The sequence below is a fragment of the Streptomyces sp. PH10-H1 genome, from assembly GCF_030063355.1.
Classification (GTDB): Bacteria; Actinomycetota; Actinomycetes; order Streptomycetales; family Streptomycetaceae; genus Actinacidiphila.
Window position 1 is genome coordinate 1 of record NZ_JASISZ010000013.1, and the last position, 57,671, is coordinate 57,671.

Genomic DNA, 57,671 nt, shown 5'->3' on the forward strand with positions numbered 1-57,671 from the left:
CATCAACATCCCAGTGACACCATGAAGATCAAAGAGCCCGCTGGAACCCCACCAGCGGGCTCTTTGCATCCCCGAACATCATCATCGCGAGTGGCAAACCCATCACGATTTTGAACGGCACCCAACAAGCTGACAGTTGCGATGGACTGGTACACCCGCTGCATCACCGGGATCCGGCTGACGCCGGTGTCGACGAAGGCGGTAGACGTCAGCGCGGTGCTGTTCCAGTCGTTCAGGCCGCGGCCGGCGGGGCGGGACTGGCCGCGCGGTGCGGTCTGGGCCGAGCACGGCATCCCGCGCACGGTCCTCGTCGACGTCGAGGGCGCCGTCGGTCCCGGGCTGGCCTCGCCACCGCTGGTGCCCGAGACACTGGTGGTCGATCACGGCAAGGTCTACGTATCGGAGCATCTGACGAGCGTCTGCCGCCGGATGGGGATATCGATCCAGCCTGCGAGGCTGCGGACGGGCCGGGACAAGGGACCGGTGGAGCGGTATTTCCGGACCTTGAGGGAAGGGCTGCTTGAGGCGCTTCCCGGTTACAAGGGGCCGGATATCCACTCTCGGGGCGAGGCTCCGGAAGACGATGCGTTCTTCTTCCTGGACGAGTTGGAGGCGATGATCCAAGAGTGGACGGCGGTGGTCTATCACTGCAGGCCGCACGCGAGTCTGGTCGATCCGGGGGTGCCGGGGCTGCGGATGTCCCCAGCGCAGATGTTCGAGCACGGGATGGCCCGGGCCGGCTGGATTGAAGTCCCGCGGGACAGGGACCTGGCCTTTGAGTTCCTCGCCACGAAGTGGCGCACGGTCCAGCACTACGGGGTCGAGATCGGACGCCGCCGCTACAACGGCCCCGGCCTGCCCGAGCCGGGCATCCGCAGCCCCTACGACAGTCCGGTCAAGAACGGCTGGCCGTTCCAAGTGGACCCCGACGACATCACCAAGATCTATTTCCGCAACCCCACAACCCGTGTCTGGCACACCCTGACCTGGGAGCACGCGCCGTCGGCCGAGATGCCGCTGAGCGAGGACGCGTTGACATTCGCCCGGCAGTTAGCCGCCTCGAAGTATCGCTTCCCCGACGACCGGCTCGCCGTCGCCGACTTGCTTCAGCGGTGGAACCTCGGGCTGGGCACCACGATCGCCGAGCGGCGCATGGCCCTGCGGCTCTCGCGCGAGCAGGCAGCCATCGAACTTCCGGAGAACGAGGCGGAGACGGTCGTCTCGCTTCTGTCCGTACGCAAGGCCCTTGGCCAGGACGAGGAGACCACAGAACCGCGGGAGCCCGACGTGGTGACGGAGGTGGGGGATGGCGACGAGGCCGATCTGGAGGACCTCGCCGAGGAGAACGACTTCTACGCCGATGCTCTGGAGGACGTGTGAACGACAACGGTGTTCCGGAGCCGGACAATCTCGCCCTGTCGCGGAAGGAGGACTTCAAGGCGTTCGCTGAGAGCCCCCGCCGCAGCCGGCCCGACCTGCTGACCCGCAAGCAGCTGAAGTCCTTGGCCGCGCAGGCGCGGGCGGACTACGACCGGCAGCGCCGGAAGTGGCACGCGAACATCGGCCCCATCAAGACACCACAACTGGCCGAGCTCCACGAGGACTTGTGGGACATCGTCGACAGCAACGAGCACGACGGCGACAAGGCCAAGGGGGCGGTGGCCGTCGACGCGTTCCCGGGACTGGGCAAGACAACCTCGGTACTTGCCTTCGCCCGCGACTTCCACCAGCGGGAGATCGAGGAGTCGGGCCCGTTCACGAGCCAGGGACACGAGCGGATCCCCGTCTGCCGGGTCGGACTGACCGGGAACACCGGGATGAAGGACCTCAACCGGGCCATGCTGGAGTTCTTCGGCCACCCCGGACAGGCACGTGGCACCACCGCCCAGTTCGGACGACGCGTGCTGGACTGCGTGTTGTCCTGTGATGTCCGACTGGTGGTTCTGGACGATCTGCACTTCCTGAGATGGGGACAGAACAGCGGCATCGAGGTGAGCAACCACCTGAAGTGGATCGCCAACGAGTTCCCGGTGACACTGCTGATGGTGGGGGTCGAACTCGCCGAGAAGGGCCTGTTCGGCGAGGGAACCAACGGGCGCGACACCGCTCTGGCCCAGACGGGCCGTCGCACCACCCGCCTGGGACTGCGTCCGTTCACCATCGAAGCGGAGGCCGGGCGCCGGAAATGGCGGCAGATGCTGCTGGCCCTCGAACAGCGCCTCGTGCTCACCGACAAGCACCCCGGCATGCTCGCGGACGACCTGTCGGACTACCTCTTCGCCCGCAGCACCGGACACATCGGCTCGCTGATGACACTGATCAACCGCGGCTGCCAGCGGGCGGTCCGCACCGGCGCCGAACGTCTCGACCAGGAGTTGATGGACCGAGTGAAGAACGACGAGGCATCCGAGGAAGCCCGCCTCGAGCTTCAGGCCGCGCTGGAGAAGAAGCGGCTGACCAGCCGTCCGCGATCCCGGAGCCGACAGACTGCATGAGACCGCCGGTCCGCACCCTGCCGATCCGGCTGCCCCCACTGCCCGGCGAAGCCCTGGATTCCTGGTTGGAGGCGCTGGCACGACGGCTGGACACCTCGCTCGGTGAAGTGCTGCGGCATTTGGGCTTCCCTGTCAGGGAGCGGTCCGGGAACCACCTTCGGGACATTCCCCCGGACTGGACGGTCCTGCTCAACGGGCAGCAGACCGCGGCCGTCGCGCACGCAAGTGGGCTGGACGAGCAGACCGTCACGGCCCTTACTCTCGCCCACTACGACTCCAGGGCCGCGCGCATCGACTTCCAGCGTCGGTACGTGAACCGGCACGTTCTCTGGGGCCGCAGTCGAGGTTCCCGGTTCTGTCCGGACTGTCTGAGGGAAACCGACGGCCGATGGCAGCTGTTCTGGCGACTGGGTTGGGCGTTCGCCTGTCCCCATCACGGCCGCCTGCTGGCGGACTGTTGTCCGCAGTGCGGACGTATCCCCCGTCAGCGCCCCCGCTCGGGCAGGGTCGTCCCTCACCCGGGAGTCTGCGGCAATCCGTCCGCCCACCAGGATGGTCGAGGTCCTGGGGGCTGTGGTTTCGATTTCTCACGGACTCGTACGCTCTGGCTGCCTACAGCACATCCCGCGCTCGCGGCACAGGAGAGGCTGAGGGATGTCATTGAGTCCGGAACCGCAGCCTTCGGCACCTACGCAATCAGCCCCCAGCAGTCCCAGACGGCACTGGCAGATGTCCGGGCTATCGGTGGGCGGGTCCTTGCCGACCTTCCAGAGCACGTCGCCAGAAGCCTGGTTCCGGCGGACATCGCCGAGGAGCATTTCAGCCCCGACCCGGGCTCCCAGCTCGCCCTGCGGGCGACTGAGCGGCCCGGTTTTATGGCGCCACCACGAGCGGCGAGTACTGCCGTCGGGGCGATCATCGCCCTGCACGTTCTTGATCAGCCCGACATCCACCAGGCAGGGGCCGCGATGCGAGGCTTGCTGGAGGCGATGCGGGACGAACTCTGGCAGATCACCTCCACCAGCATCGATAGCTGGGGACGGGGCCTGAGCCCCGTGCTGAAGGGGGTTCAACTGGCGGCGCTGGCACCGTCCTTGCGTCCCAGCGAACACATCCGATATTGCATACCCACCGACCTACCCAGACGCCCGGGAAAGACCAGCCAGGACATCGCGCAACGGGCCCGGAAGATCCCGAGCACATTCTGGAAGTCATGGACAACACGGCTCGTCCCATCCGATGGCGTCTATCCCCGCACACTCGCCCCGGTCCTGGCGGCCATGCTCCTGACCGTCGACAGCCGGACCACCCTCGAGGAAGCCGCCGCCTGCCTCGGAGGAGTCACCGACAGAATCGACATCTCCCGCATCCTGCAAATGCTCGACGACCAGCCGCATTGGCCGGACACCGTCAGAGCGCTCGTCCGGCTGGCCGACCATCTCGATGCTGTTCACGTTCCCGTCGACTACCAGCGACGCCGTGGTCTGGACTACACGAATCTGCTACCGACCGAACGCTGGCAGGAGATCTGCCGCCGCACAGACACAAGCCCTGGAACCGGCCGCCGTGAACGTATCGCCCGCAGCCACCTGTTCCAGCGAATCAGCGGTCTTCCCATCGAAACTGCCCCCGACCACCAAAGACTCAACGAAGCAGAGTTCCGAGCCCAAGCCGCCCGCTTCGCCGCCCTTCAAACTCCCAAGCTGGCCGAAGCGCTGGCCTACGAAGCCAGAATCTTTCTCGCCCAGCACGGGATCCGCGACGAGCCCGTGACCTGGCAGCCTCCCGCAACTTTGCTGAGCGGACTCAAACTTCCCGGTCCCGACCCCGCACACATCGACATCTCCCGTCTGCACCGACTCGTTCGCCAGCACAAGAACCCGGTGCAGTACGCAGCCGATGTCCTCGGCACGAGCATCGAGGCGGTCCGGCACATTCTGGACGAACGCCCAGCACCCGAACCTCCGCCGAAGAGCACAGTGAGAACCACGCCCCGAATCCGCATGCGCGCACGCAAGGAAGTGCCGCCCGACACCTTCTCCCGCCTCTACTTCGACGAGCACCACTCTCTTGACAAGATCGCCGAACTCACCGGCTTCTCCCGAAACGTGCTGACCGCGCTCGCGCGGGAATACGGCGTCTCTCTGCGCAGCGGGAACCGGGACTACAGACGTCGCGGAGTGGTCGAGAAGGACTGGCTGATGGAGCAGTACGTCGTCCATCGCCGGACGCTGGCCGACCTCGCCCGAGAGAAGGACATGAGCCCCACGAACATGGCCCGATGGGCCCACACCCACAACATCCCCCTCCGCTCTCGTGGAGGAAGAAGCCCCCACACAGCCCTCCGCGCAACCGATCACGCCGAGGAGCAGGGAGGGAGTCAGCCCCGACGCTGACTGCTGGAGCCAGCCATTGCTGGCCCGCAGTTCGCCGGAAGTCCCTCCACCACCATGGAGATGGCCTCCTCTGCCGTGTCAGCTTCACCGACGACTGTCCCGCGGGAAGGCCCGCAGACTCGGTATCGTCCGTCGCTCAGCGGGTCGATGAACGGCACGTCCCATGAGTACGGGAACCCGGTGCAGGTCGTGAAGTGAAGCGACCAATGGCTGGTGAACGGATACAACTGCCGCAGCTTCGGTTCGGCTGACGCCATCTCGGCGAGCGCCAGTGTCTGGCGGGCGAGGGCGAGCTGATACGCCTCCTGGCGCAAATCCTTCAAGAGGAGCCGCCACTGCACGGCGACCGCTTCGGCTGGACCGCGTTCATGCGCTTCGGCCAACTCGCTCACCACGATGAAGGGGGCAGCCTTCTGGATCTCGCGGAGCCCGGCCCCGTTTCGCCAACCGGCTGCGGCCCGGGACAGCTCTTCCAGATCGGAGGTCGAGCCCGAGAGCAGTTGAACACCTTGACGCAGGCCATTGATGTTGAACCAACGGCTCTCCGACCCGATGAAGATCCAGCAGGGCTCCCGGCCAGGAGCTGTGCTGGTGACGCCGGCTGTCCGCAGCGGGTCCGAATCGTTGCTCAGCACCGTTTCCAGATCGAGCCCCTGCTCGGCAGCAGCCAGTGCCAGGGCCGCGGCCAGGCTGCCGACAGCTGCAAGGTCCGGATAGAGATCAGGGTCGGCGGGAGTTGGTTCGTGTCGAGCAGGGCGCGGGGAGTTCGAGGTCACCGCCGGAGTCTGCCGTCTGCTCTGAGGAAATGGCCACCCTCGTGAGACGGACCGTCCCTGCCACACGGTGAGACAGGTCGCAGAGCACCAGGTCAGCGAGCTCCGTCATGACACGAATCGAGAGAACCTACAGATGGGCTCCTGGAGCTCGGTGACCCACTTGTCGCGGTCCTCGGGGCATTCGAGGTAGAGCTCGCGGGCGTAGCCGGTGGCGCGGAATCCCGCGGTGTCGGTCCAGCGGGCCAGGGTCTGGACGGTGGACAGGATGTTGTCCATCGAACCGTGATGCACGATCGTGGCCGCACTCTCGATCGCGGGCAGGTCCACCATCGCGAAGTCGTGGCCGTCCCGGGGTTCCGCCGTGACGGTCATTCCCGCGTGAACGGTGATCGCGCCGTCGCCTTCCGGGGTGTCCTCGTAGTAGGCGACCCCCGGTCCCGTCACGGCCACGCCCGCGGCCTCCAGCCGGCGGCACAGCTCGTCGTAGAGCGGGCCGATGACCGGCCCGATGTGCTCGGGGTCGAAACCGGCCGCGGCGCCGGTCAGTTCGGCCACCCGGACCGCTGGAATGCGCTTGACCACAACGTCGTCGGTTGTCATGCGTCCCTCACTTTCGATTGTCCGGAGCCTCGCCTCGACCCGGGTCAGCCGCGTGGCGGCGGCCGCCATCGTCTCCGCCAGCTCTGCGCGCCGCAGCCGCAGCATGCCGCGCAGCTGCTCGGCGCTCACCTGCTCGTCCAGGATCGACCGCACCTGCTGAAGGCTGAAGCCGAGGTCCTTCAGAGCGATGATGCGGTTGAGCCGGGACAGCTGGCCGGCTTCGTAGAAGCGGTAGTTGCTGGCGGGGTCGGTGCGGGCGGGCCGCAGCAGCCCGATCGCGTCGTAGTGGTGCAGCATGCGGACCGATACCCGGCCGTGTTTGGCGAAGTCTCCGATGGTGAACATGATGTCTCCCAGTGCAGGCCCTCACACAGTGTCAGAGTCAAGGCCGACCGCCACCGGGAAACCCTTGGAGGGACCCGCACCTCATCTGCGAGGCTGACCGGCATGTACCGGACACCTGAAGAGCTGCCCCCCGCCGCGGCGCCCGAAGAGCTGCTGCCCGCCACCCGACGTGCCCTGCTGCACCGGATCGCCAGGGGGCAGGCCGAGGGCCGTACGCCGGCGATGGTGGGGGCGGTGGTGCGGGACGGGGCCACGGTGTGGACGGGCGGCCGGAGCATGATGGAGGGGCACGCACCGGACGGGGACACCCAGTTCCGGATCGGATCGCTGACCAAGACCTTCGTAGCGGTGCTGGTCATGCGACTGCGGGACGAGGGGCGGCTGGACCTGGCGGATTCCCTCGGCCAGCACCTGCCGGGCACCGACCTCGGCCATCCGACGATCGCCCAACTCCTCGCGCACACCTCGGGACTGGCCGCCGAGACCCCCGGGCCGTGGTGGGAGCGCACCCCCGGCGACCTGCGGCCGCAACTGGCCGACCTGCTGGGCGCGGAGCCGGTGAAGCACCCGGCAGGCCGTGTCCACCACTACTCCAACCCCGGTTTCGCCCTGCTGGGCGCGCTCGTGGAGCGGCTGCGGGGGCGGCCGTGGGGCGAGGCGCTGCGGGCGGAGGTGCTGGAGCCGCTGGGAATGGCACGGACGACGCTGCTGCCGCAGTCGCCGCACGCGGGCGGCTGGGCGGTGCATCCATGGGCCGATGTGATGCAGCCGGAGCCGCTGCACGACACCGGACGGATGGCGCCGGCCGGACAGCTGTGGTCCACGGCGGACGATCTGTGCCGGTGGGCGGTGTTCCTGGCCGAGGGCGGTAAACGGGTGCTGGACGCGGCCTCCCTTGCCGAGATGCGCACCCCGGCCTCGGCGCCGGCCGGGACGGACTGGGATTCCGGCTACGGGCTGGGCATGCAGCTGCTGCGCCGCGACGGCCGGGTCCTCGCCGGGCATACCGGGTCCATGCCGGGCTTCCTGGCGGCGCTGTGGGTGGGTGTCGAGGACGGCGTGGGAGCGCTCGTACTGACCAACGCCACATCGGGGCCGCAGCCGGGTGCCATCGCGGCCGATCTGCTGGCGATCGTGGCCGACAACGAGCCGCGGATCCCCGCGCCGTGGCGCCCCCGATCGGCCGCCGATCCGGCACTGCTGGCGCTCACCGGCCCCTGGTACTGGGGCACGACCCCCTTCGTGCTGCGGTTGCGGGCGGAGCGCGACCTGGAGCTGGCGCCGCTGAACGGGCAGGGCCGCGCGGCACGGTTCAGGGCGGAGCCGGACGGTACCTGGACCGGTCTTGACGGCTACTACGCGGGCGAGACGCTCCGCGTGGTGCGGGACGGCGACGGGACGGTGCTCCATCTCGACCTCGGATCCTTCGTATTCGCACGGGAGCCGTACGAGGAGTCCGCAGAGGTACCCGGCGGCGTGGATCCGGAGGGATGGCGGTAGTGCTAGCACCCGTATCAAGAGGCCTGATGACCGCATGGGAAGGGATGGCCGGCCGACCGTAGCTTGGCTGTGGAGCGTCGGACGAGGGTTCCGGCGACCGGGGAGACTGTGATGACAGCCAAGCGTTCCGCCGTACTGGCCAGGCGTTCCGCCGTACTGACCGTGTCCGCGCTCGTCCTGGGAGCCGCGCTCACGGGCTGCTCCGGGCTGAGCTTCGGCCGCCCGGAGCACAAGGCCGTCGACGACGCGAAGGCCACCGGTCCCGTGGGCGCCGTCGAAGTGGGTACCAGCAGCGGCGACGTCCACATCCGGCCGGGCCCGGGCGACGGGGTCACCATCCACAGGACGGTGCACTACCACGGTGACCGAAAGCCGACCCCCGGCCAGAAGGTCGAGAACGGCCGGCTGACGTTCTCCGACGGGTGCGACAGCTGCACGATCGACTACGAGCTGACCGTGCCGGCCGGGGTGACCGTGAAGGTGAGTACGAGCAGCGGCGACGTGAATGTGCAGGGGGTCGCCTCGGCGGACCTGAAGACCCACTCGGGAGACATGGCTGTGTCCGGGATCGCGGGGGCGCTGACGACCGAGGCGAGTTCGGGTGACCTGACCGCCATCGGGCTCAGCGGCTCCGACGTCAGCGCGAAGGCCTCCTCCGGCAATATCCGGCTCACGTTCGTCAAACCGCCGCAGAAGGTCACGACGCGAGCGTCATCGGGCGACGTCACGGTCCAGGTACCGGGCGGCCCGTACGCGACCGACGTGCACACGAGCTCCGGTGATCGTCGTGTGACGGTACCGACCGACCCGTCGGCCACCGCGCGGATCCAGGCCGACACGAGTTCCGGTGACGTGACGGTCAGCCACGCGGGAGCCTGACGCCTCGCCGGGTCCGTTCCGACCGCCCCCATCGGTGATGTTCCACGTGGAACATCACCGATGTTCCACGTGGAACATTCCCGGGCCTCGCCCCGTCATAAGTGAGTGGCGCGAAGGGCAGATAACGTCGCACGCTGGGAGTATCTCCGCGTCGGCGGGATCGAGTACGAGGCAAGAGGGAGGCGCTCGCGTGGCGCGGCTGCATCTTTTCGATATGGACGGCACCTTGATGCACGGCTCTTCGGCGAGCATGGAGCTCGCCCGGGAGCTGGATCTGGTCGAGGAGATCCAGGAGCTGGAGAGCGCGCTGCTCCGGGGCACGCTGGACCCGCCGGGGTTCGCGGAGCGGGTGTACGAGCTGTGGGCGGGGCTGACGGAGGACCGGCTGAAGGCCGCCTTCGAGGGTGCGCCGTGGCTGGACGGCATACGCGAGGTCTGGACGGAGATCACCGAGCGCGGGGAGCACTGCGCGGTGATCTCTCTGTCGCCGGACTTCTTCGTGGGGCGGCTGCGCGAGTGGGGTGTGCACGAGGCGCGTTCCTCGGTCTTCCCTGCGGTGCCGTTCGCGCCGGAGGCGGTGCTCGACCTGGCCGGGATCCTGGTGCCGGATTCGAAGGTGGGCATCGCCGATGAACTGTGCGCCCTGTACGGGGTGGAGCGGGCGGACTGTGTGGCCTACGGGGACTCGATGTCGGACGCGGCGCTGTTCGAGATGGTGCCGACCGCGGTGGCGGTGAACGGCGACCACCATGTGAGCGGTCTGGCCACCCATGCGTACACGGGTCGCGACTTGCGTGAGGCCTTTGCCTTGGTGAAACAACGCGACCGTTAATGACCGAATGCGAGCCACAACTGTTACCCGGTTGTCGTTGTCCAAACCGAATTCCGTGACTTTGTGGGATGGGTCACGGGATTCGGCCATGGTGGTTCGGCGAATCGGTCAACGGGGGTTGTCATAGAGCGCGTTCCGGGTATGGTCGACTGCGTTCGAGCGCCTCGGGCCGCCGTAAGCCGACGGATCCTAACCTGAATGAATCCCCGTTTCCTGTGCTTCCGGCTATTTGTCCGATGCGCTGCTCCGGCGTGGCACGCTCTCACCCCAGCACGCGTGACATACGCCGGGAAATCGACCGGGGAAGTTCGAGGCGAAGCTCACCATGGACGCTCTGACCACCAACTCGGCCGAGACGGAAGCAGACCGGGGCTGGTTCACTCCGCCCCAACGGGAACCCGACTCGCATCAGCGCGCAGCGGACGGTGGTGAATCCGACATACCCAGCAGGGCTCCGGCCACCATAAGGCCGGTCGGCGGGGCCGCCGCGCGCAATCAGCGGGCACAGCAAGGGGCGGACCATTCGGTGGAACAGCCCGAATCCGCACCCGCCGCAGCCACAGCTGCACCCGCACCCGCCGCAGCCACCGCCGCACCTGAGCCCGTACCTGAGCCCGCACCCGAGCCCGTCGTCACAGCAGCAGCCGCTCCCGCTCCCACTCCCGCCGCCTCGCCGGACGCCCTCCTGATCCGGCGGACCATGGCGGAGATCGAGCCGGTCGCCGACCGGACCACCGGCTACTTCTACGCCCTGCTGTTCGTCCGGCATCCGGAACTGCGTGAACTCTTCCCGGCGGCGATGGACGCCCAGCGCGACCGGCTGTTCAAGGCCCTGCTCACCGCCGCGGAGCACATCGACGATCCCGGGATCCTCAGCGAGTACCTGGCCAATCTGGGCCGAGGACACCGTAAGTACGGGACCCGGGCGGAGCACTACCCCGCCGTCGGCGAGGCGCTGATCGGGGCGCTCACGCGGTACGCGGCAGCGAGCTGGGACGCGCCGACCGAGGCCGCGTGGATACGCGCCTACACGGCGATCTCGCAGCTGATGATCGACGCGGCCGCCGCCGACGAGCGGCACACGCCGCCATGGTGGCAGGCCGAGATCGTCTCGCACGAGGCCCGCACGCCGGACATAGCCGTGGTGACCGTACGGCCCGACCAGCCGTATCCGTTCCTGGCCGGTCAGTACACGTCGCTCGAGACCCCCTGGTGGCCGCGGGTCTGGCGGCACTACTCCTTCGCCTCGGCGCCCCGCTCCGACGGCCTGCTCTGCTTCCACGTCAAGGCGATACCGGCGGGCTGGGTCAGCACCGCGCTGGTGCACCGGGCCCGGCCGGGCGACGTCATCCGGCTCGGTCCCCCCGCCGGTTCCATGATTGTCGACCACACCACTGACAACGGTCTGCTGTGCGTCGGCGGCGGTACCGGCATCGCGCCGATCAAGGCGCTCGTCGAGGACGTGGCCGAGCACGGCCGCAAGCGCGCGGTCGAGGTCTTCTACGGAGCGCGCCGCGACCACGACCTGTACGACCTCGACACGATGCTCCGCATGCAGCAGGAGCACTCCTGGCTCTCCGTCCGCCCGGTGGTCGCCGACACTCCGAGCGGCAGCCTGTCAGGACCGCTGCCGGACATCGTGCGGCAGTTCGGCCCGTGGGAGGCGTACGACGCCTATCTCTCGGGGCCCCCCGGGATGATCCGCAGCAGCATGGACGCGCTCGTCGGCGGCGGTATGCCCTCGCACCGGATACGGCACGACGCACTGGAGGAACTCGTGGCGGCAGGTGACTAGCCGGGCGAAGCGACCCGGCAGCGACGGCGAGCACCGGATCCAGGAGGACCTGGGCACGGTCGCGCGCGCGGACCGCTTCTACGACGATCAGGTGCGGGACCGGCTCAACCCGAGGATGCGGGCGTTCGTGGCGCGGCAGGAGATGTTCTTCCTGTCCACCGCGGACCGGCGCGGCGACTGCGACAGCACGTTCCGGGCCGGACCGCCCGGCTTCGTCCAGGTGCTGGACGACAAGACGCTGGCGTATCCCGAGTACCGCGGCAACGGCGTCATGGCCTCGCTCGGCAACATCCGGGAGAACCCGCATGTCGGAATGCTCCTGATCGACTTCGCCCGGGACCGGATCGGGCTGCACGTCAACGGCCGTGCGCTGCTGATCCCCGACGAGCGGATGCGTGCCGCCCACCCGAACCTACCGGTCGACCCGGTGCCCGGCCGCCGCCCGCAGATCTGGGTCGAGGTGGAGGTCGAGGAGGCCTACATCCACTGCTCGAAGCACATCCCGCGGCTCGTCAAAGTGCCCCTGGCCGGCAGCGCAGGCAGTTCGGGGAGCACAGGCAGCCCGGGCAGGTCCGGCGCCTTGGGTGCCGCGGTCGGTTCTGCCGGCCCGGACGGCGGCGGGCGGCCGTGGGGCACGGACGACGTGCGCCGCAAGGGCGGCGACTACTTCGGGGCCGCAGAGGACCGCGTGCCGGCGTCCGCAGGGCCGGTGCCCGCAGCGCCGCCGGTGCCCGCAGCGGTGAAGGTGCCCGTAGCGGTGAAGGTGATCGCGCCGGTTTCACCGCTCGTATCGCCCGTCCTGCCGGTAGCGCACGCGCCGGAGCAGCGGAGCACCGGACGCAGGCGCCGCTTCCTCGGCTGGTTCTCCTGATGACCGGCATGGCGGCATGACGGCATGACCGGTACGACGCGCCTGACCGGCTGAGGCGCGACCCCGGAAGTCCACGGGCGCACGAGCCTCAGCTCAGGTCGTGTGCGACCAGCCCCAACACGCCCTCGATGTTCGCGTCGAGGTAGTGCCGCAGCGTCAGCGGCACCACCTCGACGGAGGCCAGCCCGACCCGGCTGAAGGGCACCCGCACCACGTCGTACGTTCCGCACGGTTCGTCCATCTCGGGGCCGTGCCGGCGCGCGGGGTCCATCGACGCGAGCCGGCAGACGAAGAAGTACTGCACCTTCACGCCGTGCGCGCCGTTCTCCGCGATGTGCTCGACGGTGTCGACGAAGGCCGGGACGACGTCGGTGACCTTGGCGCCCAGTTCCTCGTCCACCTCACGGTGCAGGGCGTCGACGACCGAGGTGTCGTCGTCCTCCACGCCACCGCCCGGTGTGATCCAGTACGGGGCGAGGCCGGGCTTGGTGCGCTTGATGAGGACCATGCAGTCGCCGTCGAGCAGGATCGCGCGGGCGGTGCGCTTGACCACTGGGCGGGTTGCCGGGGCGTCGGAACGGGCTTCGTTGTCAGGGTGGGCGGCCAGGGCTTCGGCCGGGGCTTCGTTCTCCTGGGGCATGGATGAGATCTGCCGCGACACAGGGATCGACAAACGCCCCGGGAGCGGTGAATCGGAGCAATCGATTCCCGTTGCCGCGCCAACGGCGCCCACCGGCCACGTCTCCGTGCCGCCCCGATGCCGTTCCAACGTCCGATCCCACCCCGTGCCGGCCCTCTGCCGGGCGGCTGCCAGCCCTCTGCCCGTCGGTTACCAGCCCTGCGCGGCGGTCAGCAGCCGTTCGTGCGCACGGGCGAGATGGGGCAGCGCGAGCGTGCCGACCCGGGTGGCCAGGAAGTAGGTCCGCAGTGGCGGAACCGGGGGTTCCAGGAGCAGCGTGATCTCCCCGGAAGCGAGCGCGGCGGCGCACAGGTAGCGGGGCAGGACGGCCAGGCCCGCATGATCGCGCACGCAGTCCAGGACCGCGCGCAGGTCGGGCACGACGACCGCCGGGTCCCGGGTGGGTTTGGCGTCGAAGACCGCCGACCAGTACTGGGACAGCAGCCGGCATTCCTCGTCGCAGGTGACGACGGGCAGCTCGTCGAGCACCTGCGGGCCGTGGTCGTGTACCGCGTGCGGGCCGCCCGCCCGTTCCAGCCAGACGGGCGAGGCGACCAGGGCGTACTCCTCGTCCCACAGCGGCACCGCCGCGAGCAGCCGGTCGCGGGGCTGCACGCTGACGACGGCCAGGTCGTGGTGCCCGGCGGCGAGTCCGGCCAGTGCCTCGTCGTCGCTGCTGAGCGAGACCCGCAGGTGCAGCCCGTCGGCGACCAGCGGTGCCAGGGCGGGCAGAACGCGCAGCGCGGTGAATTCGGCCGGGCCCGCGAGGTGCAGGCTGCGGGTGCCGGGCCCGTCGTCGTCCGGAGCGGCCGCGGTGATCTCCAGCAGGGCGTCGAGGTGCGGGGCCACCTTGTGGGCGAGTTCGTCGCCGACGGATGTGGGGGCGACGCCGCGCGGCAGCCGCAGGAAGAGCGGACGGCCGACCTGCCGTTCCAGGGTGCGTATCTGGCCGGTGACGGCGGGCTGGGAGAGGCCCAGCAGCTGCGCGGCCCGGGTGAACGATCCAGCCCGGTGCACGGTGACGAAGGTACGCAGGAGGGCCAGGTCCACCGTGGTCTCCTCAATGACGATACCTGACGCAGCGTCAAGTATAAATATATCGATAGGTCGTACCCGTAACTGTGATTGGACACTGACGCAGAGTCAACTAGCCTTGTTCGAGCGCGTCTTCGCGCGTTGCGCCAGGGCGGTTCGAGCCACGAGGGGGGAGGCTCGAACCGCCCATTCTGCGTAGGGGCGCCTACTTCTCTGCGTAGGAGCCCTGCTCGGCGGCGTCCAGGGCGCGGGTGACATCGGTGATGATGTCGGCTGCGTCCTCCACGCCCACCGAGAAGCGGATGAAGCCGGGCGGCACCGCGTCGCCGCCCCAGCGGGCCCGGCGTTCCGCGGTGCACTGGACGCTTCCGAAGCTCGTGGCCTCGGCGGTGAGCCGGAGCGCGGCGAGGAAGCGCTCGGCGTGCGCCTTGTCGGGCAGAGTGAATGAGACGACGCTCCCGAAGCGGCGCATCTGGGCGACGGCGAGGGTGTGTGCGGGGTCGGCGGGCAGGCCCGGGTGGCGCAGCCCGGTCACTTCGGGGCGCGTGGTCAGTGCCTTGGCGAGAGCCAGGGCGTTGGCGGCCTGCCGGTCGACGCGCAGCGCGAGCGTGGCCAGCGAACGGTGTGCGAGCCAGGCCTCCATCGGGCCGGGGATCGCGCCGACGGTCTTGCGCCAGAACCGGGTCTGGGCGGCGAGGTCCGGGTCACGAGTGGTGACGTAGCCGAGCAGCAGGTCGCCGTGGCCGGTGAGCGCCTTGGTGCCGCTGGCGAGCGAGAAGTCGGCGCCCAGGTCGAGCGGGCGCTGGCCGAGCGGGGTGGCCAGCGTGTTGTCCACGGCGACCAGGGCCCCCGCCGCGTGTGCGGCGTCGGCGAGGCGGCGGATGTCGCAGATGTCCAGGCCGGGGTTGGAGGGGGTCTCCAGCCACAGCAGCCGCGCGCCTTCCAGCACCTTCAGCTGGGCGTCTCCCGCGGTCGGCGCGAGGCGCACCGTGACGCCGTACGACTCCAGCCGTTGCTGCAGTGCGCGGGTCGCCTGGTAGCAGTCGGAGGGCAGGACGACGGTGTCGCCGGCGCGCACCTGCGACAGCAGTACGGCGGAGACCGCGGCCATCCCCGACGAGAAGACGGTCGTCTCGGCGGCCGGGTCCGTAGGGCACTCCAGCTCGGAGATCGCCTGTTCCAGCAGGGTCCAGGTCGGGTTCTGGTCCCGGCCGTAGGTGTACGGGCCGGTCGCGTCGCCAGGCAGGTGGTAGTGCGAGACGAAGACCGGGCCGGGCAGCGACGGCTCGTACGGCTGCGCGGGCGGGCGCCCGGCGTGCACGCTGCGGGTGCCCTCGCCGCTCGGGCTGTCGTCGCCGTCGTGTTCGGCCATCGCCGCCTCCTGGGGTCTGGGGAATCGCGCACCCGCGTGCGTGCGGTGGTGGTGCGGTCCCCCAGTCAACCCGATCCGGCTGCCCCGCGATCAGCCGACGTCCTGTCCGCGGCCGGCCGGTCAGTCCTCGTCCGGCAGGAGCATGTTCAGTGCCCAGGACACGATGCTGATGATCAGGCCGCCGACGAGCGCCGCCCAGAAGCCCTCGACGTGGAAGTCGAGGTTGAGTTTTCCGGCCAGCCAGGAGGTGAGCAGCAGCATCAGGGCGTTCACGACCAGCGTGATCAGGCCCAGGGTGAGGATGAACAGGGGGAAGGACAGCAGCTTCACCACTGGCTTGACCAGCCAGTTCACCAGCCCGAAGACCACGGCGACGAGGACGACGGTGAGCACCTTGTGCCAGGTGTCGTCGCCGGTGAGAGTGATGTTCTTGACCAGCCAGATGGCCACACCGAGGGCCCCGGCGTTGGCGAGTGTCTTGACCACGAAATTCTTCATGGTGTGATCGTGGCAGAACTGATCGCCCAGGCAAGAGACGCGACAAGGGAGAGCTGCGATGAAGGTGTTCCGGTTGGACGACCTGGAGGCGGAGCGGGCCGCGAACAACGGGGCCTACCTGAGCTTTCTGCGCGAGCGGAACATGTCGGCGGGGCTGTACGCGCTCCAGGCCGGCGAGCTCGATCCTCAGGCCCCGCACGGCCAGGACGAGATCTACCTGGTGGTGAGCGGCCGGGCGGCGATCACCGTGGGGGAGGAGACGACGACGGTGGCGCGCGGCAGCGTCGTGTACGTGCCGGCCGGGGTGCCGCACCGCTTCCACCATGTGACGGAGGACCTGAGGGTCATGGTCGTCTTCTCGCCCCCCGAGGCCTGAGGGTCATGGTGTTCTTCTCGCTCCCGAGGCCTGAGGGTCGGACCCGGGGTTCCGTAGGGGACCGATCAGGGAAGGATCGGGTCTCCCGGCCCTCCGCCGGACCCCACCACGGCTCTAGAGTCGAAGCACAGGCACAACGAAGGATTCCTGGAGGGAACAGTCATGGAAGAGCTGGTCAAGGGTCTGCCCTGGTGGATCAAGTGGGTCGCGATCCCGGTCATCGCACTCGTGGTCTTCGGCGGGCTGATCATGAGCCTGATCGGCTTCGTCATCGGGCTGCTGTTCAAGGTGCTGGTCTTCGCGGCGCTGGTGGGCGGGTTGATCTTCCTGGTGAAGAAGTTCACCTCGGGATCCTCGTCCTCCTCCTCGCACCGCGACTGGTAGTCGGGCGGGGGGGGCCGGACCGGACCCCCGGACCGGGTGCCGAAACGATCCTTCTCGGACACCGGGACTCGGACACCGGGACTCGGACACCGGGACCGATGACGGCGCTCCGCCCGCGAGCGCTCACCGGCCCTTGCGGCGGCGGCCGCCGCCGCCCGCCCTGGTCGACTTCGTCGACTCTGTCGTGTTCGTCGTGTTCGTCGTGAGTGCAGTGTGGCGGTCGGCACTGACAACGAGCGCCGCCAGGAGTGTCGTCAGCGGAACCGACGCGACCAGGCCGATGCTGCCGACCAGCGTCCGTACGATCTCCTCCGCCACCAGCTCGCTCCCCGCGACCCGCAGCACCCCGCTGCGGGCCACCGAGAACAGCAGCAGGAGCGGCAGCGCCGCACCCGCGTACGCCAGCACCAGGGTGTTCACCACCGATGCGATGTGGTCCCGGCCGATCCGCATGCCGGAGCCGTAGAGCTTGCGCCAACCAGCCGTCGGGTCCGCGTCCTTCAGCTCCCACACGGCCGCTGTCTGAGTGACCGTCACATCGTCCAGGACGCCCAGCGAGCCGATGATGACGCCGGCCAGCAGCAGACCCTTGATCTCGATGCCCGGATAGAGGGCGTGGATCAGCCCGGTCTCGTCCGACGTGTTGCCCGTCAGGTGCGCCCAGGAGATGAACACCGAGCCGAGGATCCCGATCAGGAACAGCGAGCACAGCGTGCCGATCACCGCGACCGATGTACGTGCGTTGAGCCCGTGGCACATGTAGAGCGCGGCCAGCATGATCGCGCTGCCGCCGATCACCGCCACCAGCAGCGGATTGTCGCCGTGCAGGATTGCCGGGAGGATGAACAGCGTCAGGATCGCGAAGCTGACTGCCAGCGCGATCAGTGCCATCAGACCGCGCAGCCTGCCGACGGCGATCACCGCGAGCGCGAAGATCCCGGCGAGCAGCGCGAGCGGGAAGCCGCGGTCGACGTCGGTCACCGAGTACTGCAGTTCCTTCGGGGCGGCGGGCGCGTACGCCAGCACCACGCCCTGCCCGACGGTGTAGCGACGGGTCTGGTCGGGCTGCACGATCTCGATGAAGGTCCGGCCCTTGTCGTTGCCCGAGGTGACTTCGACGGTCGCCTTCTCGCAGCGTCCCTTCGGGGCGGCGGTGGCGCCACCTGTCGGCGGGGGCGACGGTGACTGCGCGTTCACATCCGCGCAGGACACGTCGTCGATCCTGGTGACCCGCCCCTGCTGCGTCTGCTGGTCGAACCCGACCCCGGTGTGGGCGTGCGGCGGTGCCCCGCCCGGCCACAGGACGATCAGCCCGACGAGCACCGCCGCGGTGAACGGGACCAGCACCGCCGCGATGACCTTGCGCAGGTGTCTGGAGACCGGCGGGACCGGACCGTGACCGTGGCTGTGTGAATGCGTGTGCGATGGCGTCTGGGGGGAGTCCACGGGCCGATCATCGCAAGACCCACTGGTGTGCGTTTGCATTGAACCGCTACCGTGGGGGCACCTTTGCAATCGCGGGAGCTCGGAGCACCGGGCTGAGAGGGCGCTGAAGATCTGCGCCGACCGCTGAACCTGTTACCGGGTAATGCCGGCGTAGGGAGTTGGGTCTCATGACCACGCAGGATGCACGCACGCCTGTCTCCGTTCAGTCCGCTTCGACGGAAAAGCGCGAGCCCGGCTGGCACAAGGGCTACCTGACCGGCACCAGGCCGGACATTCAGGTCCCCGTGCGCCAGGTGCACCTCACCACCGGCCGTGACGTGACGCTGTACGACACGTCCGGCCCGTACACCGATCCGAACGTCACCACCGACGTCCGCCGCGGCCTGTCGCCGCTGCGTGAGAACTGGATCATCGGCCGCGGCGACACCGAGGAGTACTCGGGCCGCCCGGTCCGCCCCGAGGACGACGGGATCAAGCACACCTCCCCCCGCGGCGGCCTGCGCAACCTGGACGCGGTCTTCCCCGGCCGCCCGCGCGTACCCCGCCGGGGGCGTGACGGGCAGGCGGTGACGCAGCTCGCGTACGCCCGCCGCGGTGACCTCACCCCGGAGATGGAGTACGTCGCGATCCGCGAGAACGTCTCCCCCGAAGTGGTCCGCGAGGAGATCGCCGCAGGCCGGGCCGTGATGCCGGTCAATGTGAACCACCCGGAGATCGAGCCGATGATCATCGGCAAGCGGTTCCTGGTGAAGGTCAACGCCAACATCGGCAACTCGGCGGTCACCTCCTCCATCGAGGAGGAGGTGGACAAGATGACCTGGGCCACCAAGTGGGGCGCCGACACGGTCATGGACCTGTCCACCGGCCGCAACATCCACACCACCCGCGAATGGGTGCTGCGCAACTCCCCCGTCCCCATCGGCACCGTCCCCCTCTACCAGGCACTGGAGAAGGTCGACGGCAAGGCCGAGGAGCTGACCTGGGAGGTCTACAAGGACACCGTCATCGAGCAGGCCGAGCAGGGCGTCGACTACATGACGGTGCACGCCGGCGTGCTGCTGCGGTACGTCCCGCTGACCGCCCGCCGCAAGACCGGCATCGTCTCGCGCGGCGGCTCGATCATGGCCGCCTGGTGCCTCGCGCACCACAAGGAGTCGTTCCTCTACGAGAACTTCGAGGAACTGTGCTCCATCCTCGCCTCGTACGACGTCACCTACTCGCTGGGCGACGGCCTGCGTCCCGGCTCCATCGCCGACGCCAACGACGAGGCGCAGTTCGCGGAGCTACGGACGCTGGGGGAGCTCAACACGATCGCCAAGCGGCACAACGTCCAGACCATGATCGAGGGCCCGGGACATGTCCCGATGCACAAGATCAAGGAGAACATCGACCTTCAGCAGGAGATCTGCGAGGAGGCGCCGTTCTACACCCTGGGCCCGCTCACCACCGACGTCGCGCCCGCCTACGACCACATCACCTCGGGCATCGGCGCCGCGATGATCGCCTGGTGGGGCACCGCGATGCTCTGTTACGTCACGCCCAAGGAGCACCTGGGCCTGCCCAACCGCGACGACGTCAAGACCGGCGTCATCACGTACAAGATCGCGGCCCACGCCGCGGACCTCGCCAAGGGGCACCCGGGGGCGCAGGACTGGGACGACGCCCTGTCCGACGCCCGCTTCGAGTTCCGCTGGGAAGACCAGTTCAACCTGGCCATGGACCCGGACACCGCCCGTGACTTCCACGACGAGACACTGCCGGCGGACGGCGCCAAGACCGCGCACTTCTGCTCGATGTGCGGCCCGAAATTCTGCTCGATGAAGATCAGCCAGGACATCCGCAAGGAGCATGGCGGCGACATGGCGCTGGATCCGGAGGCCGGGATGCGGCAGAAGTCGGCGGAGTTCGCGGCAAGCGGGAACCGGGTGTACCTGCCGCTGGCGGACTGACACGCGAGTGGGCGCCGTTCCGGGAGGCTCCGGCTTCTTGGGACGGCGCTTCGTTGTACGGACTATTGGAGCGGATGGGCTACTGCGGGAGGGGCGGACCGACGTTCCGCAGAGCGTCGAGGACCGTGTCCTCGGTGGAGTGCACTTCCGGGTAGAGCTTCTCCGGGTCGGTGTGGAGCCTGTAGTCCCACACGATGCCGTAGATCCGAGCGTGATCACCGAGAGGAGGAAGTGCATCCCGTAGCTGCCCGGGGACAGACCACCTGCTGGAACTCCTGGATGCGCTGGAGCCTGATCAGCACGCTCGCCGCGCTCGCCGCGCCAGCATCATGGCCGAGTCACCCGCTGGCCAACTCGCCCCGGCCAGCGGCCGGGAACTGCTGCGGCCTGCGCGTCACCGCCCTGCGCCAGCCCCGCCGCGACCTTGAACGCCTCCTGCACTGGTCCGCCTGGCACCATGGCAAGAACTGCAGCTGCCTTGACTGTCCGTTTGAAACTAAATGCCTTTTACATGTCATTTAGCCGGACTACCGTGGAAGGTGAAGATGACGTTTACCGCCATCACCATCCGAGGAGCGGGAGCAGCTATGTCGTGGACGATTTCTGGAAAGTACGTCGCCGGCTGTTCATGCGCCGTGCTGTGCAGTTGCCCGTACGACGGCCAGCCCCGGGACGCCAAGGGCGGCACGGAGTGCCTGGGCACCGCTGTGTTCCATATCGCGGACGGGAATCTGGGCGACCTGGACCTGTCCGATGTGGACTTCGCGTTCTACAACCACTTCCCGTCCAATCTGTCCTCCGGTAACTGGAAGGTCGGGCTGGTCGTGGACGCTGCGGCCAGCGACGAGCAGGCAAGCGCCCTGGAGCGCATCCTTTCCGGCCGGGAAGGCGGACCGTTCGGCGACCTCTCGCAGTTCTACGGCGAGTACCTGGGCATGGAGCGCGCGAAGGTGTCCCTCACGGGCGCGGACAAGCCCGGTCTCACAGTCGAGGGCCGGACCGAGCTTTCGTACGAGCCGCTGACCGGGCCCGACGGGAGCCCGACAAAGATCAAGAACGCCGCATTTGGATTCGCACCCGAGTTCGAGGTCGGCAGGACCGCCGGGCGTTCCGACGCCTTCGGTCTGAGTTATGAGGCGTCGTACGGCGAGACGGCCGACTACGTCTTCAGCAGCGAGGAGGCCGGGGCAGCGACCCAAGTGCGTATATGAGCGGGGCGTATATGAGGGCTGATGTGAGACTCCGGGTCCGCTGAGTCACATGCCGCCCATGGACGGCATCGAACCCTGCAGACCCGGCAGCAGCCAGTCCTGGAATGGTGTGAGCACGGCCAGGACGAGGAAGACGACGCCCACAGCACGGGCGAGCAGCGGGCCCCAGGACCACAGCTTCTCCACGAAGATCACCACAGCCAGTCCGGCCATCGCGGCCACGTTCATCAAGCCGAGCGGAATCAGGACGACCATCAGCCCGGTGCAGCAGCCGACGCAGTAGGCACCGTGGTGGACTCCCACCCGCAGGTCACGGGCCGGCCGGGGGAAACCGGCGTAGTGCACCAAGTGGCTCAGGGGGTCGCGGCAGTGCCGCAGGCAGACGTTCTTGAGCGGGCCGAGCTGATACAGGCCCGCGAGCAGGAAGGCGGTGAAGCCGATCCAGCGCCCTGCGGCCGGGTGGTGGTCCACCAGGCCGCCGGTGACGGCCAGTGCCGCGTAGGCGAGCAGCCCGAACGCCGTCCACGTGAGCAGGTAGCCGCCCACGAATTCGGCGGTGCGCGCGGCCCGGGTCCAGCCGGAGGACTGCCGGCCGATCCCTCGTACCCAGGTGATGGCCACCGGTGCAATGGACGGCAGCATCATGGCCGCCATCATCGTCACCCACAGCAGCAGGAACAGCGGCAGCGCCAAACCCATGGTGCCGGGTTCGACACCCATGCCCCGGGCCTGCCCGATCGTGAGCACCCAGGCGGGCACCGCGATCAGGACGACCAGGAACCAGGCGGCCGCGAGGTCCCGCTTCGGCAGCAATGCCCCGCCCACTGCGGTCGGCGCGGCCGGCCGGGCGGGTACCAAAGCGGAGTTCCGGATGTGCCGCATCGGCGTTCTCCTAGAGATACTTCCAGGAGAACACGCCTCCGCCCCCGGCGCGACGCCAGTCCCATGGCTCGGTGCACGGCCCGCCGGCATGGCCGGCGCCGTCGGGAGCCCAGAACAACCTCCGCGTTCCCGCCCGCGCCACCCGTCCGTGCGGCCGGGCCCCTTCGGGCGGGGTCGGTGACGTAGTGACGCAGCCAGGACGCGAGGAGGACAACCGTCGCCGTCCTGCCGTCCCTGCCTGTCATCGGACTGGCCGCCCCTGCCATCGCGACCACCCGGAAATCACGAACTTCAGCTGCCGTGACGGATTGGCCGATCTCGCGGGAGCCGGCGGAGAATGTGCTGGCTCTGGGCTGAAATTGTCCTCGATGAAGATCAGCCAGGACATCGCAAGGGAGCACGGCGGCGACATGGCGCTGGATCCGGAGGCCGGGATGCGGCAGAAGTCGGCGGAGTTCGCGGCCAGCGGCAACCGGGTCTACCTGCCGCTGGCCGACTGACCCCGGACAAGCGTGAGCTCCCGGTGGGGTGCCCACCGGGACCTCTGCCTTTCGGCCGGCGTCAGCTCAATCGGGTGATGCCGGGTCAGATCAAGTCCATGGCGGCCACTTCGTCGGGGCGGCCGTAGCTGACGGGCCCCTGGAAGCGCCGGCGGGCGGTGGCGAACCACCACACCGTGGCGATGATCAGCACCGCTCCCAGGGCGATCGGCGCGTAGTTGAACGAGTCCGCGGTGATCGGGGAGACCTGAGGCAGCATGAACAGCACACTGCTGATCACGATCCAGGTCACGGAGACCGCCGCGACGAGCCTGCCATAACGCCCGAGATTCCAGGGGCCGGGCTCGAAGTCGTCCAGCCGCAGCCGCAGGAAGATGGGCACGCCGTAGGCGAGGAAGAGCCCGACGACATTGACGCTCACAATGGCGGTGAAGGCGGTGTGGGACCACCAGCCGGGCAGGACCAGCACCAGGGAGCAGGCGGCCGCGAGCCATACCGCCTTGACGGGAGTGCGGGTACGCGAGGACACCGAATGCCACCAACGCGATCCGGGCATCGCCCCGTCACGGGAGAAGGCGAAGATCTGACGGGTATTGCTGGTCATGTTGGCCAGGCCGCAGAACAGCATGGCGCCGATCACGATCAACAGCAGCAGCTTGGCGGTGCCATTGCCGAGCGCGTCGATGAGAATCTGCACCGGCGGCGCTGCCGTGCTCGCCTCGGCGGCGTAGTCCTGAATCGCGTATACCAGGGCGAGCATCAGCATCAGCCCGATCACCGCGGAGTAGGTGATCGAACGCATGATGCCCTTCGGGGCATTGACGGTCGCCTGCACGGTCTCTTCTGACATGTGGAAACTGCCGTCGAACCCGGTGAAGGTCCAACTGGTGACGAGCAGGCCCAGCATGCCGCCGTACACGCCGTTGGAGAACCCGGTGTTATTGGCGAAATGGGTCACGAAGGAAGCCGACTGATGGTGCGCGGGTATCACGGTCAGGGAACTGACGATCACCACCATGCCGATGAGCAGCCACCACACCGATATTCGGTTCAGCAGGGCGATCAGCTGCACCGTGTAGGTGTTGGCCAGTGCCTGGAGCAGGAGAATCACCCCGGTGATGGCCACGGTGCGCTGTTCCGTCACCTCGTAGTCGGGCCACTGCATGGCGAAGAAGGCCTGGATGAAGGTGGCGGCGGCGTAGCCGGTGGCGGCCGTCCCGCCCACCTGGCCGACGAAGTTCAGCCAGCCCGTGTACCAGGACCACGCGCCGCGATGCCGCTTGGCGAGCTTGCCCGCGGAGAAGTACAGCGCGCCGCTGGTCGGGTAGGCAGAGGCGATTTCTCCCATCGAGGCGCCGACGAACAGCACCATGACCGACACGCCGATCCAGCCGAATACGAGAACCCGGGGCCCGCCGGCACCCATTCCGTATCCGAAGGAGGAGAAGATCCCGGCGATGATGTTGATGATCGTGAAAGATATCGCGAAGTTGTCGAACGCACGAAATCGACGGGTGAGCTTCCGCGGATAACCCATGGCATGCAGTGTCGCATCATCGTCGATGGTGGCAGGCGATGTATGACGATGGGTTCTCGTCCGAGCGAGGAACTTGTTCTCGGTCACAACCACAGCCTTTCCGGTACGGGGTTGGCAGGAGGACTTCGTTGTGCGATATGGATGAGAACTTTCGTGTCGAGAGGAATGTGCCGAGTGAGTCAGGCGGCACTCGGTACCGGGAGTCCGCACAATCGTCTGGCCTTGGTCAGCTGCTCCTCGGGTGCGCCGAAAACACTCCAGGGCATACGCGAGGCATACGGACCCACAGCGGTGAAAACCTCCCGTGCCTCGAATTCGAGTTTCGCCATGACCAGCGCGTGGGCCAGATATCCCAGGTCGAGTACCGGAGTAAACCGATATCCGGCCACCTGGGGAAACCAGTTGTGGTAGATCCCCATGGCTGTCGTCCTCCACTGGGGCTGCTCCCACAGGCGGTCCGCCAGCAGGGCGGAGGGGTCGTAGTCCTCGACCAGCGCCACCAGCGGCAGCAGCCGGATGGGCGAAGTGGTCGGTGCGCGGTGGCTCAGGAACGAGGCGACGTCCCATCTCGCGCTCGCCGACCCTCCGTGGCGGGTGAAGAAGAAGGCCAGAAACCGGTGGTGTGCCTCGCGGTGCCAGGGATCGAGCCGGAGAATGTGAGCGAACAGGTACCAAGGGCCGGGCGGCTCGGTCAACAGCCCACGCGGAGCGGGATCGCGGGGCTGTTGGATGCGGGTCAGCGCCAGTTGGGTCACCCAGGGGGTCGGGTCATCGGGCAGCATTTCCGACGCCCGCTCGCACGCGACCTGCGCGATGCGGACCAGGGCGCTCTCCCGCAGATCATGCGCATCGGCCATACGTAAGGCCCGGAGCATTGCCACGCGCGCCCACAGCAGCGCTGCCTCCGCGCTCGGTTCCTCGGCCATCCAGCGCTCGGCCAGATCCGAATCCGCTGCCTCGGATGCCAGTACGAGCGACCGGTGGGCCCGCACCTCGAAATCCCCGCGGGACTCTTTCAGGATCTCGTGCGCGCTCAGGTACCGCCCCGCCTTCACATCCATACAGGCTCGCGCCAGCTGGCGGTCGTCGGCCGCCGGATGCCACACGTACTGCCCCTCGAACGACCCGGCAGTCACAATCCCCCTCCAGATCCCGCGGACCACATCACCCGCTCGTACGCATTCCGGCCATGCTGAATTCAGCCAGACCTCCTGATTTCAGCCAGCGCCCTTCCGTAGACCCATCGGCAGCGGGACCACCCTACTCATCATCAAGTCGTATCGAAACCAGTCCTCGGGAGTAGCCGGCGCCATCCCATTCCCGGTCCATTTAATTGAAGGCGGAATCACTTCGCGCCTTCCGCTTCCGTCGCCCGGCGCCTTCCGTGCCTCTGCTCAGAATATTCTCTTGGCATATGCCTCCGCCTATTTCTGCCGGCATCGTACAGCTGGCCGAGGCGTCGGATGCCGCTGGGCAGGCCTCAATTCACCCTATCGGCGCGGAACGCATCATTCCGCCCCGAATCGACACTGGGTGCGTTATCTCGAACCCTCGTCCGGGCCCGTGAAGTCGGGGCTCGAATAGTCCGGGCTGGAGAAATCGGGGCTGGAGAAACGGTGACCGGGGCCGGGGGATTCCTCGGGGCCGGGGCTGGTGAAGTCGGGGCGGGAGTAGCCGAGACGCGGCATCCGTGACGGGCGGGAGCCGTTGGTGTGCGGGGGTTCGGCGGCCGGGTGGGGCGCGAGGAGGGCGTTGGTTCTGGCTTCCGTCAGGAAGGGCAGGACACCGCGGTCGCGCAGCGCGCGGCGCCATGCCTCGCGGGCGGCCGCGACTTCGGGCGGGAGCGAAGCGGCGTCGTCGTCATGGATGGCGCTCGCGCTGTCGCGCAGGGCGGTGAGGAGCAGGCCGACCATCCCGACCAGGATGCCGCACGCGGTCACGCCGGCGAAGAGCCAGCCGGCGGTGCGCAGCGGCTGGGCGATGGCGGGTTCCGGCGTCATCGCCTGCAGCACGTAGCCGATCAGCAGGAAGATCAGCGCGGCGGTGCCCGCCAGGATGGGGGTGAGTACGGCGACCACGGCGAAGAGCCCGGCGCCGGAGCCGGCGGAGTCGGCGACGCCCATGGCGGCATAGCTGAACGCGCGGGTGTCCGCGGCGTCCGGATCCGGCCGGCGGACGAGCGCGGTCTCCTCGAGGGCTTCGCGGATCTGTTCGCGGACCTTCAGGTACTGCTGGTATTCGGGCGCGGCGCAGGCGGAGATGAGCTCTGCGGCACTGAGCGCCATGGTGCGGAGCTGCTCGCTGTTGAGCGTGCCGCCGTGCCCGCCTTGCCCGGTGTCCGGTGCGTCTGAGGTGTCCGCGGTGTGCAGTGCGTCGTCGAGGACTCGTTCGAAGTCCGGGCGGTCTTCGTTGAGCAGGTGTGGAGCGCTGTTCATGTGCATCCCCCGATGCTCCGTCTCCGGTGCCTCCCCGCTGATTGTCGAGCCGGTCGGCCGGTGGAAGCGGAGGAGAGCGTGCCTACGGATATAGCGATGGTAGAGCGCGGAGGTGAGGGGGTGACAGGGTGCTTCCCGGAAATCTGGCGATCAGGAAAGCAGCGGGAGTTCGGCAACGAGCAGACGTCCGTCCATGGTTACGCCACCGTCCATTGCCAATGCCAAGTTCTCGGCATATGCCATCGGGCCATCGACGACCGGGGTGCGTTCCTCGCCGTCGGCGGTGTATTCGCCGCCGACCTCTCCGAGCAGGTACGGGATGGGGCTGTGGCCGTGAACGACCTGATGGCCGCCGTAGGTGTCGAGGAGTTCGCGGGCGGCCTGCGGGCCGTTGTCGCCGCGGAAGGCGAAGCGCTTGGTGAGCTTGCGGAAGAGATCCCAGCATTCGTCGGCGTCACCGCGCTGGAGGATGCCGGTGACGGCGTCGTTCATCGCGTCGATGGTGGTGCCGTAGTCGAGGTACGCGGTGGTGTCGGAGTGCAGCAGCAGGTGGCCGTCGGTGAGGTGGGCGGCGTCCAGCCGGGACATCCAGGTGAGGTGGCGGTCCTCCAGCCGGTCCATGTCGGAGGGCTGGCCTCCGTTGAGCCGCCAGGCGGCGAGGAAGGACGCGGTGCCGCCGGTGGACTTGACGGGGGTGTCGCCGAAGCGGTGGGCGCCGAGCAGCAGCAGCTCGTGGTTGCCCATGATGGCCTTGGCGTAGCCGCCCGCGGCGGCCGCCTCGGCGGAGAGCTGCATGACGAGCTCGATGACGCCGATGCCGTCCGGGCCGCGGTCGGTGAAGTCACCGAGGAACCAGAGCCGGGAGGTCCCCGCCGACCAGTGGCCTTCGGTGTCGATGAGGCCCTTCGCGTGAAGTGCGGCGCGCAGTTCGTCGATGTAGCCGTGGACGTCGCCGACCACGTAGAGCGGGCCGGGGTTGTCCGCGTCGAAGGGGACGATGACCGGGAGGTCGTGGGCGGTGGGTGTGTAGTCCTCCGGCACGAGTGGAGTGTCGAGCTGCGTCGCCTCGTATCCGGGTGCGGGCATGGGTGCGGGCATGGGTGTGACCGTGGGCGCGGTCGCGGGTGGTGTGGCCATGGGTGTGGACGCAGGCGCGGTGGCCATGGCCGCCCACACCGGTTCATCCGCACGGTGAGCGCCGGGAGCGCCGGGAGCGCCGGAATCGCCGGTACCGCCGGGAATTCCGGCACCGGCTGCCCCGTCCGGACCGTCGTCCGGCCCGGCCGGACGCCAGCTCACCATCGCCTTGAGCACGGGCCCGTGACCTGCCCCCTGTGTCATCGACCCCTCCACCATCGCGCCGCCATCCGCCCATCATAGGAATGACGCTGTCGTGGTGTGACATACCTGGGTGCCGGGTTTTCGGCAGGTGCCGACAAACACCCCCGAAATCGGCGTGCCGGGGCCGTCCGGCGACCGGATCTCGCTCCGGTTCTCGTCCTGTGCGGGTTCCCACGGTTCCTGTGCTTCGTGTGCTTCCTGTGCGGTGGCTGTCCCCGGCCCCGCTTCAGCCTCCTCCCGGGCTGCGCGGGGGACTGACCGTCGTGCGGTGCGTCCGGCGCTGGGACGAGGTGCGGACGATGAGGTCGGTCTGCATGATCTGCTGGATGGGATGGGCGGCGCCCACACCTTCGATGGCGTCGATGAGGAGCTGGACGACCGCGGTGCCGATCTTCCCCGGTTTGAGGGACAGCGTGGTGATCGGTGGTTCGGTGGTCGCGTAGACGCTGCTCTCGCTGCAGCAGACCAGCAGCAGATCGTCCGGCACGCGCAGCCCGTAGCGGCGGGCCGCGGCCAGCAGGTCGGTGCCGTTGGGGTCGAAGAGACCGTAGACGGCGTCCGGGCGGTCGGGGCGGGCGAGCAGCCGGTCGGCGGCGACGGCGCCCGCGCACGGGTCGTGGGCGGGGTAGGACTCGTAGACCGGCTCCTGGCCCACGCGTTCGCACCATTGCAGGTACGCGGTGGTGGACAGCCGGGTGTAGGTGTCGGTGCTGGTGCCGGTGAGGAGGCCGATCCGGCGGGCGCCGGCGTCGGCGAGGTGGTCGAGGATGCCGAGGACGGCTTCCTCGTGGTCGTTGTCGACCCAGGCGTGGACGGGGAGACTGCCGGCGGGGCGGCCGTCGCTGACCACGGGTACGCCCTGGCGGACGAGTTCCATGACGACGGGGTCGTGGTCGGAGGGGTCGATGACCACGGTGCCGTCGAGCGCGACGTTGCTCCAGACATCGTGGCGCGAGGAGGCGGGGAGGATGACCAGGGCGTAGCCCCGGGCGAGGGCGGCCGAGGTCGCGGCTCTCGCCATTTCGGCGAAGTACGCGAACTCGGTAAAAGTGAACGGTTCTTCGCCGTATGTCGTGACCGTCAGACCGATTAAGCCCGAGCGGCCGGTGCGCAGTGTCCGGGCGGCCGCGGACGGGCGGTAGCCCAGCCGTTCGGCGACCTCGCGGACATGGCGGCGGGTGGCATCGGGCAGTCGGCCCTTGCCGTTGAGTGCGTCGGAGACAGTCGTGATCGAGACACCGGCGGCGGCGGCGACATCTCTGATGCCTGCCCGCTCGAACCGGCGTCCGATGGGCCGGCTCGCCTGGTGATTCCCTGCTGCTGTCATGGCGAGCCGATAGTAGGGCGGGGGTGGTCCGTCCGCTGGCGGCCCGAAAGGGCACCCTGACGGTACGTTTCTGCAAGATCGAAAGCCGCTTGCAGGACGGAATGCGTAGGTGACAAGGGCTTTCTGGGGACGGCTCCGGGCCTCGCGAGGACGATCTCCCGCCCATTGGTTCGTATTGCGCGGAGGTATCAACTCACCCCTACGAGGGATGCGCCCCGCCGCGTGCGCCACCAGCGCACGGTGTGGCGCACGGCACTTTCGCACTCCCTCACGCCCCCTCGTATGGTGTGGGACATGACTCCGAAGCTGCGCGCGGAACTGGACGGCATCCCCACCTACAAGCCCGGGCGACCCCCGGTGGCGGACCAGGGTGCACCGGCTTACAAGCTGTCCTCCAACGAGAATCCCTACCCGCCGCTGCCGGGCGTGCTGGAGGCGGTGACCGACGCCGCGGGGTCCTTCAACCGTTATCCCGACATGGCGTGCTCGGAGCTGACCGCCGAGCTGGCGCACCGCTTCGGTGTCCCGCAGGCGCACGTCGCGACCGGCACCGGCTCGGTCGGCGTCGCGCAGTCGCTGCTGCAGTCGACCGCGGGCCCCGGCGACGAGGTCATCTACGCCTGGCGGTCCTTCGAGGCGTACCCGATCATCACCCGGATCAGCGGCGCGACGCCGGTGCAGGTGCCGCTCACCGACGGTGAGGTGCACGACCTGGACGCGATGGCCGCCGCCATCACCGACCGGACCCGGCTGATCTTCGTCTGCAACCCCAACAACCCGACGGGCACGGTCGTGCGGCGCGCGGAGCTGGAGCGGTTCCTCGACCGGGTGCCGTCCGATGTGCTCGTGGTGCTCGACGAGGCGTACCGGGAGTTCATCCGGGACGCGGAGGTCCCGGACGGCGTCGAGCTCTACCGCGACCGCCCGAACGTGGCGGTGCTGCGCACCTTCTCCAAGGCGTACGGCCTGGCCGGCCTGCGGGTCGGCTTCGCCATCGCGCACGAGCCGGTCGCGGCCGCGCTGCGCAAGACCGCCGTGCCGTTCGGTGTGAGCCAGCTCGCGCAGGACGCGGCGGTCGCCTCGCTGCGCGCCGAGGAGGCACTGCTGGAGCGGGTGGCGGGCCTGGTGACCGAGCGGAACCGGGTCGTCGGGGCGCTGACCGGGCAGGGCTGGACGATGGCGGAGACGCAGGCGAACTTCGTCTGGCTGCGGCTGGGGGAGCGCACCATGGACTTCGCGGAGGCGTGCGAGCGGGCCGGGGTGACGGTACGTCCGTTCCCGGGCGAGGGCGTACGGATCACCATCGGTGAGACCGAGGCGAACGATCTGCTGCTGACCACGGCGCAGGAGTTCCGCAAGGAGCTGTAGCGCGCAGCGGGCGGCCGCCGTGCAGCCGCCGGGCTCCCGCCGTGCAGCCAGCGACGCCGCTCAGGGCCGTTCGCCGGCCATTATCACGGCACGTTTTCGCCCCCTTCCACCCCCCGGTGGAAGGGGGCGAACCGCTGTGCGCGATACTTTGCTTGTGAATGCGTTCACGTTCACAAGCGAAGGCGTATGCCCCATATTTTCCGGACATCAAGGTAGAAATGGGGCGGATAGCTCGGCTTAGACAGGTAAGGAGTCGTGACGTGCAGCTCTCGCTGGAAACCGTCGATGTCGCGCGATGGCAGTTCGGCATCACCACCGTCTACCACTTCCTCTTCGTCCCCCTGACGATCAGCCTCTCCGCGCTGACCGCAGGCCTGCAGACCGCCTGGGTGCGCTCCGGGAACGAGAAGTACCTCAGGGCCACCAAGTTCTGGGGCAAGCTCTTCCTGATCAATATCGCCATGGGTGTGGCCACCGGGATCGTCCAGGAATTCCAGTTCGGTATGAACTGGTCCGCCTACTCACGATTCGTCGGGGACATCTTCGGGGCGCCGCTCGCCTTCGAGGCGCTGATCGCGTTCTTCTTCGAATCCACCTTCATCGGGCTGTGGATCTTCGGCTGGGACAAACTGCCGCAGAAGATCCATCTCGCCTGCATCTGGATCGTCTCCATCGGCACGATCCTGTCCGCGTACTTCATCCTGGCCGCGAACTCCTGGATGCAGCACCCGGTGGGCTACACGTACAACAAGGTCACCGGCCGGGCCGAACTCACCGACTTCTGGAAGGTCATCAGCCAGGACACCACCCTGGTCGTCGTCTTCCACACCATCACCGCGGCCTTCCTCACCGGCGCCGCGTTCATGATCGGCATCGCCGCCTACCACCTGGCCCGCAAGCAGCACATCGCCGTGATGCGGACCTCGCTGCGGCTCGGCCTGGCCGTTGCCGTCGTCGCGGGACTGCTCACCGCGATCAGCGGTGACTCGCTCGGCAAGGTGATGTTCAAGCAGCAGCCGATGAAGATGGCCGCCGCCGAGGCGCTGTGGGACGGCGAGGGGCCGGCCCCGTTCTCCATCTTCGCCGTGGGCGACGTGGACAAGGGCCACAACAAGGTCGCCGTCGAGATCCCGGGGATACTGTCCTTCCTCGCCGACGGCAACTTCTCCTCATACGTGCCCGGCATCAACGACGTCAACAAGTCCGAGCAGCAGAAGTACGGTCCCGGTGACTACCGGCCGAACATCCCCACCGCCTACTGGGGCTTCCGCTGGATGATCGGCTTCGGTATGACGTCCTTCGCCGTCGGACTGGCCGGCCTCTGGCTCACCCGGCGAAAGTTCTGGATCGCCGAGCGGCACCGCACCGGCGAGGACGAGACGCCGAAGCTGATGCTCACCAGGAGCACGCCCATCGGTCCCGGACTCGACACCGGGTACTGGCGGATCGCCCTGTGGACGATGGTCTTCCCGCTGATCGCCAACTCCTGGGGCTGGATCTTCACCGAGACCGGCCGCCAGCCCTGGGCCGTCTACGGGCTGCTGCGCACCTCCGACGCGGTCTCCCCCAATGTCTCCACCGGTGAGGTGTTCACCTCGCTGATCGCCTTCACCCTGCTCTACGCCCTGCTCGCGGTCGTGGAGGTCAAGCTGCTGATGAAGTACGTCAAGGCCGGGCCGCCCGAGCTGACCGAGTCCGATCTGAATCCGCCGACGAAGATCGGCGGCGACTCCTCCGACGCCGACCGGCCCATGGCCTTCTCGTACTGAGAGGAAGGAGCGAGACATGCATCTCCACGACGTCTGGTTCGTACTCATCGCCGTCCTGTGGACCGGCTACTTCTTCCTGGAGGGCTTCGACTTCGGGATCGGGATCCTCACCAAACTGCTGGCCCGCGACCGCCCCGAGCGCCGGGTGCTGATCAACACCATCGGCCCGGTCTGGGACGGCAACGAGGTCTGGCTGCTCACCGCGGGCGGCGCGACCTTCGCCGCCTTCCCCGAGTGGTACGCCACGCTCTTCTCCGGCTTCTACCTGCCGCTGCTGGTCATCCTGCTCTGCCTGATCGTCCGTGTCGTCGCCTTCGAGTACCGCTCGAAGCGGACCGAGGACCGCTGGCAGACCAGCTGGGAACAGGTGATCTTCTGGTCCTCGCTGCTGCCCGCCCTGCTGTGGGGCGTCGCGTTTGCGAACATGGTGCACGGCGTGAAGATCGACGCGAACAAGGAGTACGTCGGCAACGTCTGGGATCTGCTCAACGTGTACTCGATCCTCGGCGGGCTCGTCACCCTCACCCTGTTCACCTTCCACGGTGCGGTGTTCGCGGCGCTCAAGACGGTCGGCGACATCCGGGAGCGGGCCCGCAAGCTCGCCTTCGGGCTGGGCATCGCAGCCGCGGTCCTCGCCGTGCTCTTCCTGTACTGGACCCAGGTCCACAGCGGTGACGGCAAGACGCTCGCCGCGATGGCCGTCGCGGTCGTGGCTCTGGTCGCGGCGGTCTGGATGATCCGGATCGGCCGCGAGGGATGGTCGTTCATCTTCTCCGGCATCACGATCGCGGCGGCGGTGGCGATGCTGTTCCTGGCGCTCTTCCCGAACGTCATGCCGTCCTCGCTGAACGAGGCGTGGAACCTCACGGTCACCAACGCCTCGGCGACGCCGTACACGCTCAGGATCATGACGTGGTGCGCCGCGGTCGCGACGCCCGTCGTGCTGATCTACCAGAGCTGGACGTACTGGGTGTTCCGCAAGCGGATCGGCACCCAGCACATCGCCGAAGCCCACTAGCCGGAGCTCACTGGCCGGAGCTCACTGGCCGGAGCTCACTGGCGGAAGCCCACCAGCCGATGGCCGTCGCTCGCCGAGGGGAATGTTCCACGTGAAACCAGTCGATCCGCGCCTGCTCCGGTACGCCCGTGCCAGCCGCGTCTTCCTCGCGGCGTCGGTGGCCCTCGGGCTCGCCGGGGCGGGGCTGGTCGTGGCTCAGGCGATGCTCATCGCCGAGATCGTCGTCGGCGGTTTCCAGCACGGCCTCGACGCCGGCGGACTGCGCACTCCCCTGGTGCTGCTCGCCGTCGTCGCGGCCGGCCGGGCGCTCATCGCCTGGCTCACCGAGCTGTGCGCGCACCGCGCCAGCGCGGCCGTCAAGTCCGAACTGCGCGGCCGGCTGCTGGAACGGGCCACCGCCCTCGGCCCCTCCTGGCTCTCTGGACAGCGCACCGGTGAACTCACCACACTCGCCACCCGCGGGGTCGACGCGCTCGACGACTACTTCGCCCGCTATATGCCGCAGCTCGGGCTGGCCGTCGTCGTACCGGTCGTGGTGCTCGCCCGGATCGTCACCTCCGACTGGATCTCGGCGCTCACCATCGCGCTGACGCTCCCGCTCATCCCGCTCTTCATGATCCTGATCGGCTGGGCCACCCAGGACCGGATGAACCGTCAGTGGCGGCTGCTCGCCCGGCTGTCCGGACACTTCCTGGACGTCGTCGGCGGTCTCCCCACGCTGAAGGTCTTCGGGCGGGCCAAGGCGCAGGCCGCATCGATCCGCACCATCACCGACGACTACCGGCGTGCGACCATGCGGACGCTGCGTATCGCGTTCCTGTCAGCCTTCGCCCTCGAACTCCTCGCGACGATCTCCGTCGCGCTGGTCGCCGTAGGCATCGGTATGCGGCTGGTCCACGGGGATCTGGACCTCTACACCGGGCTGGTCGTGCTCGTGCTCGCGCCGGAGGCGTATCTGCCGCTCCGGCAGGTGGGTGCGCAGTACCACTCCGCCGCCGAAGGACTGGCCGCCGCCGACGAGGTGTTCGCCGTGCTGGAGACGGCCTCCCCCGCCGCCGGGACCCGCCCGGCCCCCGATTTGCGGCACGCGGTCATCGCTGTGGACGGCTTGACGGTTCATCATGAGGGCCGCGAGCAGCCCTCGCTCGCCGAGATCTCCTTCACCGTCTCCCCCGGTGAGACGGTCGCCGTCGTGGGCCCGAGCGGTGTCGGCAAGACCACGCTGCTGGCCGCGCTGCTCGGCTTCGCGCGGCCGTCCGGCGGCCGGATCCTCGTCGACGGCACCGAGCTGGCGGCGATCGATCCCGAGAGCTGGCACCGCCAGATCGCCTGGGTGCCCCAGCGGCCCCACCTCTTCGCCGGCACCATCGCCGAGAATGTCCGGCTCGCTCGCCCCGACGCCACCGACGCGCAGGTGCACGCCGCCCTCCGCGACGCAGGTGCCCTCGACTTCGCCGCCCTCGACACCCCCCTCGGTGAGGGCGGCACCGGCATTTCCGCCGGGCAGCGCCAACGGCTCGCCCTCGCCCGCGCCTTCCTGGCCGACCGCCCGCTCCTCCTGCTCGACGAACCCACCGCCAACCTGGACGGGGACACCGAGGCGGCCGTAGTGGCCGCGGTCCGCCGGCTGGCGGTGGGCCGCACCGTCCTGCTGGTCGTCCACCGTCCGGCCCTCCTCGCCGTGGCCGACCGCACCATTCGCCTGCGGCGCGCTGTGCCCGCCGAACGGGCCGCCGTGCCGGCCGAACCGGCTGAACCGGCTGAACCGGCCGCAGGGGAGGGCGCCGGGGAGAGCGCCGCGCTCCAGGGACGCTCCTCGCCCGCCGGGCTGGCAGCCGCTGATGCCCTGCGGAACCCTTCCGCGCTGCGGACCGCACTAGGACCGAGGTACTCCGGACCGATCGAGGGCGCCGACCCGGCGGTACCGGACCACGGCACCGACGTCGCCGGGCTGGCCGCCGGGCTGGCCGCCGGGCCGGCCGCCGGGCCGGACTGCGGGGTATCCGCAGCCGCCGGGCCGCGGGCGGAGGCGGGTCCGCTGCGGCGGGTGCGGCGGATGGCCGGGCCGTTGCGGGGTCGTTTCGCGCTGGCGCTGCTGCTGGGGGCGCTGGCGCTCGGATGTGCGGTGGGGCTGATGGCCACCTCCGGGTGGCTGATCAGCCGGGCGTCGCAGCAGCCGCCGGTGCTGTATTTGATGGTCGCCGTCACGGCGACACGCGCGTTCGGGATCGGGCGGGCCGTGTGCCGGTACGCGGAGCGGCTGGTGTCGCACGACGCGGTCTTCCGTTCGCTCGCGGACCTGCGGGTGGCCGTCTACCGCCGCGTCGAGCGGCTCGCGCCCGCGGGTCTGCGGGAGACGCGGCGCGGCGATCTGCTGTCCCGGCTGGTGGCGGACGTCGACGGACTGCAGGACTACTTCCTGCGCTGGCTGCTGCCCGCCGGGGTGGCGTCGGCGGTCTGCGTCGCGTCGGCGGCGTTCACCGGCTGGCTGCTGCCCGAGGCTGGTGCGGCGCTGGCCGTGGGGCTGCTCATCGCGGGTGCGGGTGTTCCCGCGCTGTCCGCCGCCATGTCGCGGCGTGCCGAGCGGCGGCTGGCGCCGGCCAGGGGAGAGCTGTCGGAGCGGGTCGTCGATCTGCTGACCGGTACTGCCGAGCTGACGGTCGCGGGAGCGCTGCCGGGCCGCCGGGCGAGCGCGGCACGGTCCGACCGGACGCTCACCCGGATCGCCGGGCGGTCCGCCGCGACCACCGCGCTGGGCGCCGGGCTGACCGCGCTGGTCTGCGGTCTGACGGTGGTGGCCTGCGCGTATGCGGGGGTCCAGGCGGTACGGGACGGCCGGCTGGACGCGGTCGCGCTCGCGGTCGTGGTACTCACCCCGCTCGCCGCTTTCGAGGCGGTCACCGGAATGCCACTGGCGGCGCAGTACCGGCAGCGCAGCCGGGAAGCGGCGCGCAGGGTGTTCGAGGTGCTGGACGCGGCGGAGCCGGTCCGGGAGCCGGAGCACCCGGCGGAGGCGCCGGCGGGGCCGTTCCCGCTGGTGGTACGGGGTCTGACGGCCCGCCACCCCGGCCAGTCGCGGCGGGCCCTCGACGGTGTGGACCTCGACCTCACGCCAGGCCGCAGGGTCGCGGTGGTCGGCCCGTCGGGTGCGGGCAAGACGACCCTGGCGCAGGTGCTGCTGCGCTTCCTCGACGCGGAGAGCGGTTCCTACACCCTCGCGGGTACCGAAGCGGCGGCACTGGACGGCGATGATGTGCGCCGGCTGGTCGGTCTGTGCGCGCAGGACGCGCATGTCTTCGACAGTTCGGTGCGCGAGAACCTGCGGCTGGCGCGCCCATCCGCCGACGACGACGCACTGCGTGCCGCTCTCGCATCGGCCCGGCTGGACGTGGACCTCGACACGCTCGTCGGCGAGCACGGTGCCCGGCTGTCCGGCGGCCAGCGCCAGCGGCTCGCGCTGGCCCGCGCGCTGCTCGCCGACTTCCCTGTACTGGTGCTCGACGAGCCGGCCGAGCACCTCGACCTGCCGACCGCCGACGCCCTGACCGCGGATCTGCTCGACGCCACCGCGGGCCGTACGACCCTGCTGATCACGCACCGGCTGGCGGGCCTGGCGGGGGACGCCGTCGATGAGATCGTCGTCCTCGACCGGGGCCGCGTCGTGCAGCGCGGTACGTACGCGGAGCTGGCCGCCGCCGACGGGCCGTTCCGCCGCACGCTCGAACGGGAGCGGACCGCGGACCTGGCGGCCGATACTGCCGCAACGGTCGGCACCTCTGACACCTCTGACACGTCCGACACGTCCGACACGGTCATGGTCTGACCGGTCGGGACAAACCGGACTAACTACGCTCATGGGTATGGCAGACGACAGCGACCCGACCACCCTCAGCTTCCAGGGCATGGCCTCCCAGATCACCGTGCGGCTGCCCGAGCTGCTGGAGGCCGTCGTCTCCGTCGGCACCGGTCTGGAGCTGCACATGACGCTGCGCAGGATCGTCGAGACCGCCGCCGAGCTGGCCGGCGCCCGCTACGCGGCGCTCGGCGTCCTCAACTCCGACGGCACCGGTCTCGCCGACTTCGTCACCCACGGCATCAGCGAGGAGGAGGCCACTCGCATCGGCGCCCTCCCGGACGGCCGTACGGGGCTGCTCGGCACGCTAATCGGCGATCCGGTGCCGCTGCGGCTTGCGGACCTCACGGCGGACCCCCGGTCGGCCGGGTTTCCGCCGAACCACCCCCCGATGCGCGCCTTTCTCGGCGTGCCGATCCGTATCCACACGGAGGTCTTCGGGAATCTCTATCTGACCGAGAAGCGCGGTGGTGGCGAGTTCACGGAGGAGGATCTGCATGTGGTGCGGATTCTGGCCACCGAGGCGGGGATCGCGCTCGGCAACGCGCGGCTGTACGAGGCGACCCGCCAGCGCGAGCGCTGGATCAACGGTTCGGCCGCCCTCACCACCGCCCTGCTGACGGGCGACGACGCCGAGGACGCGCTGGACGTGGTGGCCGAGCAGGCCCGCAAGCTCGCCGAGGCCGCCGCCGGTCTCGTACTGCTGCCGACCAAGGACGGCGGTCTGGAGGTCGTCGCCGTCTCGGCGGACGAACCGGCAGGGATGCTCGGCACCGTCATCGAGGCGGAGAGCCCGGTCGCCGAACTGTTGCTTAACGGGGAGCCGGTCTTCATCGACGACTCCTCCATGGACGTACGGATGACGACGCATCTGGCCACCCGCTTCGGGCCCAGCATGCTGCTTCCGCTCAAGAGCAGCGACCGGGTCATCGGCACCCTCGCGCTGCCGCGCGAACGCGGCGGCAAGCTGTTCACCGAGGTGGAGCGCACCCTGGCGACCCAGTTCGCCGCGCAGGCCGCGCTGGCGCTGCTGCTTGCCGACGTCCAGCGCGACCGGGAGCGGCTGGCGGTCTATGAGGACCGCGACCGGATCGCCCGTGACCTGCACGACCTCGTGATCCAGCGGCTGTTCGCGACCGGCATGATGCTGCAGGGCGCGCAGCGCCGGTCGGTGGTCCCCCAGGTGCGGGACGGGATCGGCAAGGCCGTCGACGAACTGGACGCCACCATCGAGGAGGTGCGCACCGCGATCTTCGCCCTCCAGCAGACCCCGGCCGACGCGCCGGCCGGACTGCGGACGCGGGTGCTGCGCGAGATCGGGACGGCGGCCGTCCCGCTCGGTTTCCAGCCGTCGGTACGGTTCACCGGCGCGGTGGACGCGCTGGTCGGCGAGCTGACGGCGAAGAACCTGATCGCGGCGCTGCGCGAGGTGCTGTCGAACGCCTTCCGGCATGCGGGGGCGTCACGGATCGATGTGGTGATCGACGCGACGGTCGCGCTGCCGGACGAGGCCGGCACCGGGGTCCAGCTGACCGTCACCGACGACGGCGTGGGCATCCCCGAGGACGGCCGCCGCAGCGGGCTGCGCAATCTGGCGCGGCGCGCGGAGGCCCTGGGCGGGTCGAGCGCCTACGGACCGGGACCGGACGGCGCCGGGACGAGGGTCGTCTGGGAGGCGCCGCTTTAGGGGCCCGTGCTTCAGGCGGCCCGTCCGGCGGCCGGTCGTGGCGCCGGCCGCCGCGTCAGTTGGGGCGTCAGTTGCGGCGGCCGGCCAGGATCCGCTCGATGATCCGCGCGACGCCGTCGTCCTCGTTGGCGGTCGTGCGGTGGGTGGTGGCGGCCAGGACATCGGGGTGCGCGTTCGCCACCGCGTACGAGGTGCCGGCCCAGCTGAGCATCGCCAGATCGTTCGGCATGTCGCCGAAGGCGACGACCTCCTCGGCCGATACGCCGCGTTCCGCGCAGCACCGCGCGAGAGTGGTGGCCTTGCTGACGCCCGGGCCGCTGATCTCCAGCAGCGCGGACGCGCTGGACCGGGTGATCTCACCGTGCTCCCCGGCGGCGCTCAGCGCCATGGCGAGAAACGCGTCCGGATCGGCGTCCGGGTGCTTGGCCAGCAGTTTCAATACCGGAGCGCCGTTGTCGGCGAGCAGCTCCTCGGCGGGGGCGATCACCGCGTCGGACATCGCGGCGTACGGCGGGTAGGCGGGCTCGTACGAGAAACCGTTCGTCCGTTCGATGGCGAAGGTCGTGCCCGGCACGGCCGCGCGCAGCGACTCCACGACCGTGAGCGCGTCCTTCGTGTCGAGCGGGTACGCGGCGAGCAGCCGGCTGCGGTGCAGGTCGTAGACGGCCGCGCCGTTCGCGCAGATCGCCATGCCGTGCCGTGCGGTGTGCTCGGCGACGACGCCCATCCAGCGGGCCGGCCGTCCGGTGACGAAGAAGACCTCGATACCGGCTGCCTCGGCGTCCGCGAGCGCGGCGACCGTCCGGGCCGAGACCGTCTTGTCGTCACGGAGCAGCGTGCCGTCGAGGTCGGTGGCGATCAGCCGGGTCGTGGGGGCCGACGGGCGGGCGTCCGGGGACTGGGGATGCTCGGGGGCTGAGGTCACGGCCCCATTCTCCCGTACATGACCACGCCGACCGTACACAGGTACGGGCGTGGCGCGGTGACCGCAGGGTTGCACCGGGTTAGGCGTCCTCCGGCCGCGCTTTCCTCAGTCGCCGGACGGGCTGAAATGCGGACCGTCCGTGGCGGGGAGCCCGGCGAGGGCGTCCATGGTGCGGGCGCGCACTTCCCGTTCGGCGGCGGCGGCGATGAAGGCGGGGACGTTGCGGCGGCCGACCAGCTCGCGGACGGCGCCCACCGTTTCCACGGGCAGCGGGACCGGGACCTGGGCAGGTTCCGCTGACGGCGGCGGCCCGGTCGCCGCCGCGAGGTCGCCCAGGTGCCGCTGGACCTGCCGGGTGGCCATCATCCGCATCGCGCGCGCGAGTTCCGCGTCGATGGTCTGCTGGGCGAGCGGGCGCAGCCGCCGGACGAGGGACGCCGCCTCCGCCGCCTCCGCGTCGGTGGGCGGATGGTCCAGATAGCGCTGGAAGACATGCTCGGTGGTGAACTGCAGGAACCGCTCCGAGATGTACTCGACCTGGATCCGCAGCTCCCGCAGATGACCGGTGATCGCCGACAGCGGGATGCCCGCCGCGTACAGCTCGGCGGCGACCGCCAGCTCCTGGGGGCTGGGGACCAGGAACTCGTCCTCGGTGCCGGGAACCGTCTCCAGGACGCCGAGTTCCAGGGCATCGGTGATGGCGGCCTCGTCGGGGACACCGCCGAACGCCTCGGTCAGCTCGGCGCGGGTGATCCGGGCCGGGGTCTCGTCGGACCAGGGGCGGTCCACCTCGTGCACCAGGCCGAGGACTCCGCCGAGTCCGGTGCCCGCGTCCCAGGCCTCCAGCAGCTCCTTGATACTGGCCAGCGTGTAGCCGCGCTCCAGGAGGTCGGCGATCTGCCGCAGCCGGACCAGATGGGTGTCGTCGTACACATTGGCCCGGCCCCGGCGTTCCGGTTTCGGGAGCAGCCCGCGGTCCTGGTAGGCCCGGATCGTCCGCACCGTGGCGCCGCTGAAGTGGGCCAGGTCCTCGATGCGGTACGCGCGGTGCTCGGCGGAGACGGTCAAGCGGTCCTCCCTGGACTCACGAGGCGGCCGCGCGGCCTATCGCGCCCGCGGCGATCCGTGCCGCCGGGGAACTCGCCAGGTACTCGACGGCCCAGCGCAGCGATCCCTCCTGTGACGGATGGTACGACCGCCGGAGGTATCTGGGCATGGCCATGTTCAGCGAGGCCCAGGACGGCAGCAGCCCCTTGGCGGCCGCCGCCCGGTGGTCGCGGAAGCGGTATCTGCCGTGCGCGAGCTGGGGATCGTGGCGCATCAGGAAGCGGGCTCCGGTCACCCAGAGGTAGGCGAGGGCCGGCCAGGCGAGCACCATCCCCTCCGCGCGGCGCAGATAGCGGGGCAGGCCCTCGCCGGCGACATGCTGGTACATGTCGAAGGCGACCGCCCGGTGCTCGACCTCCTCGGCGCCGTGCCAGCGCAGCAGATCCAGCATCACCTCGTCGGTACCCGCTTCGTCGAGTGCCCCGGCGGCCAGGATCCAGTCGCCGAGCACCGCGGTGAAGTGCTCGATCGCGGCGATGAGCGACAGCCGGAACTTGAGCCACTCGGCCCGCGGTACCGGCACGCCGAGCGGCGGCTTCTCCCCGAGCAGCACATCGAACATCCACTCAACCTGCCGGGTGTAGCGGGCCGTGTCGAGGTTCTGCTCGGCCAGATGATCCAGGACATAGGCGTGCTGCACGCTGTGGGTGGCCTCCTGGCCCATGAACCCCTTGACGTCCTTGAGCAGCGCTTCGTCGGTGACCAGGGGCAGGGCCTCCTTGAAGACCTTGACGAACCATCTCTCCCCGGCGGGCAGCAGCAGGTGCAGCACATTGATGACGTGCGTCGCGGTCGGCTCGTCGGGGATCCAGTGGAGCGGAGTCTCCTTCCAGTCGAACGAGACGCGCCGCGGCTTGATCGCGTAGCTCATGGTGTGGTGACCTCCTTCAGGGGCTTCCTGGGCTACTGGGCCTACGGGGCCTACGGGGCTTACAGGGGCGGATCGAGGCGGGCCAGAGCGCGGAGCGCCTTGGGGGACAGCCGGGCCAGCAGCCGGGCGCCACGCGCCTCGGGGGTGACCGGTACGACGGCGGAGTTGCGCAGCACCGCGCGCACGATCGCCTGAGCGACCTTCTCCGGCGGGTAGTTGCGCAGCCCGTACAGCCGCGAGGACTTGGCCCGGCGGCGTTCCTGCTCCGCGTCGGTGACCCCGGCGAAGCGGGTGGCCGAGGTGATGTTGGTGTTGACGATGCCGGGGCAGATGGCGGTCACCCCGATGCCGTGCGGGGCCAGTTCGGCGCGCAGGCATTCGCTGAGCATCAGCACGGCGGCCTTGGACGTGCTGTACGCGGGCAGGGCGCGGGAGGGCTGATAGGCCGCGGCCGAGGCGGTGTTGACGATGTGGCCGCCCTGGCCGCGCTCCACCATCTGCCGGGCGAAGAGCCGGCAGCCGTGGATGACGCCCCACAAGTTGACGTCCAGCACCCGCTTCCAGTCCTCGGTGGTGGTGTCGAGGAAGGCACCGGCCAGGCCGATCCCGGCATTGTTGACGACGACATCGGGCACGCCGTACTCGCCGGCGGTCTTCTCGGCGAGCTTCTCCATGGCCTGCTCGTCGGAGACGTCGACGGTTTCGGCCCAGGCGTCCGGCGCGCCGATCAGCCGTGCTAGTTCGGCGGTGCGGGCCGCCGACTCCGCGTCCCGGTCCACCGCGATGATCCGCGCCCCCGCCTCGGCGAAGGCGAAGCAGGTGGCCCGCCCGATGCCGCTGCCCGCGCCGGTCACCAGCACCAGCTGACCGGCGAACCGCTCGCCGGCCGGGCCGGCCTTGGCCGGGGTCTCCTTGGCCGGGTGGCCCTCTTCGTTGACCGTCACGAATTCACCGATCCACTGGGCGATCTGGTCCGGACGGGTGCGTGGCACCCAGTGGGTGGTGGGAATGGTGCGGCGCCGCAGGTTGGGGACCCACTGTTCCAGCCCGTCGTAGAGCTTCTCCGACAGGAACGGGTCACCGGTCGGGGTGATCAGCTGCACCGGCACATGGGCGTAGGCGTCCGAGCGCGGCGCGCGCAGCCGCTCCCTGACGTTGTCCCGGTAGAGCCACGCGCCGTGCGCGGCGTCCTCGGGGAGCGAGGCCGTCGGGTAGTCCGCCGAGGACAGCTTCTCGACGCGGGCGAGCAGCTTGGGCCACTGCCGGCCGAGCACTCCGCGCCAGGCCAGTTCCGGCAGGACGGGGGTGTGGAGCGCGTACACGTACCAGGACTTGGCGCCCTGGCCGAGGAGCTCGCCCACGCGCCGCGGGGTCGGCCGCGAGACGCGCTGCTTGATCCAGTGGCCGAAGTGGTCGAGGGAGGGGCCGGAGATGGAGGTGAAGGAGGCGATCCGGCCCTCGGTCCGCCCCACGGTGGCGAATTCCCAGCCCTGGACCGAACCCCAGTCATGGCCGACGAGGTGCACCGGCCGGTCCGGGCTGACCGCGTCCGCGACGGCCAGGAAGTCGTCGGTCAGCTTCTCCAGCCGGAAGCCGCCGCGCAGCGGTTTCGGAGCCGTCGAACGGCCGTGCCCGCGCACGTCATAGAGCACGACATGGAAGCGGCCCGCGAGCCGGACGGCGACCTGCGACCACACTTCCTTGCTGTCGGGGTATCCGTGCAGCAGCACCACGGTGGGCAGCGACGCGTCCCCGTACTCGGCGACGCACAGCTCCACCCCGTCGGCCTGTACCCGGCGCTCGCGCGGTTCCCCGGTGCCGGCCCCGTCTCCGACTTCGTCCCCGGCCCCGTCGTCGGGCCGGCCCCCGGTCTCGTCCTCGGTCATACGGACAGCCCCGCTTCCTTCCAGCGCTTCACATGCGGCAGTTCGTCGTCCAGCCAGTACGCGTCCGTCCCGGTGACCACGAGGATCTCCTCGAACTTCGCACCGGTCCCCCGGAAGCCCAGATGGGGCTCCACCGCCCACAGCCCCGGCTGCGGCGGATGGTCGGACATCCGGTACGGGCTCCACAGCGGGGACCAGCCGTCGCGGTGGCCGTGCAGGGCGTCCTTCGCCAGCCCCTTGAGGCTCTGGGTGCCGAAGCCGGCGATCTGCGGTGACCAGCGCCGCTCCTTGACCCGGTCGACCTTGTGGGCGATGACGCCGAACGGATAGGCCCGGTGGCGGTTGGCGTACCCCTGCTTCGCCATCAGCCGGTCCACGTCCTCGTAGATCGCCCGCAGCGACCGGCGCTCGCGCACCTCGCGCAGGATCAGTTCACGGTGCTCGCGCAGATCCGCCAGCAGCCGGTCATGGACCGGGTTGAGCCCCAGACAGCCGGAGTACCCGATGTCGGCGGTAAAGCCCTTGTAGACGGGGGCGGTGTCGAGGATGAAGGGCATCCCCGGCTCCAGCCGCCGGTGGGTCGGGAAGAACTGCAGCGGCACTTTGAAGCCGGTGAAGGCCGTCCGGTCCCCGAACCAGGCGAACGGCAGATGGAACCAGTCCCGCACGCCCCGCTCACGCAGCCACTCCCGCATCATGCGGGCGGCCTCGCGTTCGGTCACGCCCGGCCTGAGCTGCGCCGCGACTGCCTCGGCGCACGCGTACGCCAGCCGCTGCACCTCCCGGAACCCGTCCAGCCCGTCCGGATTCCCGCTTCGGCCGTCCAGCCGGTCCATCTCGTCCGATGGATGACTCATCACTACCGCCCCGTCCCAGTACGGCACCCAGCACGGCATGCATCGACCCTGACATCGATGAATGTGACACCACTTCATGGCATGGTCAAGGGGGTGTGCGTCAGCCTGTGGAAAACTCCTCGCCCGAGCACCCGCCCCAGCACCCGACCCCGACACATGAAGCGGCTTCCGGACGAGATCCCCTACGGGAGGTCAGCCCGCAGGACTACCCCGATTAGGCCCCACAGAGGGACGCCCAGGTGTGGTCTGCGCCACTACCTTCGAAAACGTGACTGTGATCGTGACCGAAAGCCTGAGCAAGCGGTACCCACGGGTGACCGCCCTGGACCGGCTCTCCGTGGACATCACCCCCGGTGTGACCGGGCTGGTGGGTGCCAACGGCGCCGGCAAGTCGACCCTGATCAAGATTCTTCTGGGTCTGTCCCCGGCCAGCGAGGGCCGTGCCGCCGTGCTCGGACTCGACGTGGCCACTGAAGGCGCTGCGATCCGCAGTCTTGTCGGTTACATGCCGGAACACGACTGTCTGCCGCCCGATGTCTCGGCGACCGAGTTCGTCGTCCACATGGCGCGGATGTCCGGGCTGCCGCCCGCCGCTGCCCGCGAGCGCACCGCCGACACCCTGCGCCATGTCGGGCTGTACGAGGAGCGGTACCGCTCCATGGGCGGCTACTCCACAGGCATGAAGCAGCGGGTCAAACTGGCCCAGGCCCTGGTCCACGACCCGCAACTGGTCCTCCTCGACGAGCCGACCAACGGGCTGGACCCGGCGGGCCGCGACGACATGCTCGGACTGATCCGCCGCGTCCACACCGACTTCGGCATCTCCGTCCTGGTCACCTCGCACCTCCTCGGTGAGCTGGAACGCATCAGCGACCACGTCGTCGTCATCGACGGCGGCAAGCTGCTTCGCTCCTCCTCCACCAGCGACTTCACACAGGCCACGGCCTCCCTCGCGGTCGAGGTCACCGACACCGACCAGCACCCCCATGGCACGCGTGCCACCTTCGACGCGCTGATCGCCGCAGGGCTCACCGCCCACGTGGACGGCCATCTGCTCCTTGTCGACATCACCGGCGACGAGACGTACGACTTCGTGCGCGACGCCGTCGCCGAACTCGGCCTCGGCCTGGTGCGCATGGAGCAGCGCAGGCACCGCATCGCGGAGATCTTCAGCGACGAGGACGAGGACGACGGCGCCGACACCACAGGCGACGCCAATGCCAACGCCAACACCGACACGGACACCGACCTCAAGGAAGGAGCGGGCCGCGATGCCGCCTGAGACACAGACACCCACCACCTCCCCCATGTCTCCGACGAACCCATCCCCCATGGCGCACGAAGACGTCATCCACAACATCGGCTACCGCCACTACGGCGGCCCGCGCCTCGGCCGCGGCTACGCCCGTCTCTCGCTCTTCTCGCAGAGCCTGCGCGGCGCCTTCGGCCTCGGCTGGTCCGCGAAGTCCAAGGTCCTGCCGATGCTGCTGGTCGCCGCGATGTGCGCCCCCGCGCTGATCATCGTCGCGGTCGCGATCAGCACGAAGATGACCAAGCTCCCGCTGCAGTACATGCAGTACACGATCTATCTGCAGATGGTCATCGGCCTCTTCGTCGCGGCCCAGGCCCCGCAGTCCGTCTCCCGCGACCTGCGGTTCAAGACGACACCGCTGTACTTCTCGCGCCCCATCGAGCGCATCGACTACGTCACCGCCAAGTTCGCGGCGATGACAGCGGCACTGTTCATCCTCACCGCCGTGCCGCTGGTGATCCTCTACGTCGGCGCTCTGCTCGGGAAGTTGGGCTTCACGTCCCAGACCGCCGGGTTCGGGAAGGGAATCGTGGCCGCTCTTCTGCTCTCCCTGCTCCTCGCGGGCATCGGCATGGTCATCGCCGCCATCACACCGCGCCGCGGTTTCGGTGTCGCCGCGATCATCGCGGTCATCGCCATCTCCTACGGGGCGGTCAGCGCGATCCAGGGCGTCGCCTACAGCCAGGGCAACTTCGAGGCGGAGGGCTGGTTCGGCCTCTTCTCCCCGATCAGCCTGCTGGACGGCGCGCAGGCATGGTGGCTCGGAGCCACCGTGTCGACGCCCGGCAACTACGGCCCGCCCGACGCCATGGCGGGCATCGCGTACCTGCTCGTGCTCATCGCCGTGATCGTGGGCTGCTTCGGCCTGCTGATGCGCCGCTACCGGAAGGTCGGACTCTCGTGACGACGATCACCATCGACAACGTCTCGCGCTGGTTCGGCAACGTGGTGGCGGTCAATGACGTCACCATGTCGATCGGCCCCGGTGTGACGGGCCTGCTCGGCCCGAACGGCGCGGGAAAGTCCACCCTCATCAACATGATGGCCGGCTTCCTGTCCCCCTCCACCGGCACCGTCACCCTCGACGGCACGCAGATCTGGCGCAATGAGCAGGCGTACCGCCACATCGGGATCGTGCCCGAGCGCGAGGGGATGTACGACTTCCTCACCGGCAAGGAGTTCGTCCTCGCCAACGCGGAGCTGCACGGCCTCGCGGACCCCGGCGCGGCCGCCCGCAGCGCGCTCGCGACGGTCGAGATGCAGTACGCGCAGGACCGCAAGATCGACACGTACTCCAAGGGTATGCGGCAGCGCGTGAAGATGGCCTCGGCCCTCGTGCACGACCCGTCGGTGCTGCTGCTCGACGAGCCCTTCAACGGTATGGACCCGCGCCAGCGCCTCCATCTCATGGATCTGCTCCGGCAGATGGGCGCCGAAGGCCGCACCGTGCTGTTCTCCTCGCACATCCTGGAGGAGGTGGAGCAGCTCGCGAGCCATATCGAGGTCGTGGTGGCCGGACGGCATGCCGCCTCCGGTGACTTCCGCAAGATCCGCCGCCTGATGACGGACCGCCCGCACCGCTACCTCGTACGGTCCAGCGACGACCGGCAGCTGGCCGCCGCGCTCATCGCGGACGCGTCCACCGCCGCGATCGAACTCGACTGGTCCGAGGATGGGAGGGGCAGCGCGCAGCGCTTCGCTGGAGGGGCGGTGGCGGGAGACGGGCGGGCACTGCGTATCCAGGCGATCGACTTCGCCGGCTTCACCGAGCTGCTGCCGCGCGTCGCCCGCGACCACGGCATCCGGCTGTACACGGTCTCGCCGTCCGACGAGTCCCTGGAGAGCGTCTTCTCCTACCTGGTCACGGCGTAAACGGCGTAAGGAGCCCACAGCGATGTACAACCCCACCGTGGCCCGGCTCACCTTCCGGGCGCTGCTCGGCAGGCGCCGCGCGCTCATCCTCTTCGCGCTGCCCGCGCTGCTCATCATCATCTCCGTCGCCGTGCGCGCCCTGGCCGGCGTGGACGACGACGTCATCAGCCACCTGCTGGGCGGCTTCGCGCTCGCCACCATGGTGCCGCTGATCGGCGTCATCGCCGGTACGGGCGCGATCGGCCCGGAGATCGACGACGGGTCGATCGTCTATCTGCTCGCGAAGCCGCTGAAGCGGCCGTCGATCATCATGACGAAACTCGTCGTCGCCGTAGGCGTCGCCATGGCGTTCTCGGCGATCCCCACCCTGATCGCCGGATACATCCTGAACGGCAACAGCCAGCAGATCGCGGTCGCCTACGGAATCGCCGCGGCCGTCGCGTCGATCGCCTACGCCGCGGTCTTCCTGCTGCTGGGCGTCATCACCCGGCACGCGGTGGTGGCCGGTCTGGTCTACGCCCTGGTCTGGGAGTCCCTCATCGGCAACCTCGTCCCGGGCGCCCGCACCCTCAGCGTCCAGCAGTGGTCGCTGGCGCTGGCGCAGAGGATCGGGGGCGGCGACATCATCAAGTCCGACGTCGGTCTCCCGCTCGCCGTCGTGCTGCTGGTCGGGGTGACGGCCGCCGCCACCTGGTTCGCCGCGCAGCGGCTGCGTTCGCTGACGCTGGCCGGCGAGGAGTGACGGACCCGGCGGAGCCGTGACGCCGTCCGGACGGGCTTGACATCAAGCCCGTCCGGCGATTGAGGACGAACTTGCTGCGGGGCGGACGTCTCAGAGCTTGCGGTCCCTGGCCGCGCCCAGTCCCGCGGCGAGCTGCGCGCCGCACAGCAACAGCATCAGCACGATCGGGGCGGTCCAGCCGCCACTGCTCTGGTAGAGCGCGCCGGCCGCCAGCGGCCCCGAGGCGGCGAGCAGATAGCCGACGCCCTGGGCCAGGCCCGACAGCCGCGCGGCCGTGTACGCGTCGCGGCTGCGGAGCACGATCATCGTGAGCGCCAGCCCGACGGCGCCGCCCTGGCCGACGCCGAGCAGTGCGGCCCAGGCCCAGGCGCCGCCGACCGGGTTCACCAGCAGTCCGACGTATCCGGAGGCGGTCAGCGCGACCGCGACGGCCACCAGCGGGCCCTGATTCCGCATCCGGGCCGCCAGCAGCGGGAAGACGAACGCGCCCACCACCTGGATCAGGTTGCTGACCGCGAAGACGACACCTGCCGTGCTCTTGCTCATCCCGTGGTCGGTGAGGATCGTCGGCATCCAGGCGATGACGACGTAGACGAGCAGCGACTGCAGACCCATGAAGCAGGTGACCTGCCAGGCCAGCGTCGACCGCCAGACGCCCGCGTCCCGGACCCGGTCCGGGCCCAAGCCCTTGCCCAGACCCGGACTCCGGCCCTGGTGCCCGGTGGTGCTGATCGCCGTGGCGGCGGGTGCGGACCGGCTTCGGCGCTCCAGCACCACCTGGGGGAACCAGACCGCCGCGGCGACGGCCGCCGGAAGGGCCCAGAAGGCCAGCGCGGCCTGCCAGCTGCCGCCGAAGGATTTCTCCAGGGGTACGGACACCCCGGCGGCCGTCGACGCGCCGATGACCATCGCGCAGGTGTAAAGCGAGGTCATGCTCGCGGCCCGGTGCGGGAAGTCGCGCTTGATCAGACCGGGCATCAGGACGTTCAGCAGGGCTATCGCCGTGCCCAGCAGGATACTTCCGGCGAACAGCGCCACCACCGAGGACAGCGACCGCACCACGATCCCGGCGGCCAGCGCCGTCAGCGCGGCGAACAGCACCTGCTCGGTACCGAACCGCCGCGACAGCCGCGGCGCGAACATCGAACCCAGCCCCAGGAAGAGCACCGGCACCGACGTGACCAGGCTGCTCACCGTCGAGGACAGCCCGAAGTGCGCGCTGACGTCGCCGACCAGCGGCGCCATGCTGGCCAGCGCGCCCCGCATGTTGAGCGAGGCCAGCACGATGCCGGCCAGCAGCAGCGCGGGGTGGGAGAGCAGCCGGGACGACTCGGGCGGGTGGCCGGGCTCCGCGTCGATGAGCGGGAAGGTGGCGGTCGGGCGGGTCAAGGCAGGCACCTTTCTGTGAATTCCGGAGCCGTTCAACGGTTGAGGAGCGCTTCGACCGCGCGCAGCGGCTCGCTGAGCAGTGCCCGCGCGGCGCTGTCCGCGGCCTGCGGGTCGCGCGCCTCGATGGCGTCGACCAGCGCGGTGTGTGCCGCCAGGTCGATCGGCGGCATGTCGCTGTCGCCGACCGCGGCGAGCAGCGTTTCGCGCACCGAGGAGCTGAAGTAGCGGTAGACCTCGGTCAGCGCGGCATTGTGCGCGGCTTCCACCACGTACTGGTGGAAGCGGACGTCGTCGTCCGCCTGGGCACCGCCGGTCAGTTCCGCCCCATGGTGATGGACGCTGCCGAGCGCGGCGCGCATCCGCTCCAGGTCCTCGGGCGTCCGCCGGACGGCGGCCAGCCGGGCGCCCTCCGCCTCCATCGCGATCCGCAGCTCCAGGACGTCGCGGATACCGGCCCGGCGCATGCCGAGCAGGACGGCGGCGGGATCCGCCGTGGAGATCACGTACGTGCCCTGGCCCTGCCGGGACTCCAGCTGCCCGGCGTGCGCGAGCACCCGGACCGCTTCGCGGACCGTGTTGCGGCCCACGCCGAGCAGGTCGGCCAGCTCGTGCTCGGTCGGGATGCGCATCCCGACCCGCCAGGTGCCGGCGGTGAGCTGCTCGCGGAGCTGCTCGACGACGGTGTCGACCAGGGACTTGCGGTCGGCTGCGTGAAGTGTCATCCGGTCATCCTACAACTCGTGGTCCTTCTACTACTCACCTACTCACCGCCGGTCCATCCGCAGGACCATTCGGGGGACCTTGTTGAAAGTTCAATGGAATGGAGTTATGGTGAATTAAGTTGAACGTTGAACCACTTGCAAGGAGCACATCATGGGCCTCTTCAGCCGCACCAAGACCGCCAACACCACCACCGGCACCGCGGGCACCGCCGTTGCGACCGCTCCCGTCTCCGCCGACCTGTCGCACCTGACCGGCGACTACACCATCGACCCGACCCACAGTGAGGTCGGATTCTCCGTCCGGCACGCCATGGTCACCACGGTCCGTGGCCAGTTCGCCGAGTACGAGGGCTCGCTGCACCTCGACGGCGCCGACCCGCACCTGTCGACCGCCGAGCTGGTCATCAAGGTCGCCAGCATCGACACCAACCAGGCTCAGCGCGACGATCACCTGCGCACCGGCGACTTCTTCGATGCCCCCGCGTTCCCGGAGATCACCTTCCGCTCCATCTCCGCCGAGCGCCTCGGCGAGGACTCGTACCGGCTGACGGGCGACCTCACCATCAAGGGCACCACGCGCCCCGTCACCCTCGACCTTGCCTACAACGGCGCCGCCAAGGACCTGTACGGCAACGAGCGCGTCGGCTTCGAAGGCACCGCCAAGATCGACCGGACCGACTGGGGCCTGAACTACAACGCCGCCCTGGAGACCGGTGGCGTCCTCATCGGGGAGCAGGTCAAGCTGCACTTCGACATCTCCGCCATCAAGGCCGTCTGATCACGGCGACCGATCAGGGCCCTCGGGGGAGGGCCTTCTGATCAAGATCGTCCGAAACGCGATTGGCCGCGTCCACCGGCCCTGACGGATGATGTGGGGGATGGCCGCAGAACAAGACACCCGGACGCCAGTCGAGCGCCGCCGCATCACCCTTCGAGGTGTGGGGCGCTTCGGCGTTTCCTGGGTGCGTTCATCCCCCGGCACACACATATGGCTGCTGATCCTGACGATCACGACCTGTGTCGTCGCCGTCGTGTCGCCGCATGTGCGCGCGTATCTGCTGCACCACGTCAGCACCAACCTCATCGAGTTGCGGCAGCATCCGGTCCGGGTGCTGCTCGCCAGCGCCCTGTGGGTCGCGACCCCGTCCGGCTTCGCCATCTACTTCGTCTTCTACCAGCTGATCCACGCGCCCGCCGAACGCTGGATGGGCACCTGGCGCTGGCTCGTCGTCGTCGCCACCGCGCACATCGGCGCCACGCTCGTCAGCCAGAAGGCCGTGCTCTTCGGCATCCACTACGACCGGCTGCCGCGCTCCCTCGCCCACACGGTCGACGTCGGTGTGAGCTACGGCATGGCCGGAGTCGTCGGCGTACTGACGTACATGGTGCCGCGCCCCTGGCGATGGGGATATCTGCTGGGGATCCTGACGTTCTTCACGGTGCCCGTCCTCACCAGCCGCACCTTCACCGACCTCGGCCATCTCACGGCCGTGCTGATCGGTCTGGCCTGCTACGCGCTGACGCCGACCGCTCGGCGGCCGATCCCGCGACGGCCCACCCCTCCCCGCCGGACGGCGGCTCCCCACCTGACTCCCCACGGGATGGCGGAAGCGCCCGGCACAAGGCTTCCAGAGCGCCGCTGAAGGCATGGTCGGGCGGGGTGCCGTAGCCGACGACCAGTCCGTCCTGGAGCGGCATGACGCTGCCGGGGTGCCGGTAGCCGGCCAGGCCGTCCAGAACGAGACCCTGCCGGAGCGCGTCCCGCACGGCCGCGCCCTCGGTGCCGGGCGGAAGGTCGAGTACGGCATGCAGCCCGGCCGCGACACCGGAGACCCCGATGTGCGGGGCGCGCTCGGCGAGGGCGGTGACGAGCTGGTCGCGCCTACGCCGGTAGCGCTGCCGCATCCGGCGGACATGGCGGTCGTACGAGCCCGAGCCGATGAAATCCGCGAGGGTCAGCTGGTCCAGGGCGCCGGCCGTGCCCTCCCGTTCGCCCTTGACCGCCACGACCTCGTTCACGAGCCGGCCGGGCAGCACCATCCAGCCCAGCCGCACCGCGGGTGACAGGCTCTTGCTGACCGAGCCGAGGTAGACGACGCGTTCGGGGTCGAGGCCCTGCACCGCGCCGACCGGCTGCCGGTCGTAACGGAACTCTCCGTCGTAGTCGTCCTCCAGGACGAAGCCGGCCGTGGTCCTCGCCCAGTCGACGACGGCCGCCCGCCGCTCCGGGCCCAGCGGGCCGCCGGTCGGGAACTGGTGCGCGGGGGTGAGCAGTACGGACTTCGCCCCGCTCGCCGCCAGCTCCCCGGTACGGGCCCCGTCGGCGTCGACGCTGAGCGGCACCGTACGGACCCGGGCGGCGGCCAGGATGCCGCGGTGGAACCCGAGACCGTACGCCTCCACGGCCATCGGGCCGCGCAGCACCTGGGTCAGCAGCCGCAGGGCGTGGGCGAAGCCCGAGCAGATGACGATCCTGTCCGGCTCCGTGCGCACCCCGCGGGCGCGCGCCAGGTACTCCGCCAGCGCCTCGCGCAGCTCGGGGCGGCCGTGCGGGTCGCCGGGGCCGAACGCCTCGTTGGGCGCCGCGGTCAGCGCACGGCGGGCGGAGGTGAGCCAGGCGGCACGGGGGAAACTCGCGGCATCGGGCCGCCCCTGCAGCAGGCTGTACGCGGGCGGCGCGCTGCGCGTGGCGGTCGGCGGGGCGGGCGTAGCGCCGCGTACCGCGTCCGGCCCCCGTACGGGAGCCGGTTTCAACGGCGCCGTGCGCGGCGCGACACGGGTGCCGGAGCCCTGGCGGGCGGTCAGCCAGCCCTCGGCGACGAGTTCGGCGTACGCCTCGGCGACGGTGTTGCGGGCGATGCCGAGGTCGGCGGAGAGCGAGCGGTACGGCGGCAGCCGGGTGCCCGGGGCGAGGCGTCCGCTCCGGATCGCCTCACGCAGCGCGCGCATCAGCGAGGCACGGCGTCCGCCGGGGCCGGTCAACTCCAGGTGAAGGTCACTGCCGATCGCCTCGGCGGCAGCCGCACCCGGATCAGGACCCGCACTCGGGCCCGAATGGGCATCCGGGTCCGGGTCCGGGTCCGGATTCGCCGTGGCGCCGGTCGAATTGGCCCTGGACTCCGTCATGGAAACGCACGGTACTACCGGTCGGTTTGTGCCCGGGCCGCCGGGCGGTCGTACCGCGCCTCGGCCGCGCCGTGCCGCGAACGGGTTGCGCCGCGCCTCGGCCGCGCCGACCCGGCGGCGGCCGTGCCGCGGGTGGGCCGCGCGTGGGCCGCGCGTGGGCGGCCCGCGCCTACCGGACCATGGCGGCCCGCGCCTACCCGGCGCCTACCGTCCATGGCCGCCGGCAGGGCCTACGCTCGCGCGAGGAGCCGTTCCAGGACGACGGCGATGCCGTCTTCGTCGTTCGAGGTGGTGACCTCGTCCGCGACGGCCTTCAGTTCATCGTGCGCGTTGGCCATCGCGACGCCGTGGGCGGCCCACGCGAACATCGGCAGATCGTTCGGCATATCGCCGAAGGCGATGGTGCCGGCGGCCGTCAGGCCCAGCCGGCGGGCGGCGATCGCGAGGCCGGTGGCCTTGCTGAGGCCCAGCGGCAGCAGCTCGACGATGCCCTCGCCCGCCATCGTCACCCCGACCAGATCGCCCGCGACCTCGCGCGCGACCCGGGCCAGACCGTCGTCGTCCAGGCCCGGGTGCTGGAGGTAGAGCTTGTTGAGCGGGGCGCTCCACAGCTCGCTGTCGTCCTGCATATGGATCACCGGCAGCTCGGGGTGGTGCTGGTACCCCGCGCCGATCAGCACCTCGCCGTCGAGGCCGTCACGGCTCGCGGCCAGGAAGAGCGGGCCGATCTCGGCCTCGATCTTCGCCAGCGCGAGCCCGGCGAGCTGGCGGTCGAGCGTGACGGACGTCAGCAGCCGGTGCTCGCCCGCGTGGTAGACCTGCGCCCCCTGGCTGCAGACCGCGAGGCCCTCGTAGCCCAGGTCGTCCAGGATGTGCCGGACCCAGGCCACGGAACGGCCGGTGACGACGAGGTGGGCCGCGCCTGCCGCGGTGGCCGCGGCGAGCGCTGCCCGCGAGCGCTCCGAGACGGTGTTGTCGCTGCGCAGCAGCGTGCCGTCCAGATCGGTGGCGATCAGGTGGTACGGGAGGGACACGGGGGAACTCACTTGCTGACCGGCTCCAGGAACTCACGGCCGCCCAGGTAGGGACGCAGTACCTCCGGGACCCGGACCGAGCCGTCGGCCTGCTGGTGGTTCTCCAGGATCGCCACGATGGTGCGCGGTACGGCGCACAGCGTGCCGTTGAGCGTGGCGAGCGGGCGGGTGCCCTTCTCGTCGCGCAGCCGGATCGAGAGCCGGCGGGACTGGAACTCGGTGGTGTTCGAGGTCGAGGTCAGCTCGCGGTACTTGCCCTGGGTGGGAATCCACGCCTCGCAGTCGAACTTGCGCGACGCCGAGGAGCCCAGGTCGCCCGAGGCGAGTTCGATCACCTGGAAGGGCAGTTCCAGGGCGGTCAGCCACTGCTTCTCCCAGTCCAGCAGCCGCTGGTGCTCGGCCTCCGCGTCCTCCGGCGTGGTGTAGACGAACATCTCGACCTTGTCGAACTGGTGCACCCGGATGATGCCGCGGGTGTCCTTGCCGTACGAGCCCGCCTCGCGGCGGTAGCAGGGCGAGAAGCCCGCGTACCGCAGCGGCAGCTTGGCCGCGTCGATGATCTCGTCCATGTGGTACGCGGCGAGCGGGACCTCGGAGGTGCCGACCAGGTACAGGTCGTCCTTCTCCAGGTAGTAGACGTCGTCCTCGACCTGGCCGAGGTAGCCGGTGCCGGCCATGGCCGCCGGCTTGACCAGGGTGGGGGTGAGGATCGGGATGAAGCCGGCCGCGGTGGCCTGCGCGACGGCCGCGTTGACCAGGGCCAGCTCCAGCAGCGCGCCGACGCCCGTCAGGTAGTAGAAGCGCGAGCCGGAGACCTTGGCGCCGCGGTCGACGTCGATGGCGCCGAGCAGCTCGCCCAGCTCCAGGTGGTCCTTGGGCTCGAAGCCCTCGGCGGCGAAATCGCGCGGGGCACCGAGCTGCTCGAGGACGACGAAGTCCTCCTCGCCGCCGATCGGCGCGTCCGGGTGGACGAGGTTGCCGAGCTGGAGCAGCAGGCGCTGGGCCTCCTGCGCGGCCTCGTTCTGCTCGGCGTCCGCCGCCTTGACCGCGGCCGAGAGCACGCCGGTCTTCTTCAGCAGTTCGGCCTTCTCGTCCCCCTGTGCCTTGGGGATGAGCTTGCCGAGCTGCCGCTGTTCGGCGCGCAGTTCATCGAAGCGATGACTGGACGACCTGCGCCGCTCGTCGGCGGAGAGGAGGGCGTCGACGAGCGCGACGTCCTCTCCACGGGCGCGCTGGGAGGCGCGCACACGGTCGGGGTCCTCACGAAGCAGGCGAAGGTCAATCACGGCTACAGGCTACCGGGGCTGAGGGGCCGGACGCGACAAGTTAAGGGCTTTAAGTGGCGTTATGTCCGTTTCGATGAAAAGGGGAGCGAAATGCAATAACGGACAAAAGGTCGCCGTCAACCGAATTCACCGCATCCCTCCATCGGGGCATCGTCCTTGTGGAGAACGGGAGTTGAGAGGGGGTGCGGGCCCGGGTTATCCACAGGCGGATGGGGATTCTTTTCCTTTGTCCACAGGTTGTGTGTGCGAACTGTGGAAGACGGAGTTGATCGTTCCGGGTGCTCCGTGCTCGGCGAAGGATTCCCGGTCGAAACCCACTTAACACTCACTTTCGAGTGAGAAGTGTTCCCCCTATAGAGTTGATCAGAGGAATTGGGCTGACGAAGGGTGACCTGCGCCACTGTGGACGACCTCGGTGGCTGTGTACCGATTTGTCGACTAGGTCGGGTTGGTCTGTCGACTTATCCCCAGTTATCCCCAGGCTGAGCTTCCGGCCTGTGGATAACTTCGTGGACGACTCAGCCCCGCCCGTCCAGCGCCCGTCCCAGCCAGTCCGCCGCCTCGGTGAACTCGCTGTCCGTCGTTCCGGGGCGCACCTGCGGCCGCACCGTGTCGGCCCGCGGATAGGAGCCCAGGAACCGCACCTGCGGGCAGATCCGCTTCAGACCCATCAGCGCCTCGCTGACCCGGCGGTCGGTGATGTGCCCCTCGCAGTCAACCGAGAAGCAGTACCGGCCGATGCCCTCACCCGTCGGCCGCGACTCGATGCGCACCAGGTTCACCCCGCGCACCGCGAACTCCTGGAGCAGTTCCAGCAGCGCGCCCGGGTGGTCGTCCCCGAGCCAGAAGACAGCCGACGTCTTGTCCGCACCGGTCGGCGCCGCCGGGCGGGCCGGGCGGCCGACCAGGACGAAGCGCGTCGCCGCGTTCCTCGCGTCATGGATCTCGGTGACGAGCGGCTCCAGACCGTACGTGGGCGCCGCGAACTCGCCCGCGAACGCCCCGTCGAAACGGCCCTCCTGCACCAGCCGCGCCCCGTCCGCGTTCGACGCCGATGACTCCCACACGGCGTTCGGCAGCTGGGCCCGCAGCCACTTGCGCACCTGCGGCTGCGCGACCGGATGCCCGGTCACCGTCTTCACGTCCGTGAGCTTGGTGCCCGGCCGCACCAGCAGCGCGAACGCGATGGGCAGCAGCACCTCGCGGTAGATCATCAGCGGCACGCCGGTCGCCAGCTCGTCGAGGGTCGCGGTCACCCCGCCCTCCACCGAGTTCTCGATCGGCACCAGCGCCCCGCCGGCCTCGCCGTTGCGCACGGCGTCCAGCACGGCCGGCACCGACACCATCGGGACCAGCTCGCGGGTCGCCGCCTCGGGAAGCGTGCGG

At 69.6% G+C, this 57,671-nt stretch carries 46 protein-coding genes, 2 pseudogenes and 1 riboswitch (1 of these 49 running past the window's edge); of the genes and pseudogenes, 24 read left to right on the top strand and 24 right to left on the bottom strand.

Annotated elements, in window-relative coordinates:
* Nucleotides 1-126: 126 nt before the first annotated feature.
* The 3 genes and pseudogenes from QMK24_RS10925 to QMK24_RS10935 form a co-directional block, all read left to right on the top strand.
* A pseudogene (locus tag QMK24_RS10925) lies at nucleotides 127-1,380 on the top strand (TnsB C-terminal domain-containing protein); the annotation flags it as partial.
* Entirely contained in the window at nucleotides 1,377-2,495 is a 1,119-nt protein-coding gene (locus QMK24_RS10930; RefSeq protein ID WP_283465280.1) for an AAA family ATPase, read from the top strand. The pseudogene QMK24_RS10925 and the gene QMK24_RS10930, both read left to right, overlap by 4 nt.
* Nucleotides 2,492-4,891, top strand: a complete 2,400-nt coding sequence (locus QMK24_RS10935) for a TniQ family protein (RefSeq protein WP_283465281.1) — start codon at nucleotides 2,492-2,494, stop codon at nucleotides 4,889-4,891. The genes QMK24_RS10930 and QMK24_RS10935 overlap by 4 nt, the downstream gene beginning before the upstream one ends.
* Here QMK24_RS10935 and QMK24_RS10940 read toward each other — a convergent pair.
* On the bottom strand, nucleotides 4,876-5,667 hold the full coding sequence (locus QMK24_RS10940) for a DUF6193 family natural product biosynthesis protein (RefSeq protein ID WP_283465282.1): 792 nt from the start codon (nucleotides 5,665-5,667) through the stop codon (nucleotides 4,876-4,878). The two genes, QMK24_RS10935 and QMK24_RS10940, sit on opposite strands and share 16 nt — an antisense overlap.
* A gap of 105 nt (nucleotides 5,668-5,772) precedes the next feature.
* On the bottom strand, nucleotides 5,773-6,612 hold the full coding sequence (locus QMK24_RS10945) for a MerR family transcriptional regulator (RefSeq protein WP_283465283.1): 840 nt from the start codon (nucleotides 6,610-6,612) through the stop codon (nucleotides 5,773-5,775).
* A 102-nt stretch (nucleotides 6,613-6,714) separates the two neighbouring features.
* Between QMK24_RS10945 and QMK24_RS10950 the strand changes: the two genes are divergently transcribed.
* The 5 genes from QMK24_RS10950 (at nucleotide 6,715) to QMK24_RS10970 (ending at nucleotide 12,489) form a co-directional block, all read left to right on the top strand.
* Nucleotides 6,715-8,112: a serine hydrolase domain-containing protein gene (locus tag QMK24_RS10950; RefSeq protein WP_283465284.1), complete on the top strand. Its 1,398-nt coding sequence runs from the start codon at nucleotides 6,715-6,717 to the stop codon at nucleotides 8,110-8,112.
* 111 nt (nucleotides 8,113-8,223) lie between these two features.
* The gene (locus tag QMK24_RS10955; RefSeq protein WP_283465285.1) at nucleotides 8,224-8,991 is read left to right on the top strand and encodes a DUF4097 family beta strand repeat-containing protein; all 768 of its coding nucleotides are present in this window, start codon (nucleotides 8,224-8,226) and stop codon (nucleotides 8,989-8,991) included.
* Nucleotides 8,992-9,181: 190 nt separating this feature from the next.
* On the top strand, nucleotides 9,182-9,823 hold the full coding sequence (locus tag QMK24_RS10960) for an HAD family hydrolase (protein ID WP_283465286.1): 642 nt from the start codon (nucleotides 9,182-9,184) through the stop codon (nucleotides 9,821-9,823).
* A gap of 325 nt (nucleotides 9,824-10,148) precedes the next feature.
* Entirely contained in the window at nucleotides 10,149-11,618 is a 1,470-nt protein-coding gene (locus QMK24_RS10965; RefSeq protein WP_283465287.1) for a globin domain-containing protein, read from the top strand.
* A 37-nt stretch (nucleotides 11,619-11,655) separates the two neighbouring features.
* Nucleotides 11,656-12,489, top strand: a complete 834-nt coding sequence (locus QMK24_RS10970) for a pyridoxamine 5'-phosphate oxidase family protein (RefSeq protein WP_283465412.1) — start codon at nucleotides 11,656-11,658, stop codon at nucleotides 12,487-12,489.
* A gap of 88 nt (nucleotides 12,490-12,577) precedes the next feature.
* Here QMK24_RS10970 and QMK24_RS10975 read toward each other — a convergent pair whose 3' ends face one another.
* From QMK24_RS10975 to QMK24_RS10990, 4 genes are all read right to left on the bottom strand, one after another.
* Nucleotides 12,578-13,042: an NUDIX domain-containing protein gene (locus tag QMK24_RS10975; RefSeq protein WP_283465414.1), complete on the bottom strand. Its 465-nt coding sequence runs from the start codon at nucleotides 13,040-13,042 to the stop codon at nucleotides 12,578-12,580.
* A 276-nt stretch (nucleotides 13,043-13,318) separates the two neighbouring features.
* The gene (locus tag QMK24_RS10980; protein ID WP_283465288.1) at nucleotides 13,319-14,218 is read right to left on the bottom strand and encodes a LysR family transcriptional regulator; all 900 of its coding nucleotides are present in this window, start codon (nucleotides 14,216-14,218) and stop codon (nucleotides 13,319-13,321) included.
* Between the two features lie 190 nt (nucleotides 14,219-14,408).
* Complete coding sequence (locus QMK24_RS10985) at nucleotides 14,409-15,575, bottom strand: cystathionine gamma-lyase (RefSeq protein WP_283465289.1); 1,167 nt, start codon at nucleotides 15,573-15,575, stop codon at nucleotides 14,409-14,411.
* Between the two features lie 120 nt (nucleotides 15,576-15,695).
* Complete coding sequence (locus QMK24_RS10990) at nucleotides 15,696-16,073, bottom strand: phage holin family protein (RefSeq protein ID WP_283465290.1); 378 nt, start codon at nucleotides 16,071-16,073, stop codon at nucleotides 15,696-15,698.
* Between the two features lie 58 nt (nucleotides 16,074-16,131).
* Between QMK24_RS10990 and QMK24_RS10995 the strand changes: the two genes are divergently transcribed.
* Both QMK24_RS10995 and QMK24_RS11000 read left to right on the top strand, forming a co-directional pair.
* Entirely contained in the window at nucleotides 16,132-16,449 is a 318-nt protein-coding gene (locus tag QMK24_RS10995) for a cupin domain-containing protein (RefSeq protein WP_283465291.1), read from the top strand.
* 162 nt (nucleotides 16,450-16,611) lie between these two features.
* A complete protein-coding gene (locus QMK24_RS11000) occupies nucleotides 16,612-16,833 on the top strand; it encodes a DUF5326 family protein (protein WP_283465292.1) in 222 nt (73 codons plus the stop codon).
* 123 nt (nucleotides 16,834-16,956) lie between these two features.
* Here QMK24_RS11000 and QMK24_RS11005 read toward each other — a convergent pair whose 3' ends face one another.
* The gene (locus tag QMK24_RS11005) at nucleotides 16,957-18,318 is read right to left on the bottom strand and encodes a YibE/F family protein (RefSeq protein ID WP_502962432.1); all 1,362 of its coding nucleotides are present in this window, start codon (nucleotides 18,316-18,318) and stop codon (nucleotides 16,957-16,959) included.
* Between the two features lie 22 nt (nucleotides 18,319-18,340).
* Nucleotides 18,341-18,453: riboswitch (TPP riboswitch) on the top strand.
* On the opposite strand from QMK24_RS11005, the gene thiC reads away from it, so the two are divergent.
* Nucleotides 18,447-20,228, top strand: coding sequence for a phosphomethylpyrimidine synthase ThiC (gene thiC / locus QMK24_RS11010; protein ID WP_283465295.1), 1,782 nt, complete (start codon nucleotides 18,447-18,449; stop codon nucleotides 20,226-20,228). It overlaps the preceding riboswitch by 7 nt.
* 587 nt (nucleotides 20,229-20,815) lie before the next feature.
* The gene (locus QMK24_RS11015; RefSeq protein WP_283465297.1) at nucleotides 20,816-21,439 is read left to right on the top strand and encodes a DUF1326 domain-containing protein; all 624 of its coding nucleotides are present in this window, start codon (nucleotides 20,816-20,818) and stop codon (nucleotides 21,437-21,439) included.
* Between the two features lie 45 nt (nucleotides 21,440-21,484).
* On the opposite strand, the gene QMK24_RS11020 is transcribed toward QMK24_RS11015, so the two are convergent.
* Nucleotides 21,485-22,321 (bottom strand): DUF2182 domain-containing protein, encoded by an 837-nt coding sequence (locus tag QMK24_RS11020; RefSeq protein ID WP_283465299.1) that lies wholly within the window; start codon nucleotides 22,319-22,321, stop codon nucleotides 21,485-21,487.
* A gap of 368 nt (nucleotides 22,322-22,689) precedes the next feature.
* Here QMK24_RS11020 and QMK24_RS11025 point away from each other — a divergent pair, with 368 nt between their 5' ends.
* A complete protein-coding gene (locus tag QMK24_RS11025) occupies nucleotides 22,690-22,821 on the top strand; it encodes a thiamine biosynthesis protein ThiC (RefSeq protein ID WP_283465301.1) in 132 nt (43 codons plus the stop codon).
* 85 nt (nucleotides 22,822-22,906) lie between these two features.
* Here the strand turns inward: QMK24_RS11025 and QMK24_RS11030 are convergent, their stop codons facing one another.
* The 5 genes from QMK24_RS11030 to QMK24_RS11050 form a co-directional block, all read right to left on the bottom strand.
* Nucleotides 22,907-24,358, bottom strand: coding sequence for an amino acid permease (locus QMK24_RS11030; RefSeq protein WP_283465302.1), 1,452 nt, complete (start codon nucleotides 24,356-24,358; stop codon nucleotides 22,907-22,909).
* A gap of 179 nt (nucleotides 24,359-24,537) precedes the next feature.
* Complete coding sequence (locus QMK24_RS11035; protein ID WP_283465304.1) at nucleotides 24,538-25,494, bottom strand: hypothetical protein; 957 nt, start codon at nucleotides 25,492-25,494, stop codon at nucleotides 24,538-24,540.
* Nucleotides 25,495-25,896: 402 nt separating this feature from the next.
* On the bottom strand, nucleotides 25,897-26,793 hold the full coding sequence (locus QMK24_RS11040; protein ID WP_349307802.1) for a hypothetical protein: 897 nt from the start codon (nucleotides 26,791-26,793) through the stop codon (nucleotides 25,897-25,899).
* A gap of 150 nt (nucleotides 26,794-26,943) precedes the next feature.
* Nucleotides 26,944-27,891 (bottom strand): metallophosphoesterase, encoded by a 948-nt coding sequence (locus QMK24_RS11045; RefSeq protein ID WP_283465307.1) that lies wholly within the window; start codon nucleotides 27,889-27,891, stop codon nucleotides 26,944-26,946.
* A 469-nt stretch (nucleotides 27,892-28,360) separates the two neighbouring features.
* Nucleotides 28,361-29,461, bottom strand: coding sequence for a LacI family DNA-binding transcriptional regulator (locus QMK24_RS11050; RefSeq protein WP_283465308.1), 1,101 nt, complete (start codon nucleotides 29,459-29,461; stop codon nucleotides 28,361-28,363).
* 294 nt (nucleotides 29,462-29,755) lie between these two features.
* Between QMK24_RS11050 and hisC the strand changes: the two genes are divergently transcribed.
* The 5 genes from hisC (at nucleotide 29,756) to QMK24_RS11075 (ending at nucleotide 39,156) form a co-directional block, all read left to right on the top strand.
* On the top strand, nucleotides 29,756-30,829 hold the full coding sequence (hisC, locus tag QMK24_RS11055; protein WP_502962433.1) for a histidinol-phosphate transaminase: 1,074 nt from the start codon (nucleotides 29,756-29,758) through the stop codon (nucleotides 30,827-30,829).
* Nucleotides 30,830-31,089: 260 nt separating this feature from the next.
* Nucleotides 31,090-32,598 carry a cytochrome ubiquinol oxidase subunit I gene (locus QMK24_RS11060; protein WP_283465309.1) on the top strand — a complete coding sequence of 503 codons (1,509 nt, stop codon included), beginning with the start codon at nucleotides 31,090-31,092 and terminating at the stop codon, nucleotides 32,596-32,598.
* A 16-nt stretch (nucleotides 32,599-32,614) separates the two neighbouring features.
* The gene (gene cydB / locus QMK24_RS11065) at nucleotides 32,615-33,616 is read left to right on the top strand and encodes a cytochrome d ubiquinol oxidase subunit II (protein WP_283465311.1); all 1,002 of its coding nucleotides are present in this window, start codon (nucleotides 32,615-32,617) and stop codon (nucleotides 33,614-33,616) included.
* A 91-nt stretch (nucleotides 33,617-33,707) separates the two neighbouring features.
* Nucleotides 33,708-37,439, top strand: coding sequence for a thiol reductant ABC exporter subunit CydD (cydD, locus tag QMK24_RS11070; RefSeq protein ID WP_283465312.1), 3,732 nt, complete (start codon nucleotides 33,708-33,710; stop codon nucleotides 37,437-37,439).
* 37 nt (nucleotides 37,440-37,476) lie between these two features.
* The gene (locus tag QMK24_RS11075; RefSeq protein WP_283465313.1) at nucleotides 37,477-39,156 is read left to right on the top strand and encodes a sensor histidine kinase; all 1,680 of its coding nucleotides are present in this window, start codon (nucleotides 37,477-37,479) and stop codon (nucleotides 39,154-39,156) included.
* 67 nt (nucleotides 39,157-39,223) lie between these two features.
* Here the strand turns inward: QMK24_RS11075 and QMK24_RS11080 are convergent, their stop codons facing one another.
* The 5 genes from QMK24_RS11080 to QMK24_RS11100 all read right to left on the bottom strand — a co-directional run bounded on the left by QMK24_RS11080 (nucleotide 39,224) and on the right by QMK24_RS11100 (nucleotide 44,802).
* Nucleotides 39,224-40,081 (bottom strand): Cof-type HAD-IIB family hydrolase, encoded by an 858-nt coding sequence (locus tag QMK24_RS11080; RefSeq protein WP_283465314.1) that lies wholly within the window; start codon nucleotides 40,079-40,081, stop codon nucleotides 39,224-39,226.
* Between the two features lie 105 nt (nucleotides 40,082-40,186).
* Nucleotides 40,187-41,149 (bottom strand): MerR family transcriptional regulator, encoded by a 963-nt coding sequence (locus QMK24_RS11085; protein WP_283465315.1) that lies wholly within the window; start codon nucleotides 41,147-41,149, stop codon nucleotides 40,187-40,189.
* Between the two features lie 16 nt (nucleotides 41,150-41,165).
* Nucleotides 41,166-42,059: a metal-dependent hydrolase gene (locus tag QMK24_RS11090; RefSeq protein WP_283465316.1), complete on the bottom strand. Its 894-nt coding sequence runs from the start codon at nucleotides 42,057-42,059 to the stop codon at nucleotides 41,166-41,168.
* Between the two features lie 59 nt (nucleotides 42,060-42,118).
* Entirely contained in the window at nucleotides 42,119-43,945 is a 1,827-nt protein-coding gene (locus QMK24_RS11095) for an SDR family oxidoreductase (RefSeq protein WP_283465317.1), read from the bottom strand.
* The gene (locus QMK24_RS11100; RefSeq protein ID WP_502962434.1) at nucleotides 43,942-44,802 is read right to left on the bottom strand and encodes a M24 family metallopeptidase; all 861 of its coding nucleotides are present in this window, start codon (nucleotides 44,800-44,802) and stop codon (nucleotides 43,942-43,944) included. Before QMK24_RS11100 ends, QMK24_RS11095 begins: the two co-directional genes overlap by 4 nt.
* 268 nt (nucleotides 44,803-45,070) lie before the next feature.
* Here QMK24_RS11100 and QMK24_RS11105 point away from each other — a divergent pair, with 268 nt between their 5' ends.
* Genes QMK24_RS11105 through QMK24_RS11120 form a run of 4 tightly spaced genes read left to right on the top strand, consistent with a single transcriptional unit; the run spans nucleotide 45,071 to nucleotide 48,728 of the window.
* Nucleotides 45,071-46,084, top strand: coding sequence for an ABC transporter ATP-binding protein (locus QMK24_RS11105; RefSeq protein ID WP_283465318.1), 1,014 nt, complete (start codon nucleotides 45,071-45,073; stop codon nucleotides 46,082-46,084).
* A gap of 49 nt (nucleotides 46,085-46,133) precedes the next feature.
* Nucleotides 46,134-47,018 carry an ABC transporter permease subunit gene (locus QMK24_RS11110; RefSeq protein ID WP_283465320.1) on the top strand — a complete coding sequence of 295 codons (885 nt, stop codon included), beginning with the start codon at nucleotides 46,134-46,136 and terminating at the stop codon, nucleotides 47,016-47,018.
* A complete protein-coding gene (locus tag QMK24_RS11115; protein ID WP_283465322.1) occupies nucleotides 47,015-47,986 on the top strand; it encodes an ABC transporter ATP-binding protein in 972 nt (323 codons plus the stop codon). The genes QMK24_RS11110 and QMK24_RS11115 overlap by 4 nt, the downstream gene beginning before the upstream one ends.
* A 22-nt stretch (nucleotides 47,987-48,008) precedes the next feature.
* Complete coding sequence (locus tag QMK24_RS11120) at nucleotides 48,009-48,728, top strand: ABC transporter permease (RefSeq protein WP_283465323.1); 720 nt, start codon at nucleotides 48,009-48,011, stop codon at nucleotides 48,726-48,728.
* Between the two features lie 90 nt (nucleotides 48,729-48,818).
* Here the strand turns inward: QMK24_RS11120 and QMK24_RS11125 are convergent, their stop codons facing one another.
* Both QMK24_RS11125 and QMK24_RS11130 read right to left on the bottom strand, forming a co-directional pair.
* Nucleotides 48,819-50,126 carry a CynX/NimT family MFS transporter gene (locus QMK24_RS11125; protein ID WP_502962435.1) on the bottom strand — a complete coding sequence of 436 codons (1,308 nt, stop codon included), beginning with the start codon at nucleotides 50,124-50,126 and terminating at the stop codon, nucleotides 48,819-48,821.
* 23 nt (nucleotides 50,127-50,149) lie between these two features.
* Nucleotides 50,150-50,839 carry a FadR/GntR family transcriptional regulator gene (locus tag QMK24_RS11130; protein ID WP_283465324.1) on the bottom strand — a complete coding sequence of 230 codons (690 nt, stop codon included), beginning with the start codon at nucleotides 50,837-50,839 and terminating at the stop codon, nucleotides 50,150-50,152.
* A 151-nt stretch (nucleotides 50,840-50,990) separates the two neighbouring features.
* Between QMK24_RS11130 and QMK24_RS11135 the strand changes: the two genes are divergently transcribed.
* Both QMK24_RS11135 and QMK24_RS41455 read left to right on the top strand, forming a co-directional pair.
* Nucleotides 50,991-51,617 (top strand): YceI family protein, encoded by a 627-nt coding sequence (locus QMK24_RS11135; RefSeq protein WP_283465325.1) that lies wholly within the window; start codon nucleotides 50,991-50,993, stop codon nucleotides 51,615-51,617.
* A gap of 100 nt (nucleotides 51,618-51,717) precedes the next feature.
* Nucleotides 51,718-52,308: pseudogene (locus tag QMK24_RS41455) on the top strand (rhomboid-like protein); the annotation flags it as partial.
* 13 nt (nucleotides 52,309-52,321) lie between these two features.
* Here the strand turns inward: QMK24_RS41455 and pdxR are convergent.
* The 4 genes from pdxR to pheA all read right to left on the bottom strand — a co-directional run.
* Nucleotides 52,322-53,788, bottom strand: coding sequence for a MocR-like pyridoxine biosynthesis transcription factor PdxR (gene pdxR / locus QMK24_RS11140; protein ID WP_502962440.1), 1,467 nt, complete (start codon nucleotides 53,786-53,788; stop codon nucleotides 52,322-52,324).
* A 407-nt stretch (nucleotides 53,789-54,195) separates the two neighbouring features.
* The gene (locus QMK24_RS11145; protein ID WP_283465329.1) at nucleotides 54,196-55,011 is read right to left on the bottom strand and encodes an HAD family hydrolase; all 816 of its coding nucleotides are present in this window, start codon (nucleotides 55,009-55,011) and stop codon (nucleotides 54,196-54,198) included.
* Entirely contained in the window at nucleotides 55,008-56,285 is a 1,278-nt protein-coding gene (gene serS, locus QMK24_RS11150) for a serine--tRNA ligase (protein ID WP_283465330.1), read from the bottom strand. The genes QMK24_RS11145 and serS overlap by 4 nt, the downstream gene beginning before the upstream one ends.
* A gap of 518 nt (nucleotides 56,286-56,803) precedes the next feature.
* On the bottom strand, nucleotides 56,804-57,671 hold the 3' portion of the coding sequence (pheA, locus tag QMK24_RS11155) for a prephenate dehydratase (RefSeq protein ID WP_283465332.1). It continues 59 nt past the right edge of the window; the window shows 868 of its 927 coding nt (coding positions 60-927); the start codon falls outside the window, past its right edge; it ends in the stop codon at nucleotides 56,804-56,806.

Excerpts from the sequence above, each read along its gene's own strand:
- QMK24_RS10955 (WP_283465285.1), top strand. The coding sequence starts at position 8,224 with ATGACAGCCAAGCGTTCCGCCGTACTGGCCAGGCGTTCCGCCGTACTG.
- pdxR (WP_502962440.1), bottom strand. The coding sequence starts at position 53,788 with ATGCGCGCGCTGCGTGAGGCGATCCGGAGCGGACGCCTCGCCCCGGGC.
- QMK24_RS10950 (WP_283465284.1), top strand. The coding sequence starts at position 6,715 with ATGTACCGGACACCTGAAGAGCTGCCCCCCGCCGCGGCGCCCGAAGAG.
- QMK24_RS11025 (WP_283465301.1), top strand. The coding sequence starts at position 22,690 with ATGAAGATCAGCCAGGACATCGCAAGGGAGCACGGCGGCGACATGGCG.
- QMK24_RS10990 (WP_283465290.1), bottom strand. The coding sequence starts at position 16,073 with ATGAAGAATTTCGTGGTCAAGACACTCGCCAACGCCGGGGCCCTCGGT.
- QMK24_RS10995 (WP_283465291.1), top strand. The coding sequence starts at position 16,132 with ATGAAGGTGTTCCGGTTGGACGACCTGGAGGCGGAGCGGGCCGCGAAC.
- QMK24_RS11030 (WP_283465302.1), bottom strand. The coding sequence starts at position 24,358 with ATGGGTTATCCGCGGAAGCTCACCCGTCGATTTCGTGCGTTCGACAAC.
- QMK24_RS11075 (WP_283465313.1), top strand. The coding sequence starts at position 37,477 with ATGGCAGACGACAGCGACCCGACCACCCTCAGCTTCCAGGGCATGGCC.
- QMK24_RS11130 (WP_283465324.1), bottom strand. The coding sequence starts at position 50,839 with ATGACACTTCACGCAGCCGACCGCAAGTCCCTGGTCGACACCGTCGTC.
- QMK24_RS10985 (WP_283465289.1), bottom strand. The coding sequence starts at position 15,575 with ATGGCCGAACACGACGGCGACGACAGCCCGAGCGGCGAGGGCACCCGC.
- QMK24_RS11110 (WP_283465320.1), top strand. The coding sequence starts at position 46,134 with ATGGCGCACGAAGACGTCATCCACAACATCGGCTACCGCCACTACGGC.
- QMK24_RS11040 (WP_349307802.1), bottom strand. The coding sequence starts at position 26,793 with ATGAACAGCGCTCCACACCTGCTCAACGAAGACCGCCCGGACTTCGAA.
- QMK24_RS11015 (WP_283465297.1), top strand. The coding sequence starts at position 20,816 with ATGTCGTGGACGATTTCTGGAAAGTACGTCGCCGGCTGTTCATGCGCC.
- QMK24_RS11005 (WP_502962432.1), bottom strand. The coding sequence starts at position 18,318 with ATGCAAACGCACACCAGTGGGTCTTGCGATGATCGGCCCGTGGACTCC.
- QMK24_RS10965 (WP_283465287.1), top strand. The coding sequence starts at position 10,149 with ATGGACGCTCTGACCACCAACTCGGCCGAGACGGAAGCAGACCGGGGC.
- QMK24_RS11045 (WP_283465307.1), bottom strand. The coding sequence starts at position 27,891 with ATGCCCGCACCCATGCCCGCACCCGGATACGAGGCGACGCAGCTCGAC.
- QMK24_RS11050 (WP_283465308.1), bottom strand. The coding sequence starts at position 29,461 with ATGACAGCAGCAGGGAATCACCAGGCGAGCCGGCCCATCGGACGCCGG.
- thiC (WP_283465295.1), top strand. The coding sequence starts at position 18,447 with ATGACCACGCAGGATGCACGCACGCCTGTCTCCGTTCAGTCCGCTTCG.
- cydB (WP_283465311.1), top strand. The coding sequence starts at position 32,615 with ATGCATCTCCACGACGTCTGGTTCGTACTCATCGCCGTCCTGTGGACC.
- QMK24_RS11000 (WP_283465292.1), top strand. The coding sequence starts at position 16,612 with ATGGAAGAGCTGGTCAAGGGTCTGCCCTGGTGGATCAAGTGGGTCGCG.
- QMK24_RS10935 (WP_283465281.1), top strand. The coding sequence starts at position 2,492 with ATGAGACCGCCGGTCCGCACCCTGCCGATCCGGCTGCCCCCACTGCCC.
- QMK24_RS11135 (WP_283465325.1), top strand. The coding sequence starts at position 50,991 with ATGGGCCTCTTCAGCCGCACCAAGACCGCCAACACCACCACCGGCACC.
- QMK24_RS11100 (WP_502962434.1), bottom strand. The coding sequence starts at position 44,802 with ATGAGTCATCCATCGGACGAGATGGACCGGCTGGACGGCCGAAGCGGG.
- QMK24_RS11090 (WP_283465316.1), bottom strand. The coding sequence starts at position 42,059 with ATGAGCTACGCGATCAAGCCGCGGCGCGTCTCGTTCGACTGGAAGGAG.
- QMK24_RS11095 (WP_283465317.1), bottom strand. The coding sequence starts at position 43,945 with ATGACCGAGGACGAGACCGGGGGCCGGCCCGACGACGGGGCCGGGGAC.
- QMK24_RS11120 (WP_283465323.1), top strand. The coding sequence starts at position 48,009 with ATGTACAACCCCACCGTGGCCCGGCTCACCTTCCGGGCGCTGCTCGGC.
- QMK24_RS11020 (WP_283465299.1), bottom strand. The coding sequence starts at position 22,321 with ATGCGGCACATCCGGAACTCCGCTTTGGTACCCGCCCGGCCGGCCGCG.
- QMK24_RS10945 (WP_283465283.1), bottom strand. The coding sequence starts at position 6,612 with ATGTTCACCATCGGAGACTTCGCCAAACACGGCCGGGTATCGGTCCGC.
- hisC (WP_502962433.1), top strand. The coding sequence starts at position 29,756 with ATGACTCCGAAGCTGCGCGCGGAACTGGACGGCATCCCCACCTACAAG.